We start from the raw sequence: 47,836 nt of genomic DNA on the forward strand, positions 1-47,836 counted from the left end.
CACACCATGGCAAGCCAATGCTTTCTATTTAAGCTTATTTTCAATCCGAGCAACATTAAAAATCATGCTTTTAGTGTTTTGTAGCAATTGCAGCCTCCTGTATCGTTTGTCTTACCACTAAATGGCTTATCTTAGACCAACAAAACCTTGCCGATGAGCCGCAAATATAAATTCCACAATCCGGAAGGACTCTATTTTGTAACATTCGCCACAGAAGGCTGGACAGACGTGTTTACCCGCAACGAGTACAAAAACATATTGGTTGACAATCTGGCGTACTGCCAAAAGAACAAAGGGCTTGAGATATTCGCCTGGTGCATCATGACCAATCATGTCCATTTGATGGTAAGAGCAATAGAAGGGCATTTATTGCAAGACATTTTGCGCGATTTCAAAAAGTTTACCAACAAAGCCATCCTTAAAGCCATCGCCGAAAACCAACGTGAGAGCCGTAAAGAATGGCTCTTAAAACAGTTCTCCACACCCGACGGTAACCGTTTTTGGCGCACTGACAATAAACCGATAGAATTATGGAGTAATGCAGCGATATACCAAAAACTGAACTATATCCATCAAAATCCGGTAGAAGAAGGCTTGGTTTTTCGTGCGGAGGACTATGTTTACAGTAGTGCCAATGATTATGCCGGTGGGCATGGGTTGTTGGATATATGGGTGATTTGATGGTTGATATGTTGGCACGGATTGCAAATCCGCGCCAGCGAGGGAGACTACAGGCACGAGGACGGCGAAGTTGCAAACTTCGCCGAGCAAAGGAAGAAATTGATATAAAGAAGATAATTATTACTAACTGATCCAAATTTTGTTTGTTATGCAACTAAGTAAATTGATATTGATATTACAGTTACTCTTTGTATTTTCTGCTTCTGCACAAAATAATTATGAAGAATTGAGTAATGAGCCCTGTCCTATTTCTATCTCTTCAGTCTATTCATCTGCTATAGATTTATTATCTTTAAAAGTGAATTTTTCAACTCCACTTTTTGATAATGATTCTTTATATAAAGCTTACAATAATGATAGAGTTACATTTTCTGCAAGTTACATCAGTGGATTTGGCAAATCCTTTGAAAATGGTATTTGGTTTAAAGAATCTTCAACTCATATAGTCCTTGATACAGGTCATGTGTGGATATATAAAATTAATACAGTATCTGGTTTAGGTGTTAACATTGCTCTTGATTCCTTGCAATTACCATTAGGCGCCCAACTTTCATATTTCTACTTTGATTATGAAGGTGGTGTAAATTATGATGTATATGATAGTTCTATTGATCTAGAAAGTTTTAATATTGTTAATCAAAGATCTAAAACATTGTATGTTGAATATTTTGAGCCTTGCAATATCGTAGGTCAATATGATTTCAAAATATTATCATGGTGTTATGTATTTGCTAATCACGAGAAAGATCTTAACGTAATTCCATTAAAAACCGACTCAACTCCGCTAGCGCGGATTTGCAATCCGTGCTATTTCAAGTATCAATTTTGTAATGTTTTAATGCGGATGGAGAAAGTCTCCACGCAGTTCACAGTAGTCACAGCTGGCGCGGTTCTACGAACCGTGTCCACAATATGGCAAGTCAATGCTCCGTTAGCGCGGATTTGCAATCCGTGCTATTTCAAGTATCAAGTTTATAATGTTTTAATGCTATAGAAGAGAATCTCCACGCTAGCGCGGATTTGCAATCACGAGTGGTCGAAAGATTTATTTTCTTGCGATTCCCCTATGTTGTGATGAGTTAAAAAGATTTTTCCACGAATTTCCATGACTTGCATACGTAAGTCATGGAAATATCATAATTACTTTTTATTTTGTGTAATTCGTGTAATTCGTGGATTCATTCATTGTCAGGAATTTCATTTCATGTGCTTTATCTCTACTATATAACTCTTTTACCGAGTGGCACTGAGGCTTCTTCTCCTCACTGGTTCTCATCTTATCTCACTGCAACTCAGCGTTAGTTCTTAGTTCGTTGAGCAGAGGACGATGATTAAATGCTGAGTTATCTGCTTTCATATTTAAACGCAATCTTTTAATCATACCAACTCAGCGCCATCGCGTCTCAGCGTTTATTTTGACTCTTAATGAAAAAGATGCACTCTGCCATCTTACGATTGAAGAGGGATAAATATAAAGGGATGATATAAATGCATGCTTCGTAGATGCTTCATAGATGGAGCATACTTACGCCCTATATAATGCCTGTGAAATCCAACTCAAATCCAACTATAACCCAACTCCAACCTAACAAATCTTGGATTTTATTTGCAATTGTTAACTTTGTTGAATAAATTCAACCCCTTTATTATCAGAACCATCTACGGCATTGCTACGAAGCAGGGACGAAACACGGCTTATACAGACCTGGTAGAGTCATTTTGATGTGCCTCAGATGGGTGATCAGAAAACCATCAGCACCATGATTGGACAATTATTGGCATCTGATCCCTTTACGATTGTTTAGAAATGCGAACCGGTTTTATAATCACGCCTGTTCGGCATAAACTCTTTATGATTGATTTGCAAATATATAAATTAACTACCAAACTTATTTTATGGCTCGCTTAGATAATTCCATTTTAAAAGGTCTTCGAGGAAAGGTCGGGGAGATCATCATTTATGAGGCCTACGGACAAACGTTGGTTCGTGCCAGACCCGGTAAGTATAAAAAAACGAAGTCCATTCCCCTTCAAATTCAACGACAAAGACTAACTGTCGTCCAAAAATTCCTCAAGTGTTTCCGACATCTGATCAAACGTTTTTACCAACCCGAAACTGAAGGTAAGACTGCCTATGGCGATGCCGTCTCTTGGAACATGAAAAATGCGCTCATCGGACAATACCCCGATTTGATGGTCGATCCCGCAAAGGTGCGATTTGTCAATGGAGCTTTGCCCGTGCCTGCATTTACTCACATCTCTCTCGTGAATAATATGCTGAATCTGACTTGGGTGACCACGAACGACTTACATGGTGATGCGCATGATGTGTTGCAAGTAGTGGTTCTTCCCGTCAATGGCTCTGTGGCCAACGATCTCGACGCCTTGGCTAGGCGGGCTGATGGTCAGCTTTGCATGAATATTCCTGAATATTTTAACGTCCCAAAGCACCTGTGGGTTTTCTTTTACTCTGTCAGAACAGGCAAGGTGAGTCAGCCAGTTTACCTGGGACTGTTTTGATTTTTCTCCTTTTCTATTTTCGAACCCTTCTTCCCTTAATTCCGACTCTGAATTTGCCATGCTTTTTATAAATTTTTAAATGACGGGCATGGGATAATTATTTAAATTTAGTGGTTTGATGATAATGCCTTTTCTTTGATTATTATATTTTCATATTTATTCAAAATCAATAATATACCAACTGATATTCATTCACAAAAAACAAAACAATGAAGAAGTTTTTCAAGATTTTTTTTATTTCAATCGGCGTCCTATTGTTATTGCTGATTGTGCTACCGTTCTTTTTTGTGGGAACCATCGAGAACAAAATCAAAACTGAAATCAACAATCAGCTCAATGCCAAGGTGGGTTGGGACAAGATTTCTCTCTCTCTCATTCGCGATTTCCCCAATGTGAGCGTCGGATTAGAGAAATTATTTGTCGTGGGTGTCAACCAGTTTGAAAATGACACGCTCGCTGCGATGGACAATTTTTCTGTTTCCATCAACCTTAAAAGCGTCTTTTCCGACAACATACAGGTCAACAGCATTATTGTTGAGCGTCCGCTGGTCAATGCCATTGTAGCCGCCGATTCAACGGTAAACTGGGACATCATGAAGCCATCAACCGAAACGGAAGAACCCGAAGATACCACTGCGTCATCTTCGTTCATGGCCAATCTGCAACAACTTAAAATTACGGATGGACGTGTTTACTATACCGATCACACTTCTCAATTAGTGACCGGTCTCGAAGGATTGATGGTTGATATGTCTGGCGACCTGAGTGCGTCAACCACTGATTTATCCATCCAAACTTCCATCCAGAATGTATTTCTAACGATGGAAAAATCTCAGTACCTCAATAAATTATACGTAGGGGCATCCATGAAGCTGGCTTCTAACCTCGACAGCATGACTTTCCGATTTGTTGACGGAAACATTGACCTGAACAAACTCTCGTTGGGCATCGATGGTTCTTTTGCTATGCTTCAAGAGGGGTATGACATGGATCTTAAGCTTTTTGCCCGTCAAACCGATTTCAAAACCTTGCTCGGACTCGTGCCTGCTGATATGCTTAAAGATTTTGAAGCCATCAAAACAAGCGGGAAAATCGCTCTTGAAGCCACAGCAAAAGGTACTTATGTCGATGAGGAACACTTGCCCGCCTTTAATCTGTTGATGAGTGTTCAAGACGCTTCGTTTCAGTACCCCGATTTGCCCGAATCAATTCAAAACATCCAAATCGTCACCAAGGTGAATAATCCAGGCGGCAGTGCCGACAACACGGTCGTGGATGTTGAAAAGTTCCACTTCGAGATGGCCGGTAACCCCTTTGACGCGTCGCTCAACCTGAAAACGCCCATCAGCAATGCCACTTTCGTCGGTCAGGCCAACGGAACCATCAATTTGACTTCGCTCAAAAATGCCATTCCTCTCGATAGCATGACCGTCAGCGGAATTGTTAAAGCCAACATCCAATTGGGTGGTGACATGAAACTGATTGAAAGCGAAAATTATGAAGAAATTAAAGCTGACGGTAGCGTGGTGCTTTCGCAATTTGTTTATACCGCTAGCGAATTGCCCTTGCCGGTGTACATCGATGATGCCACTATGAATTTCTCACCCCGCTATCTCGAACTGGCAAACTTCACCAGCCGATTGGGCGAAACTGATTTCACCCTCAATGGCCGCCTTGAAAACTATTTGGCTTATGCCCTGAAGGATGGAACCCTCAAAGGCGTGCTTGCTCATAGTTCTAAAAATATCAATGTCGATCAACTCATGTCACTGGCCGGCGAGGATACCACTGTCGCTGTAGCCGATACCACTGCGATGGAAGTGGTTGCCGTGCCAAAAAACATTGATTTTGTGCTCAATTCACGCATCGGTAAACTCAATTACGACAAACTCATCATCAACAATACGGCCGGTAAAATCATTGTTCGCGATGGCCGCGTACTGCTCGAAGGCCTCAATATGAACTTGTTGGGAGGTAGCATGCTGCTGAACGGTCAATACAACACTCAGGACGAGAAAAAACCTTTCGTAGACTTCCTGATTGATGCCAAACAAATTGACATTAATCTGGCAGCCAATTCCTTTAGTGTGATCGATTCGCTGTTCCCAATGGCCAAACTGGCCAAAGGAAATGTCTCCACCAAGTTTACTTATAACAGCTTACTGGGCAATGATATGATGCCCGTTCTCTCGTCGGTTAACGGACTGGGAATGCTTAAATCGGGTGGGGTAGAGGTATCCGGCTCTAAAGTCCAATCGGGATTGGTTTCGATGCTCAAAGATGAAAAATACAACACCCTTTCGCTCTCAAACCTCTTGGTTAACTTTAAACTCGAAAACGGGAACTTGTTCGTGCAACCCTTTACCACAAATATTTGGGGTAAAAACACCAGCATCGAAGGACGCCAGGGCTTGGACAAAACCATGGAATATAAAATGACCATGCCTTTCTCCCGTCAGGAAGTTTCGAAGTATGCCGGCATGGCCGGTTTGAGTCTTTCAAATTCAGGGGCAGATGTGCCTGTCACCATTGCCATCAAAGGCACTGTGACCAAGCCCGTGTTATCGCTCAATGCCAATGAAGCCAAGGAGGAAATCAAGGAAGAGATCAAACAGGAAGTGAAAAAAGAAGTCGAAAAAGCAGTGGATAAGCTTAAAGACGATCCGGCTGTGAAAAAGACGGTGGACGATGCCAAGAATAAGTTGAAAAATTTGTTCAAATAAGCAACTTTTTAATTAATTTAAGGGATGCAGAATTCATGGTTAATTCTGCATCCCTTTTTTTTGCTATTAATGTGAATTAAGAGTTGAATAATGCATTTAACAATCAAGAAGCTCAACGTGTATCACAGAATTTGATGAAGTGTGAAATTACAGAGGATTTTATAATTCTCCTGCCGTAGGCAGGAAAGCTCGGTAGAAACGAAGGAGTATATCGTTTTGTCTTACCCCACACGGGGCATAAGAACCTTCAAACCGGTTGCTTGCTACCGATCTTTTTTCCTACGGGAATATTACATACATCGACTATGCAACTGTGAGTTATACCAGAGCCAAGAAATCTTTTCTTGAGATGATTTGAGTATCCATTCTTAAGGGTTACGAATGAAATTCCCAACCCCTAATTCGCATGATTACTTATGTTATGACTCCATGTCGCTTAGTGAAGTAAAGACGACCTAAAACGACGAATCAGATGATGAGATGGTGAAAGATTTTTTGGCTCTATGTCGAATCCTGTGGGTAAACAAAATATGAATGCACGAAATTAACACAAGGTAACTAAGCCGCCTTCGGAAAATGGCGTTAAAAAAATCATAGGCCTGAGCGTTAAAAAATATGCGCTGTTTGAGCTTGCGAGTTCGCAGATTTTAGCGAGGGCCTATGATTTTTAGCCATTTTACGTCAGCGGCGGCCTTTTTTGCTTACTTTTTGGGGCTGTAGCCAATTCAGCGGAGCTCAGCGACGCTTAATCATGAGGGCAAATGAAAACAAACCCTTTCCGAATAAAAAGTAAGAGCCCGCCCGACTCGAGGGCACGAAATATTGTCCTGAGAGAATTGATACTTATGATTTCCCACACAATTCAGAACAGAGTCGATTTTTTTAATGGATTCTCATGGTCTCATCTCTCTTTCTGTTTGATTGAAGTCTGATAATCATTTTCAATTTTTCAGAATAATGCGAACTAATCAACGTTGACACCTGATTACTAAATCTCATTCTATATGAACATCGCTTACCTGATTCCATATAGTCATCCCTACGATGGCATTGCTGATTATGCGACTGAAATGGCTCGACAGCTCGATCCTTTTGCTCAAATCACTTTGGTGCAGGTTGTGCCCGATCATGACAGCCAGCACAACGGCCTGCCTCTGTTGATTCGCAAAAACCGACTCAACGACTATGTCAATGCGGCTCATTACATCAACCGCCATTGCGATGCATGTTTAATTCACTACCTCCCGCAAGGCTTTGGGATGGATCATGGCATGGCCATTTTGACTTTTACTGCTGCTCTGACCATTCCGGCAGCCGCCATTGTTCACGATCTTTCCGGACACCCCAATGATACCCTAAAAAGTATTCTCCAAACGCTTGGCCACCATTTGTGCAATCTTATTGCCCTGAGCCGTCAGAGTGCCGATGTGATGGAGCACCTTTGCAAAATTCCGGGCGATAAAATCAAAGTCATTGAGTATGGCGTTCCGCTCCTTCAATTGCCTTCGCGTGATATCATCAGAAAACGATGCGGATATGAAGGCAAAAAAGTCATCTTTGCCCATGGAATGTTACACCACCACAAGGGGCTTGATGTTTTGGTCGAAGCCATGTCGATGATCCGCCTCAAACATCCCGATGCCATGCTTCACTTCATTGGCTGCACTCACCCCATGGAATTTCAATCGGGCGGTGAAAAATACCTCACCGCACTATTGCTCCAAATACGACGCGCCGGCCTGCAAAATGAAATTGTCATTGAACATCGACTCCCTTCAGTGGATGAATTAAACCTCTATTTGGCAGGTTGCGACATTTATGTCAATCCTTGCACACAGGAACTTACCCTGCAGAGCAAATCACTGGCCGAAGCGGTGGTGGCCGGCGCTGCCATTGTTTCTACATCCACCCTTTATGCTCGTGACTTGCTGAGTGATAACCGAGGTGAACTGGTGCCAGTGAACAACCCGTTGGCATTGGCTGAAACAGTGAGTCAGCTGCTTAAGAAAAACAACACTCTGGAAATGCTTCGCAAATCGTCACGCGATTTTCGTTCCCTTTTCATCTGGTCACGAATTGCCGGCCGTTACCACAAGTTACTCGACGAAATGTGCCAGACAGAGCCCAAAATAAGCATCGAACAACGATTCATCGACGTTGCGCTCATCCCTCATTGGAACAATGCATACATGATGATGGCCGCCGAAAGTCACACTTGTGGCGATGCATCGGGAGATGTCAAACTTTCACAAGGCCGGTGTCGTCTCGAAACTCATGCCATGGCCGTGATGGGTTTGTTAAAAATGGAACACCACCAACCCGATGCGATGCTGATGTCGCAACTCAATCACCATTTGGTGCAGATTAAAAGCATGCTCGACGACAATGAAGCTTTTGAAAATCTGTCAGTTTGCGATCAGGGTAAAATCGTCACGCATCAGGATGAAGTAATTGGATTGGTATTTTGCGTATTAGCGCAAGTGGTGGTGAGTGCCCCTTGGGTGGAACAACGACAAATGGCGGCTGAATTACTAAAAATCAGCATGCCTGCTGTCATGACCACCACTTCGGTCAATGGCATTGCCGCTTCACTCATCGGGCTGTGCATTTACCTCGAACAGCACCCTGACGACTCATTGACTCAACAAGCGCGCGAACTGGCTGCAAAACTCACCGGACTGTTTAAAACTCATGCATCCGACGGATGGTATTGGTGCGACGATAAAATGGGCAACATGCCCGGAATGGTACCCCTGGCCTTGTTGATGATGCGTGATGTGATTAAAATGAAGGGTAACCGCGAAATGATTGAAAAGAGCATCTCTTTTCTGGAACATGTATTCTTTTCCGAGGATATTTTTTTCCCCGCCGGCACCAAACGCCCCTTACGCAAAGGACGAACCAAAGCCGAGTTTGACCAATCAGCCTGGGATGCGGTGTCGATGACCTGGCTTTACGATTACCTTATCAAAAAAGAATCGGAACCCAATCATTATAAACACCTGTTTGCTTGTTATTTGTGGTTTATTGGCGAGAATTCAATGCGCCGTAATCTCTACAATTATCGCTCTGGTGGATGCGCTCATCTGCTCACGCCGGGGGTGTTGGCTGTCAATACCACCTATTCAGGCACCCTGGCTTACCTGCTAAGTTGGATCATGACAAGTGAAGCCGCCTGTCGACAATACCTCCAATAGGAAGAATTAGTCTGGTTATATTGCAAAAAAAAGGTTCCCGAAGGAACCTTTTTTTTGCTTATCAGACAATCGATTACATGCGTCTTTCTTTGATGCGGGCACTTTTCCCGGTCAAATCGCGCAGATAGAAAATACGTGCACGACGTACTTTACCGCGACGGTTCATTTCAACTTTCTCGATAAAAGGTGAGTTGAATGGAAAAATACGCTCAACGCCTACGTTACCAGACATTTTACGAACGGTAAAACGCTTGTTTACACCTTCGCCTTTAATCTGGATCACAACGCCTTTAAAAATCTGAATACGCTCTTTGGCGCCTTCCACGATTCTGTAGTGTACTGAAATGCTGTCTCCTGCTCCGAACGATGGAATCTCTGTTCCTGTTCTGAAGGCTTCTTGAGCCACTTTTAACAAATCCATTGTCTTGATTTTTAGTGTTTAAAAAGGCGCAATATTACCGGTTTCCATACCCTGATAAGAGATTGCGCTAAATCGCCCGCAAAGATAAAATATTTCAAATCATTGACAAACATTTTTTTCTCTTGAGGCTCCCTCGTCATTCCATAGCTTTAACAAACCCATCAATGATTGGCGATACATCTTCTGTAATGCCATGGCACACACCGATTCTCCTTTGACCTGCATGCCCAATGAATATGATGCACCATCTCATCTGTCAGTCACCACTCCTTCGTATCTCATTTCACTCTTTTATACATGCCTGCTATACATCGCTTTGATATTAGCTGCTTTATTATTTAAACACAAGGCGTTACAAATTAGCTCAGAGTCTTTTATCCTCAGCGTTTGTTCTGACTCTGTATTTCAATCATGGCTGTTTCAACCTGAATTGATCCTTGTGTTGATTCACAATTTGTTCATAATAGGAGGGAGGATACCCCGGGTGTTGTGCCGGCACTGCACGACCATTGGGATCCTTCAAAAAACGTCCGTTCACTTCGGGATGCAAATTACCGTCCAGGTTTTTCATAAAAAGGAATTCATACAACGCCTTCCAACGCTGCACAGTCAACTGAGCTTGCATGTGGCTGTATTCGGTCAGGAAACCACGTGCCAACTCTGGCGACCGTTGATACATGGCATGAGCTGCCTGATCGATGGCACCACCATAGTCGTTGAACTTATCTTCGAGTTCCTTCTGAGCCTTTCGAATATCGTCAATCATCACCCCATAGCGATGATACCCCAGATGCGCCACTTGGTTAAAAACCCAAAATGCCGCTTCGCCATCGAAGGCAATCAATGACCCCGTCCGATAGGCAGCGGGAATAGAGGTAATGCCGCAATACATAGGCACATAAACAGTGGTGTTGGCATCATCCACCCCAAACCAAAGCACGCCACCAATGGGGGCGGCAAGCCATTCGCGCATCTGTGCCACAAAGGTAAATCCCGTCTGTTGCGTGGCAATGGCGCGTTCGTGAAAATATGTGGTGTCGTTTACCTGCCACGTTAAAGGACGAAAACGATAGGGCACCCCAAAGGGACCGGCACCCACATCGTCCGACAGACTCAGTTCCGTCCCTTCGTAATGGTCGCGCATAATGGTCATCACATCACGATGCGAAATTTTATTTTCAGGTTCTATAAACAACGGCAAACGTTTTCCGGTTGCTTGTAGGATATCATCCTTCAAGGTTTCGGCCAATTGGCGATTCAAGTGCCGATACGCACTCCACACACGGGCTTCGCAAAAACGGATACTCTCAAAGTCCTGTGGGGCATAGGCATCAGCAAAACTGAATGCTTTGTCTTTTCCATCAAACCACTTCTTATCTTTGGCATAGTCAATAACGTCATCGGCGTAGAGACATTCTTCGGGTTCATGCAATGGAAAAGTGGTGATGCGCGACTGATTGGCATGCGCCGTCACCATCCCATCGGGCACGCGCAAGGCCACCCATAGTGCTCCCTTATTACCAGCTCCTTTTCCGGTCATCTCCATTAGCCATATCTCTTGTGCATCGGCAATGGTAAATGTTTCACCCGCACTGCAATAGCCATACTCGCCCACCAATTGGGTCATCACCCCAATGGCTTCACGAGCTGTACGACTGCGCTGCAGAGCAATGTACATCAAACTGCCGTAATCAAGAATCCCCGTGCTATCCCTCAACTCGGGACGCCCCCCAAAGGTGGTTTCAGCAATGGTCACCTGATATTCGTTCATGTTGCCAATCACGGCATAGGTTTGAGCTGCCTGCCTGATTTGCCCCAGATGCTTCCCGGTGTCCCATTCCACAATGTCGAGCATGGTGCCATCGGCGTAGCGCATGGCAGGCCAATGATACAACTCGCCATACAAATCGTGGCTATCAGCCGAATACGACACCAAATTGGAGCCGTCAGTGCTGGCATTGCGTGTCACGATCACATTGGTACAGGGACGTACAATTATGGAAATAAAAAAGATAAGAAATGCAATGGAATACTTCATGATGAATAACACTAATGTTAAAGAAATTGGAAATTAGCCATAAAACTAATCATCGTCATCATTAAATGTATCGGCATAAACCATATTTTTCACATCCAGATGTTGTTCCCCTTCCCATCGATAAGCAGCCAGACGTCCTCCAGCCGCCACGCAGGCATCTACACAACACACATTGGGAACAGGAATGGGATGGAAGCCATTCATGCAATAATGACCCACAAAAACAGGCGGCGCATCCATTTGATACACATCATAATGAACAATGGCGGCCGGTGGGATAGATTGATTGGGCAAATGATACTTCGTTTCAAGACTCACCTGTTCAAAAGTTTTCCCTTGTGACGATTGCCACCATTTTACACGAAAGTTGATGCGACGGTACTGATTGTTGTCCCGAACAACCATCTCGGAGGGAAAAGAAAACTCAATGCCCTTGGTGGTTTGCATAAATGCCTTACTCACTTCGGAGCCTCCTTGCATGGCCTCCTTGAGAAATTTACGCTTCAGCTTCTTATCGGTCATCGAACGCTTCAACAACGCAATATGAGCATCACTCCAATAGGCATGCACCACGCGTACCGTCCCAAAGTCAATAAATAAAGGCAAGTGCCTGAGCCATTGAATTAAGTCATCAAAGATGTGGGGTTGTAACAAATACTCTCGTTTGATGCGATCCAGTTGTTTGCGGTTGGCAGGTCCGGGCATCCGGATGGGCTTACCGCTTTTTCGACGGGTGAAATAGCAAATGGCATTGATTTCGTGGTTCCCCAAAATGGCGTAAGCATGCCCCCTGTCGACCATGGTGCGGATAATGTCGATGGTGCGACGGTTCTGCGGTCCGCGATTGATGAAATCACCCACAAAAACGGCCTTATGTGTTGGATGCACCCATCCATCGTGCGTATGGGCATACCCCAGCTTTAGTAACAGGTTTTCAAGCGCATTGGCATAACCGTGTACATCGCCGATGAAATCGAGCTTCAACGCATCTCTATCGCCGGTGGGCTTTTGCATCTTATTTTGTATTTTTGGAGCCATGAACTTAAATATAGAAAAAAATCCGTAGCTCACACGCCCTTTTTTATTCCTGATGAAAATTTTTCATTTATTATTTTAAATTCCTTAAAATGTGGATGGTAACCCTTTAACCTTTCTTGTCACTAAAGTGGATAGGCATTGATATATTGAACACCGTTCGATCAACAACAAACAATCACCTTGAAAAATTCAGACAGATAGTTTCGAATATAACTCATGAAATTTGTGCTGTTACGAATGATTGGTATTATAAAGCTGCAAGAGGGTAATGGGATCCATATTTTATTTTCCTCGTTTGTATAATCATCATCGACTTGGGTCTTGATGCTCAAGTCTTAATATTTTTATAATCATAAGAAACGAGCCATGAGTAAGCCTTACTCACACAGAGGGATGATTATTGGCATGTTCCACCAGATCATTAAGAAGAACAACACCCTCAAGTCCCACTTTGGGGGATTAGGGGGTTAAATTATAATCTTATGAAAACAATCCATTGGGGAATCATCGGTTGCGGTGACGTGACTGAAATGAAAAGCGGCCCTGCTTTCAACAAAGTCGAAGGCAGTCGGTTGGTTGCCGTGATGCGCCGCAATGGCGAAAAGGCCAAGGATTATGCCAGTCGCCACGGTGTGCCGGTGTGGTACGACAATGCTTCGGCATTGATCAACGATTCCCGCGTGGATGCCGTGTATGTGGCCACTCCTCCCGAAAGCCATGCCCGATATGCCATCGAAGCCATGAAGGCAGGCAAACCCGTTTATGTGGAAAAACCCATGGCCACCACGCTTGATGAATGTCACGAAATGAACGCGGTTTCTGCTGCGACGGGCGTCCCGTTGTTTGTGGCATACTATCGTCGTACGCTGCCCGGATTCCTCAAAGTCAAGGAGTTGATTGAAGAACAAGTTATCGGCGCGCCCCTGATGGTCAATATCCGCTTGATGCGTCCGCCTTTGCCTTCCGAAATCGCAACCGATGCCCCCTCGTGGCGTGTGGATGCCCGCATTGCCGGAGGCGGCATTTTTTATGATTTGGCTTCGCATCAACTCGACTTTCTCGACTTTCTTTTTGGCCCCATTGTCACTTGTGGAGGTACGGCTGCCAATCGGGCCGGCTATTATGCCTCCGAAGACACCGTAGTCGCTCATTTCACCTTCGAAAATGGGGTAGTGGGGAGCGGGCAATGGTGTTTTGTCACCGATGAAGCCTCACAATGCGACCACATGGATATCATTGGTTCCAAAGGTCGCATTCTCTTCTCGGGTTTCGACCACAAACCGGTGCAACTGATTACTAAAGAGGGAACCATTGAATTTCCATACCTGAACCCCGAAAACATTCAATACAACATGATTAAACAAGTGGTAGAATCCATTCGCACCCATCAACCCTGCATCAGCAGTGGCATTTCAGCCGCTCGAACCAATGCGGTGATGCAAAAAATTGTGGGCGATTATTATGCCAATCGCTAATAAACCGAATCTTTGCCACGCGAGTTATTTTCAACATCCATGCCTGATATTTATCAAACCATTGCATCTGTCTCCGAGGGTATTTATAAAGAAAAAGGGAGCAAATTTATCGCCTACGCACACCCGCTGAACGACGAAAATGCAGTGAAGGAAATTGTTGCTGTCTATAAAAAGAAATATTTCGATGCCCGCCACCACTGCTATGCCTGGCAAATTGGCGTGGACGGGAGCCAGTTTCGCGAAAATGACGATGGTGAGCCTTCAGGAACAGCCGGGAAACCCATTCATGGCCAAATACGTTCAGCCGGACTGACCAATATATTGGTGGTGGTGGTGCGTTATTTTGGGGGAATAAAACTGGGAACCAGTGGGTTGATTTATGCTTACAAAGAGGCCACAGCCGATGCCATTGCCAATGCCACCATCGTGACACGAACCGTGGACGATTACTACCGTCTCAACTTCGGGTATATTGCCATGAACGATGTCATGCGCGTTTTTAAGGAAGAAGAAGCCCACATCATCAACCAGGACTTCAACATGGCTTGCAGCATCGATTTTCACGTGCGGCAATCACTCACCGACCGCGTTGTGTCTCGATTAGAAAAGATTGATTCAGCTTCGGTGGAGTTTGTAATGACGAAATAAACGTTTTTATCAAAGGACTGTGAATTCATTCAGTCGCAGAATCACACTTGTTGATCAATGTCGCTTTGTTAAAATAAGATAACGAAAGACGATGAGACAGATGATGAGATAAAGACAGATGTATGATTTGTTCTCTTCGTCTCTTCAATTCCATCGATCTGTCTTTAGTCTAATTATCTTCCTGTCTTTTATCTTAATAGCACTTACTAAACGACCTTGACTTATAAATTGTGAAAATTATAAAACGTGGTTTTACCCTTTTCGATGGTCACGGTGATGGGGATGCTGGTTCGCTGAGCTCCGGTAGCTTCCAAGGTGATGTTGTGGGTTCCGGGGGGAAGCGATACGCGAGCGTATGAGATGCCCGATGGCAATGTCTGCCAGTTACGGGTGTCAGCCTTCTCGGTCAGGGCGTTGACAATGCTCAGCACTGCGCCTAAATCCTTATTTTGCGAACGCACATACTCCTCCATGGCCTTTTTGACAGCCAGACGGGCAATGCTGGTTCCAATTTCGCGCAACATCCGATCCTTAAGGCTTTGAAATGCAATGGCATTGATGTCTTGGCTCAGTTGCAAGGGAACACGGGTATTGTTGACCAACAAGCTGCCCTGACTGTAAACGGCAGGCCGCGACTGGTACTTGGGAAAGGCAATACGCAAGGCCGACAGATTTTTCAGGGCACTCTGCTCATTCTGTGAGTAATTGCCCAGGAAGATGGGGAAAGTCACTCCTGCTTCCGCATCAGCCAAAGTGATGAATCCATTGCCGGCACCTGAGTTGATAAAATTCAGACTCCATTCCGACTTCACAGGCCCCATGCCATTCATCCAAAAGAACACCAATGTCCCGTTTCCGGGGGCATCTTGCTCTGTTTTGATGTTGAATTTTTGCTCCAACTGCAAGGCTTCAGCACCGAATCCGGTCTTGTAAGCCGCCCGAATCACGTCATGCTTGAGTTGTTGAGGCACATCCATCCCAAACACAGGTTTGTACACCGATTCGTAACAATTCACGGCATTGCGATAAGCAATAAACGCATTATTGGCATCGCCCGATGCTTCATAAATCATGCCCATGAGATGGTGACCGAAGGCATCCTCGGCATACTTATTTTTATTGTTTTTATACTTGTCGTTGAGGCGGTTGAGCTGAATGTTCAATCGGCGGCATTCAATCAGAGCCGATTCGTAGTTCTTAAGAAAAAGATAGTTGAGTGTTTGATAAAAATGAATCATCACACCCTCAAAATCTTCGGGCTTATAGGGTTTGATACCCGGATTGGTCATCAGGGCCAGGGCATCCATGCCCAGATTTTTGCTGTAATCTTCAACATATAAATCAGCCTTTTGAAACCATCGGTTGCTCTCACTGAAATTTCCCAGCATGTGTTCCACCACTCCCTTGTCGAAATAATACAGCACCCGGTTTTTACCATTGGCTTCCTTGGCCGATTTATCCAACATTTTATTGGCCTCGGTGTAATTTCCGGTGGTGATTTTCTCCTGAAACTGAAGGTTCTTCTGATAATAGGTGGCACATCCGCTCAACAACAGAGTGAGCACAGATGCAATGACAGTCGGTTTTAAATGATAAAGTTTCATGAGGGCAATGATGAAGAAGATGGATGACAATGGCGCCTTACGACCTGATGGCACGATAAAAAGAGACGCAAATCATTTGTGGTTTCAATGTTTGCGTCTCTCAATGAATGTCACATTCAGTTTATGACTGACGGACGATTAGTTGGTGATGTACTTTTTAATTTTCTTGTCACCAATCCAAACAATTTCGTTGGTCTCGAGGTTGCTCAGCTCCAGATTGACCTGATAATAAGTGACACGCTCTTTTTTGTACTCATCCACAATGGAATTGATGTCACCATTGAGCATAAAGTCGGCTCCCAGTTCCAAGCCCCACTTTTTAGCGGTTTGTTGTGATGCAAACTCTTGCTGGCCGGCACGCTCGCGGCGCAACTCTTCACGCTTGTCACCGGCCTGCACCAGACGTACTTTACCGCTGTTAATAAAGGCACGTTCCACATCCTTGATAAATGTTTCGGAGGCAATGTGTTCGTGGCTTTTGTTATAAACCAGGCCCACAACCACCACGGGTTGTTTGCCACCCGATTCGCGCAAATGGTTGCCAATCCATCCGGCACTGAGGATTTGATTCACCATATCTTCGGCGACCATGCGTGAGTCGGTATCATTCCAACGGCCACTCAAATCAATTTGCTCATCCACAGCCACACGTTGCACTTTGTGCGTGGAGCAACCGGCAAGGGTCAACAGACCCGCAAACAGGAATACGGAAAGGTATTTCATCGTTCAATTTTTATTGGTTATCGTATTGGATTTTGAAGTTTTTCAAATTATCAATTTTTATGCCAAATCAATGTACGAAATCGCTTGGGTGAATTTATTGCGAAATAATCTTCAAATAACTCATCATCTGCCGGGCTTGTTCTTCAAGAGAAGTGTTTTCGGGCAGCTCAATGATCAAATCGTAAAACTTTTGCGGCAACAAGCTTTGCCCCACCTTAAAGTGTGCCTGCGATAACGCTGATACATAATGAATGGGAAACCAGTTTTGATGGGTGAGCACCAATAGAATATCGAATTTCTTATAGATAAACTCATCAATCATCGCCTCTTTGGGCTGATTAATCCAGTTAAAATCCTGCTTGCTGATGTAAATGTTTTGATGGTCGCTGATGTATTGGGCATCTTTTTTTCGATGATTGACATACCCCAACACTTTGATTTCCTTACCCATCTGACGCAATTCTTTCACCAGGTTTTTCACAATCACATTGTCGCTCGATGCCGATGCATCAAACACAATCCCCACCGTCACCGACTGTTGAAGCCCCTGGAATTGTTGCTCTCGTTGATGCTGTTTTAGTTTTCGGTTTAAAAGGTAATTCCCTATGAATGTTCTCATGGATAGATGATGTGTGTCGGTAATTGGGTGTATAAGAGCAGCGTTTCGTTTTCAATTAATCTTAATAATATGTCATCAAATGAATCAAATACATCATCCGTTTGAACGGATGAAACATAAAACACTGTTGTCTGCAAAAAAACTCATCACCTTTCTGAGTATGGCCAAACGATTGTGTCGATGAGTGCCTTTGCGTTTACTGCATGCAAATATAACAGCTAGGTATTAATGTTCCACCATTTTTAAGAAATCCTCTTCCGAAATGATTTTAACGCCCAGCTTTTCGGCAGTGGCCAGTTTGGCAGGTCCCATGTTTTGGCCGGCCACCAGGTAATTGGTTTTGGCCGATACGCTGCTGAGGTTTTTGCCGCCATGCTGCTCAATGAGCTGCTTGAGTTCATCGCGACTCTTGATGGCAAAGGTGCCACTGATGACAAACGACAAACCGCTGAGCGCGCCGCCCGATGCCGATGGGGCGGTGTCGGAGTCCGCTTGAAGTGTCAATCCCACATTGCGCAGGCGTTCGATGAGGGCTCGATTGGTGTCATCCGCAAAAAAATCAATCACACTGCGGGCAATGCGAGGGCCTATTTCGGGTGTTTCCATCAAAGCCGTTTCACCGGCCTGCGACAGCGCATCGATGGACGGAAAGGCGCGGCAAAGCACCTTGGCCACCGTTTCACCCACAAAGCGAATGCCCAGCGCAAAAAGCACGCGAGGGTAGGGGACTCGGGTAGAGCCTTGAATTTGCTCGATGATTTTGGCGGCCGATTTCTCCCCCAAACGCTCCAGAGTGGCCAACTGCCAGGCTTCGAGGCGGTAGAGGTCACTCACGTCGCGCACCAGGCCGTTGCGAAAAAGCAAGTCGATGGTTTCGCTGCCCAACCCGTCGATGTTCATGGCCTTGCGACCAATGAAATGCTCAATGCGTCCTTTGATTTGTGGCGGGCAGTGATACTGGTTGGGGCAGTACCAGGCCGCCTCGCCCGTTTCACGCGCCAGGGGGCTGCCACACTCGGGACAGTGGGTCACAAACTCGACGCGCTGCGCTGTGGTGCTGCGCAACGATTCGTCCACGCCAGTGATTTTGGGAATGATTTCGCCGCCTTTCTCGATGTGCACGGCATCGTTGAGGTGCAAATCGAGCGACGCGATGATGTCGGCATTGTGCAACGACGCCCGCTTAACGGTGGTTCCGGCCAGCAGCACCGGAGCGAGATTGGCCACCGGCGTCACGGCTCCCGTGCGTCCGACCTGAAAATCGACCGATAAGAGCCGGGTGGTGGCCACTTCGGCCTGAAACTTATAGGAAATGGCCCAACGGGGCGACTTGGCCGTAAAGCCCAGTTCGTCCTGTTGATCCAGATTGTCGACTTTCAACACAATGCCGTCGATGTCGTACGGCAAATCGCGGCGAGCCTTGTCCCAATGGTCAATGAACTCAAATATCTCATCCAACCGATGACACACGCGCAGGTGAGGTGCGATTTTAAAGCCCCAGTCAGCCGCCTTTTCGAGATTGTGGCGATGCGAACGCGTGGGCAAATCCCCCCCCGGCAAATAATAAAGAAAGCAATCGAGCGGACGGCGAGCCACCAGAGCACTGTTTTGCAGCTTGAGGGATCCGGCAGCAGCATTGCGCGGGTTGGCAAAAAGAGGCTCGCCGGCCGCTTCACGCTCGCGGTTCATGGCATCGAAACCGGCACGCGGCAAAAAAATCTCTCCACGAATCTCGAATCGTTGCGGGTAATCGCCATGCAGTTGCAACGGGATGCTTTTAATGGTTTTCACGTTGTCGGTCACATCATCGCCGCGCGTACCGTCGCCGCGGGTCACGGCACGCAGTAACTTTCCGTTCTCATAGGTCAGCCCAATGGCCGTGCCGTCGAACTTCAACTCGCACACCACCTCAAAAGGTGTTTGAAGCTGGCGGGCCACCCGTTGGTAAAAATCCGTCACCTCGCCCTGGTTGTAGGTGTTGCCCAACGACAACATGGGATACACATGCGCCACCTGCGTAAATTCCTGATTCAGGTCACTGCCCACGCGTTGGGTGGGACTATTGGGATCGCTCCACTCGGGATGTGCCGTCTCTAAATCAATGAGCTGCTGCATGAGGGCATCGAACTCACGATCGGTGATTTCGGGCTGATTAAGGACGTAATAACAGTGGTTGTGATGATGCAATTGCTCGCGCAGATGATTGATTTGTTGACGAATGTCCATGTTGTGAGGTTATGAATATGATAGCCCGATAGAGCCTTCCAAAAATAGGAATTTTTGATGGCTTGCAAGCGCTGTGAATTATAGATGGGGTGATGATGAATGAGACTTGATGCGTCACACATTGATTTGGTTTGTCTTGGTTGTTGCCTATTCGTTTTGTCGAGTCAGCAGAGATAAACCTCACGTGCGAGGAATCGGTGGTGCGGTAGTTGCAGGAACTTAAAAAATCGGGGGTGATTGACCTGGTGGGTAAAAAAATCATCGTCCTCCGTCCCAAAGATCTCGTCGAGGGGTCGAAGTTTTATTGAGGTGCTGATAAATACGAGCCGGGGTGCCCTTTGGTCGTGGAATCATTGATTCAGCATGATAACCATTTCTTAATCCGCGCATATCTCCCCGCGATGGGCATGGGGTGGCTCTCGAGGTAGTTAGTAAGGTCGTTGCGCATGGTTTCGGCATCGGGGTATCGGTTGGCAATCCCTTGTTGCAGGATCGCTTCAATGACATTGGCGGCCAGACGTTTTGGGGGGAGTGGAAACCGCTCTTTGTAGGCTGCTCGGGCAATGATGCTGAACAATGATTCATCAATCCTCGATGGCCGTTTCATGGGGTAGGTGAGTTGCAGGTTGAGGAGTATTTCGGCATTGCAGTCGACCCAGGGGGCGCTGCCGGCAAACATCTCGTAAAGGGTTACCCCCAGCGCGAATATGTCGCTCTGGGGTCCGGTGAGATGCGTGTGATTGAGCAATTGCTCGGGCGGACTGTACACCAAGGCGAAAGGGGAACGTTCGCGTCCTTTCACCGGGAGAGCCAACGATTGCTCAAAATCGGTCAGCAACACCTCTGTGGGATCCCAATGATCGGGTGAGGTGCCCGGCTGATAACGTACAATGATGTTGGCCGGTTTAATGTCGCGGTGTATCAAACCCTGTTGATGCATGTGCGCAAGACCATCGAGAAGGGCGATGGCTGCTTTGATGCGGAAGTGGGGCGATAAGTGCTTGTGGTATTTCGATTTCGACAGGATAGTTTTCAGGTTTTCGCCCGCATAATAACGACGCACCAGATAGTGTTGTTCCTCATGGGAAATGATTTCGATGGTATCAGCCAGGTTTGGGTGCGATAGATTGAGAAGTCGTTCGAGCCGTTCCTGATCGTAAGTGCTTTGGGGTGAAGGAATCAACTTGCCGGTAACCAGCAGATGATCCTCCAGCCGATTTCCTGTCAGGATGCCTCCAAACTTACCAGGTTTCCCGTTTTTGTGTTCCAATTGATAAGTCCCCGTGGCTCCTTTCAGTGTCAGCATCTTGTGTTTTGTTTTGGTTGAATCAAAGATAGATGATCTTGTCGAATAAATCGTATGAGCCATCTCAGTTCAAGACGTGCCATCGCTGAATTCTCTTATCCGCTTATTTTTTCATTTTTAAGTCTCGTTAGTAGTTATCTCTTGTCGCTGCGAGAAGTTTCGTCATATACAAGGCATGTGAATTTCTCTTTGTGACGTCTGTTTCCTTCGACTTCGTCAATCTGTCTTACGTCAGCCCATCTTCTTCTTTTTTATTTGACGATTTTTTTCATAGCAGATACTTCGTAAGCAGATGAATGTCTGAATTCATAAAATCGATGTCTGAAAGTGTAACGATTCCCAAATCTATCCCCCTATCATCCCTATAAATCCACTTCGGTCAACACTTTTTTAACTATTTTTGATCTTCATCTTAATCATATACAGTTATCAAATGATCAAACAACTCTTGTTGGTCGGGATGACCCTGCTGGTTAGCAGTGGCATGTCGGCGCAAATACAAACCTTTCCGTTGGGTGACGTGAAGGTGATGGATACAACCTTGCTCAAGCATCAGTCATTGAGTCAGTCTTATATCATGTCGCATAATCCGGATCGATTATTGGCGCCCTTCCGTCGCGAAGCCGGTCTCGATCCCAAGGCTCCCTTGTATGGGAATTGGGAAAACACCGGCCTCGATGGTCATATTGGCGGGCATTATCTCACAGCACTGTCGCAGTTGTGGGCTGTGACCAATGATACGGCGGTAAAAAAACGTCTTGATTATATGATTGACGAGCTGGCGCTTTGTCAACAGCATTATGGAAATGGGTATGTGGGCGGTGTCCCGGGGAGCAAGGCGCTGTGGGATGACGTGAAAAACGACCATTTGGATGTGGGCAGTTTCTCCCTCAATGGCAAATGGGTTCCTTGGTACAATCTGCACAAGACCTTTGCCGGGTTGCGCGATGCGTGGGTGATTGGCCAAAATCAAAAAGCTCGCGATGTCCTCATTCAGCTGTGCGATTGGTGTGTGGAGCTCTGCAGTGGATTGAGTGACGAACGCATGGAGCTGATGCTGCGTGCCGAATACGGTGGAATGAACGAGACTTTGGCCGATGTGGCAGCCCTCACGGGCAACGATCGTTATCTGCAATTGGCTCGTCGGTTTTCGCACCGTCTGCTTCTTGACCCGTTGTTGCATCATCAGGACAGACTCAATGGCATGCATGCGAACACTCAAATCCCTAAGGTGATAGGTTTTGAACGTGTGGCTGAGATGGCTGCTGATACCGCTTGGCACAATGCCGCTGTGTTTTTTTGGGACAATGTGGTCAATCAACGCAGTGTTTCCATTGGGGGAAATAGTGTGAGTGAACATTTTCATCCGGCCAACGATTTTACATCCATGATGGAGTCGCGCGAAGGCCCTGAGACGTGTAATACTTATAATATGCTCAAACTCTCGCGCATGCTTTGGACCATGAGCGGCGATACCCGATATATCGATTACTATGAGCAGGCCATGTATAACCACATTCTCTCCTCTCAACATCCCGACCTGGGCGGATATGTCTATTTTACCTCCATGCGCCCACGGCATTATCGTGTGTATTCCCAGCCCGAACAGGCTTTTTGGTGCTGTGTGGGGTCGGGAATGGAAAATCACTCCAAGTATGGTGAACTGGTTTATGCTCATCATCAGGATACCTTGTATGTCAATCTGTTTATGGCATCAGTCTTAAATTGGAAACAGCAGGGACTCTCACTGACGCAATCTACCGCTTTCCCCGCCGAGGAGGGAACTTCATTGCAGTTCCATTTGGCCAAAAAGAAAACAATAGCCTTGAAGATTCGAAAGCCTCGTTGGGTGGTGGCATCTGACGCGAAAATCTCTGTCAACGGGAAGCCCTTGGCCGTCAGCGAGGTGAATGGTTATTGGGTCATCCGCCGTACCTGGAAAAATGGCGATTGCATCCGTGTAGAGTTGCCCATGCGTACCGAGACCGAGATGCTGCCCGATGGTTCCGGGTGGGCTTCGTTCCGACATGGTCCCATTGTACTGGCTGCCGTTTGTGGCCACGAACATCTCGACGGACTACGTGCCGATGACAGTCGCATGGGGCATGTGGCTCAGGGGGCTCTCTTGCCCATCTTCGAAGCACCGGTCATCATCGCCAATCCGGCACAACTCACCGATGTCATCAAACCAAAATCGAATGCTCCTCTCCATTATCTTCTGCCACGAACTCATCTCGTCAACGCATCGTCCGACATTGAGTTGGTGCCTTTTCATACCATTCATGATGTCCGTTATCAGACCTATTTTAAGGTGATGACACCCGATGAATATGAACGCAACATGGCTGAAGCTCAGAAGCGTGAAGAAGAGAGACTTCGCCTGGAGGCGCGAACCATCGATCAGGTCAATCCCGGTCAGCAACAACCGGAGTCGGATCATAACATTCGTTTTAAGGACACCGAAAGTGGCATTCACATGGATCGTCACTGGCGCCATGCTGCAGGTTGGTTTAGCTATGACCTCAAAAAGCCGGAGTCCACATCGGCCATTCTTCAAATTACCTATTTCGGGCAGGATCGTGGCCGTAGTTTTAATATCCTGATCAACGATCAGTTGCTCACTCGCGTCGATTTAACAGGCAGCCAAGGCAGTCAGTTCTTTTCGGTCGATTATCCCATTCCCGCTGAGTTGATCAATGCTTCTGTGGGGAACAAAATCACGGTGCGTTTTGAAGCACTTCCCGGTTCCATTGCCGGCGGTATTTATGGTGTCAAACTCTTGAAGCCAATTCTCAACACACCGGGCAAATAATCTATTGTCTTGTAATTTAAAGATCTCTTTATTTCTTTGATGCTGAATTGAATAAACGGGGTTGTTGGTGCTTTGCGTCCAGCAATCCCTTTTTTTACGGCTGATCATCCTCTGCATGCAACGAAATTCTTGCCTTTCTCACTTTGTGTATGTTCTCTATTCGTCAATCACTCTTACGTGATAATATTGTAAGTTGTTATTATTCAGTGGATATGATGCCGGTTGATGAGGGATTACTATATAACTTTTCTAAGTTATCTGCATTTGTATTTTAACTCAATCCATAACTCATGCCATATCAGTATTTTAGCACCTCAGTGTTTACTTCTTTCTCTGTATTTGTTTCTTACTCTTTTCAACTTATAGACTCCTCAACTCCTCAACTTATACACTCCTCCACTTCTCAACTCCTCCACTTCTCAACGTCTTGTTGATAAAAAATATCCATTCGTCCTCATATTGTTAAGAGAAAATTAATAAATTACAAGACCTTTTAATGAATGCCATGAATGTGTCAAAATTGATGAAACTCTCCTGTCTGTTATTAAAATCAGGTTTATGAAGGAGAAAGCACGTCACGATTTTAAAAATATTATTTCGGGGAAGATTCATGTAAATGATGCCGAATGGGAGCTGCTCGATACTTTTTTTGATGTGATCGAAACTCAAAGTGGACAGGTGATTCAGATGCCCGGAAAGCAGGCCGGGTATTACTTTTTTGTGCTCGAGGGTGCTTTACGCATGTATGCCCAAAACGACGAAAAAGAGGTCACTCATAACGTTTATAATCATCGCCGCTTTGTGGCCGATGTCATCAGTATTCGTTACAAACAACCCTCTTCATTTTTCATCGAAGCTCTTGTGCCGGGTCTTATCATTTGCTTTGATGCTAATCGGTTGGACAAATTACTGACCATTTCGCCCACTTTCGAAAAAATTGCGCTCATGATGTATGAGCAATCCCTATTTGAGGAGATGTTGCGCGTGAATGAAATATTAACGCTCTCACCATTCAATCAATATTTGCATTTTGTCAATATCCATAAAAACATCGTGCCACAGCTCTCGCAAACCAAAATCGCCGCGTGTCTCAATGTGACCCCCGAAACGATTTCTCGGTTCCGAAAACGCATGAGCTTATAATATCCACTTCTCCACTTCAACCCCCTTGCTGGTTTGTCCATTTTTTGATGCTTGATCTACATTATTCGCACCTTTTTATCTTAATTGATGCTGATCAATTTCCGTTGATGGCTTGTGGTGTCTAATTGGTTGATAATTTAAGAGGTGTCTTATTTCTCATCGCTTGGTGGTCACTTTCTTTTTTGAGTCTCGTCAATTGTTCAAATGCGATCAGACCTCTATCTTTGAACTGTAAATAGAATCAAATCGTGTAAAAATATTACCCAACCCTTATTTTTTTTAACTCCTTCCTAAAACAAAAAGCATTCGCAATTTCTGCAAATGCTTTTTTAGTTTTGTGTGAAGTCCGGTCTTTGGGAAGAAATATCTCTGCCCAAGTTCCCTTAAATGTTGATTTCTCGATCGCGGAAGCCCAATAAGTACAAAATGGCATCGAGTCCGATTTCGGAAATTGAATGTTTGGCCGAGGCTTTTACCTTCGGTTTGGCGTGAAAAGCAATGCCCAAACCGGCCAATTGTATCATCGGCAAGTCGTTGGAACCGTCCCCTACGGCAATCACCTGATCAAGGTGGATGCCTTCTTTAAAGGCCAGTAACTTCAATAATTCGGCTTTCTTAGCGCCATCCACCACCTCGCCCACGTAGTTGCCGGTGAGTTTGCCGTCAATGATCTCCAGTTCGTTGGCAAACACGTAATCGATGCCTAACTTATTTTTCAAATAGTGGCCAAAATAGTTAAAACCACCTGAAAGAATGGCTGTTCGATACCCGTATTTGTTCAGAGTTTTAAACAATCGCTCGGCGCCTTCGGTCAACGGCAGTTTTTCGGCGATTTCTTTCATCACCTTTTCGTCAAGTCCTTTGAGCAGACTCACGCGTTTGGCAAAACTCTCTTTAAAGTCGAGTTCCCCTCGCATGGCTGCTTCGGTGATTGCACTCACCTCGTCGTACACGCCGGCTTTGCGCGCCAGTTCGTCAATGACTTCGGCCTGTATGAGCGTCGAATCCATATCGAAACACACCAGACGGCGATTGCGACGAAAGATGTTATCTACCTGGAAAGCGATGTCTACACCGGCCACCTTCGATATTTCAAAAAACTCCTTCTTGAGTTTCTCTTCGTCTTTGGGTGTGCCGCGTACCGAAAATTCTACCACATTCTTGGTGTGCCCGTTGTTGGCATCCAGCGGAATGCGTCCCGACAGGCGACTGATGATGTCGATGTTCAAGTCCTGATCTGAGATGATTTTGGTTACTTGCGCCAATTGATCGGCTTTAAGCTTGCGCGACAATAGGGTGATGATGTATCGTTCTTTTCCCTGATGCGACACCCACTCCTGGTAGCGATCTCGCGGAATGGGCGTGAACTTGATGTTCAGTCCGAGTTCGTAGGCCTTAAACAACAAATCTTTTAAGATGGGCGATGATTCGGCTTTTTCCGATACCTCAAACAGGATGCCCAAACCAAGATCTTCGTGAATGACGGCCTGCCCAATATCCAATATGTTGACGTTGTATTGAGCTAAAATGCCTGTCAGTAATGCTGTTAGTCCGGGTTTGTCAACCCCCGATACATTTAGCAGGATAATATCTTTCTCTTTCGTCATCTCCGGTTGTTTAAAAATGTCCCCAAAAATATAAATAATGTCGCAAACTGGTCGGTGTCGCACCAAAATGTGTGGCAATTACTCCGGTAATTCACTCAATTGACGCATTCTGTTTGCAGGTGGTCTCCCTGAACAACAAATTCAACCCCTTTTTTTGTGCAATTTTATTGTCTGGATTCTCTTCATAATACATAATGTCATGAGTCCGCAATGTTCAGTGCTTTTGTGTTTTAGTGTTTTGATTATTAGGTTGTTTGTGTGGTGGTTCTCCAATGCCCAAAAGGCTTTGAATTGCCTCATCCCTTGACTGCTGATGTGCACTAGCTGCAATTACCCCGACGACTTAACGGACTCTCACCCTCAAAAAATCGTCTTTCATAAAAAAATGACCATCAGGGGTTGAAATCACATTAAATTGTATCCTAAAATAACAAGACAATGCCGCTCATAAATTCGTCGATTGTAAAGATGATTGCATCAAAAAGCAAAAACGTGAATCGTTAGTGTTTTAAATGTAGCGCCTTGAATGTTGTTGTTTTTTGATCATAACAAACTACCTTACCAAACCTAAACCATGATGACAATCAATGAAATACCGATATCGGAATGGGAGGAGAGTCTTTCGGATTATTCTTTCAGCCTTTTTATTACCCCTCCTTGGCTCTCGGCCATGGAAAATGACTCGTGCAAAGCTATTTACATCGATCTGGTTAAGCGTAATCAGGTGGTGGCTAAAATCGCAGGGCTCATCACCAAGGGGCATACGCTTAAGGGAAAGCAACTCTACTTTTATGCCGCTCCGGCTCTTAAAGGTGCCAATCAGGCTGTTTATGACGAGTGTTGTGTGGCGTTGAGGCATTATGCACAAAATAAGGGGATTGCACGCCTCATCATTGGTTCTTACGACCAGCAAAACAGCTTGCTCACCACGGCCGAGGGGTTCTTTCAAACACCGCGATACGAATATGTGGTCGATTTTCAATCCGGTCAACCTATTCATTTCAGTACCGGGTTTAAGAAAAATGTCAAAAAAGCTGAAAAAGCAGGTACAACTTTTCATCACGACCGATCCCTGATGACCCTCGATAAAATGCTCAACCTCATGGGCGTGACTCGTGACCTTCGGGAGCTCAAGTATGGCAAAGCATACAACCCATTTTATTTACCGAACCTCAATGCTGATTCTTTACAACGGTTGCTCGACAACGGCATGGGGGTCATGTATTACACATTGACCGATGGCCGCGTGCATAGTGTGCAGTTCAACATCGAATATCGCGGTAAGGTGTACGGCCTTCTCATGGGTTCCGATAATTATGCGTATCAAAATGGACTCCCTTCGTTTGTCGATTATCACCTCATTGAACATTATCGGCAACATGGGTTTATCTATTACAATCCGGGGGGAGGACCCGAAGGTGAAGGAGGAGAGGGAATCGAAAAATATAAAAAAGCGTTGGGAGGTACCCGTATCGATATGGCTGGGGCTACGACCAATTTCCTCACCATTCCTCACAACGTTCTCAATCCCATCATGTGCATGGGACGTAAATTGCCCGACAATAACCGCGTGGTGAGCTTTTTAAAGAGCTTGGTATAGATGTGCAAATGAGTTGCATTGATGTCGCCTTTTTTCATTGAGGTATTCTGTCGTTGGTTGATGTAAATGGTTAACGTTCATTTTTTTGCCATGGACTTTTTCTGATAAAACCATTTAAAACAGAGCATGAGATAGATGACTGTATTTTAAAAAATTACAAATAAACTCATGTCCCCCTGGGGGTAATGATAAACAAATTAAAACACCATGCCTGATATTACGACACACACGCGCATGATTCATACAAATCATCGTCTTGTGTCTCGATATTCTCTTCTTAATACTTTTTACCTGAATGAAAAGAGCCATATCAACTGCATCAACATACTTAAATATGCCTGTTAGCGCGTTTTTAGTGGACTACTATAAAACTCATTTATATTAACTGCATCTATTACCCAAACCCACTCAGCGCCTTAGCGCCTCAGCGTTTAATCATACTCTGTATTTGTAGAAATCATTGTAATACAAATTAATGACACATGAAATCTCAACCCTGTATCACCCGACCCATATCACCGGATCAATATGAATCCGATTTGCTTCATTATCCTTACAGCGTGTTCATTACTCGTCAATGGGTCATGGGCATGGCTGATGATAAGGACGTGCCTCTCTTTTTGGAGTTCGTCAGTGATGGTCAACAAGTGGGGCTCATTGCCGGGTTGATCATCAAAGGTGAAAATGTACGGGGTAATCAATTTTATTGTTATTCCGGACCTGCCATTCGTGATAATTGTAAGGTGTTGTATAGTTGTTGTTTGTCTTCTTTGAAGCGTTTTGCGGCATCTCACCGATATTCGCGCATCTTCATCAGACCATGGGATCAACAGGGGTGTCATCAATGCAGGGCTCGGGGGTTTACGAACACCGAAACTTATGAGTATGTCATCTTTCCTGAGAATCATCCTCAGCAGGAAATCACATGCAGCACGCGCATCCAAAAAAATATCAAGAAAGGGTTTAAACTCAATGCCTCCATTCGCGAAGGGAGAACCCCTCAACTGTTGGCTATGCTCTTGAACATGCTCAATGCCACCCGCCAACGGCGCACCGGGAAGTTTGGCGTGGCTTATGACCCTTTTTACCTTTACAATTTGCAGGAACGTTCGCTACAGAACCTCCTCGACACCGGGTTTGCGACCATTTACTATGTGGAGACCGATGGCATCCCGCATTGCATGGAATATGTGGTGGAGCACAATGGCCGAATCTATAACGTTCTCAAGGGCAGTGATGAGTTTGGGTATCGAAATGGATTGGCTTCTTATCTCGACTATATGACCATCAACCGTTTCATGAAAAACGGCATGGTTTATTACAATTATGGTGGGGATCTCAAGGGCGAGGACGGGCAGGGACTCGCCATGTTTAAGGAAGGGATGGGTGCCACCCGACAGGAACGGCACGGAGCACATACTTTTTTCCTTTCTTATCCGCATCGGTTGCTCAATCCGTTAATGAAAGCCGGCCAATGTCTGCCTGATTATCCGTTGGTCAAAAAAATTAAGGTGGCTGTGAGTCATCAGTTTGCAGGTTCTTCTGTTTAACCATTGGTAATTTGCCTATGACAACCCATGTTGCTGTTCATGCATTGACGCCCGAACGTTATCAATCGCTCTTGGATGCTTCTCCCCACAGCCTCTTTATCACACGGCATTGGGTCGAGGCAATGTGCGATAACCATTCGATGCCTGTGTATTTTGAGATATTAAATACCGATAGGCGTTTGGGGCTTTTGGCCGGACTCGCCATCTCGGGGAACCGCCTTCAGGGACGACAACTCTACTTTTACTCGGCACCGGCTCTGATGCCCAATACCCCTGAGAATTTGTGTCATTGCCTGAAAGCCCTCAAGCACTTTGCGAAAATCAATGGGTATACCCGAATTAATATCAGACCTTGGGATCAACAACAGATGCACTTGGTGAACATCTGTGGTTTTCATAGCACGAAAACTCATGAATTTCCCATCCGTTTTGATGGATATGATGAAAAAAAACACATCAGTTCCCGAATATGGCGAAACATCAAAAAAGCTCAAAAACAAAATGTGACCATTCATCGGTGCTGTTCTGTCAAAGCCTTAGATACGCTGCTGGCATTGTTGTCTGCCACTCAGCAACGACGAAACGCCCGTCTGGGGAATGATTATTCCCCTTTCTACCTTTACAACCTCAATCGTGATTCGATTCAACGATTGCTTGACACGCAAACGGCCGTTCTTTATTGTGCCACCATTGAGGATACGGTCTATAGCGTTGAGTTGAACGTGGAATATAATCTGAAGGCTTATAATGTCCTGAAAGCCTCTATTGATGATGCTTATCAAAACGGCATCTCCTCGCTCATTGACTATCACATGATTCAATACTACCACGATGAGGGGTTTGCTTATTTTAACCTTGGTGGTGAACTGCTCAAAGACGAAGGTCAAGGCTTGTCGCTCTTTAAGGAAGGGCTAGGTGGGCAGAAGCAGGTGCGCCATGGTTATTATACGTATTACCTGACTTTTCCTCATCGTCTTATCAACCCGTTGATGTTGGCCGGTAAGATGCTCCCTGATACACCGGCTGTCAATTGGACTAAAAAACAAGTCAGTAGATTACTGGCGTCTGCTTCCAAGTGATGATTGGTGTGTGACGAATGTGTAAGTTGTTAATTGTGAGATATATGGTGATGAAATGCTTCACTCCAGCGATGATTCAATGTCTTGATGATGATTTAATATATAATCAACCGACTGAACGAAATGATTGGCCGGACAAAATTTCCACAATATGAGAACAGAATATCATGTAGAGAAAGTCAGTGCTGAGGTGTACAACAACGATTTGTTTGATTTTCAGTACAGTCTGTTCTGTACACCCGAGTGGGTGGGTGCCATGGCAGACAAGGAAACTCAACCGGTTTTTTTCCATTTATCACGTCAGGATCTGGTGTATGGGAAAATGGCCGGATTGGCATTTAATGGGAAGGGACTTAAAGGGAAGCAGTTCTATTTTTATGCAGGTCCTGCCATGCGATCCAACTCCGATGCCTCGCTCTATTGCAACTTGGTCAAATCCATGGTTCAATATGCTGCCCGTCATCGGGTGGTTAAGTTGAATATTAAGTCTTATGACCAACAGCACAGTTTTTTTTGCTCCGATAACGGATTGAGACGAACCGAACGGTGTGAGTATGTTTATCATTTTGACGAAGATCATAGTTTGGAAACCGTTCATAAAAGCTTCCTGAAGAACGTCAAGAAAGCCGAAAAGGTCAATGCAACCATTGTTGAAGACAATTCTGAAGCTGCCTTAAAACAGCTGGTTGAACTATTGAAAATTACATATTCTCTTCGTAACGATAAGCATGAGGGGGCTTATGTCCCGTTTCCTTATTTTAGGGTCAATGAACAGTCTCTTAAACGGTTGCTCGATTCCGGCTTAGGTCGGCAATATGTGGTCTCGGCTGAGGGGCAGGTGCATTGTGTGAATTTTTTATTGATTAGAGATGGTAAGATTTTTGGGCTGATCATTGGGTCTGACCAGTTTGCCTACGATCATGGTTTTCACCAGTTTGTGAAACACTCTCTTATAAATAAGTTTGGCGACTCTGCCAGGTACTACAATCTCGCGTCGGCGGACCCCGGAAGTGGACTGGCTAATTTCAGAGTCTCAATGGGGTTTAAGGAGCATCAGGTTTATGGGGCTTACTCCAATTTTCTGGTCTATCCCCATAAAATTCTCAACCCCATCATTCATGCTACGCATCATTTGAATTCGTTCCCTTTGGTGCATTACATGCATTCTTTCACCAGTTCCCTGTTGGCGCATCAGGAAGTGATTGAGCATTGAGGATGGAGCTTTATTACGCCTTTGACGTTTTCATCTATTGATTATAAAAATTTAAACCATCTTTCTTCCCCCTCGGGGGATTGAGGGGACTTATAATTATCATCATGAACTCAAAACCTCTACCAATTACCGTCAACCGTCAATCGGCAACTGACATTCAGCCTTTGCTCAAGCGTTTTAATCACAGCTTGTTTATCACGCCCCAATGGGTGGAGTCTATGGCCATTAACGGTTGCAGTCCCATCTACCTGCAATTTGCCATGGGGCCACAGGTGGTCGGTTTTATCATTGGGTTGGAGGTTCCGGGAGGTCCTTTACAGGGTACGCAACTCTATTTTTATGCCGGACCGGCCATCGACAATAACGACCTGCTGATGCACGAGAAGGCTCTGATGGCTTTGAGAGCGTTTGCCCGTAAGCAGGGATATTCTAAAATTAGCATCCGCCCCTTCGATCAGCAATTATCCACGCCATGCAATCCCAAAGGCTATCGGCGAACTAACAGCGCGGAGTATATCTATTTCTTCCCCAATGAAGATACCCCGCCCAAAATGAGTTACGGATTTAAGAAGAATGTCAAAAAAGGTCGGAAAATTGGCGCTGCTTTACTGGCTTCGCAGCATCATCGTGACTTGCAAGCCCTCTTTCGGCTCATTGAGCAAACCAAGTCTAAGCGGGTCAATAAATATGGCGATGATTATAATCCCCTGGGGTTGCTCAATCTCGGCAAAGAATCCCTCAGTCGACTGCTCGATACGGAGCTGGGGTTGCTCTATCTGGTGGAAGTGGAACAGGATCGCCATTGCATTCAGCTTTGTCTCGAGGATGAACAACGCAATTATGCTCTCCTGATGGGAGCCAACGAATTTGCTTACGAAAATGGACTGGCTTCCTTCCTGGATGCTTCCGTCGAAACCCTGTTGCGCGAAAAAAAATTCAAATACCTCAACCTTGGGAGTGTCCCCGCTGATAATGGCGGTGCAGGACTCATTCAATACAAAGAAGCCATGGGTTGCCGTCGTTACGATTCCTATGGTTATTACACCTATTTTTTAACCTTCCCACTTCTGTTGCTCAACCCTCTTTATAAAGCCGGGCATCTGCTCCCCGATAACGGTTGGGTCAAAAACTTAAAAACTGCCGTCAGCCGTGTCATTAGCCGTCAGTAACCAACTAAGAACTGACTCTGAGTTACAGTGAGGTAAGATGAGACCAGTGAGAAGAAAAAATCTCAGTGCACCTCAGCGTGGCCTCATCCTCCTCAGCGTAACCAACTAAGAACTGACACTGAGTTGCAGTGAGGGAAGATGAGAACCAGTGAGAAGAAAAAATCTCAGTGCACCTCAGCGTGGCCTCATCCTCCTCAGCGTAACCAACTAAGAACTGACACTGAGTTGCAGTGAGGGAAGATGAGACCAGTGAGAAGAAAAAATCTCAGTGCACCTCAGCGTGGCCTCATCCTCCTCAGCGTCATCAACTAAGAACTGACACTGAGTTGCAGTGAGGGAAGATGAGAACCATTGAGAAGAAAATCTCAGCGCACCTCAGCGTGGCCTCATCCTCCTCAGCGTAACCAACTAAGAACTGACACTGAGTTGCAGTGAGGGAAGATGAGAACCAGTGAGAAGAAAAAATCTCAGCGCACCTCAGCGTGGCCTCATCCTCCTCAGTGTCATCAACTAAGAACTGACTCTGAGTTGCAGTGAGGTATGATGAGAACCAGTGAGAAGAAAAAATCTCAGCGCACCTCAGCGTGGCCTCATCCTCCTCAGCGTCATCAACTAAGAACTGACACTGAGTTACAGTGAGGTATGATGAGAACCAGTGAGAAGAAAAAATCTCTTTCTTTAACCCTTTGCGGTTAACTCTCTCCTTAACCAGCCTCCTCCACACCTAAACTCTTCCACTCCTCCACTCCTAAACTTCCCCACTCCTAAATTCCTCCAACCTCACAAGCTCCTCGATACGCTGTCTCTGGGCACAATGGTTCGGTTGGTTTTTATCACAAAAGGCTGCTTCACCACTTTACACGTCAGTGATGATGAGCCTTCACCCAGACGTACCACATACAATCCATTGGGCAGATGCGAGAGATTCAGCACCAGTTTGTTTTTTCCTTTGGTCGTTGGATGCTGTTCGCGATGAACCACCATGCCTGTTTCATTGGCAACAAGCACATCGAGCGTGACTTCTTGCACATAATCATATTCTATCACCACAAAATCGGGGGTAGGGTTGGGGTAGTAATCTGTAATGGCGTTTACATAAGTGGTATCAGTAGGTTCCGGTTCCGGCTCCGGTTTTGGTAGCGGAGTGCCGATGGTTTTGAGCACATAAATACAGACTTCAACCGGTGTGTGTACCGGCTGGTTGGGAACCGTTCCGTTGGGGGCTTGCACGATGGTTTGGTTGGTTGTCAACGTCAGGGGGCCGCCGTTCCAAGTCCCTTTGAGTAGGGGAGAGGCCATTGGGTTTTGTGCATCAACAACCTCGTATTGCGTTCCGGGCGTCAAGACTGAAGCCACATTGACGTTGACTTGTCCCAGTTTTTGCCAGTTGATGACAATGATGTGTGCCCGTCCGGGAATTGAGGCAATGGGGCGAACCCACACGTCGTTGGTGGTGGGATATGTGGTTTGCCAACTGCTTTGGGCATCGAAGCCGGTCAGTGAACGCCATCCATCCCAGGTCATCTGACTAAAAGGGGTGGTTCCTGCGCCATGGTAGTTGTTGTTATTCCACTGATAAACCGTGTAGTCGACGCCTTGCGAATCGATTCCCAACAACATTTTTGGCCCAACAACACGATTGCCCGTGAATGTCACGTTTTTCCATTTGTTCACCATCACCGCAATGCTGCCGTTGAGGATGGTGTTGCCTTTGATCTCGGCAGTCTGGTTCACCACCGAATATCCGAGCTCCAGGTTATTGCTCAAACTGCTGCTCTGGAATAACAAGTTGTTCGACAAAGCGATGCGGTCGGCCGGTTGCAAACCCCCAATCAGTATGTTGGGCTTTAGTGTGCCGTTGCGTTGCAATATGCCGTTATTGAACAGCACATTGCCGTCTATGCGATACCCTTTGATGCTTCCTCCTTCGGTGTAGGCGTGAATGCCGTATTGAAAACCATTAAAGATAATGTTATCACGAATCGTTTTGGTGCCCGTGGCGTTTTGCGTGTAGATGCCATGCCCGTGTCCGCGATCCATTCCCTGATAGCCATTATGGAAGATGAGACACCCTTCAATCACCGATTCTGTGGCCGACGACCAAAAGCCGATGCCGTTGCCCGGATTGTCGTATACCATCAGCCCTGTCAGTCGGTTGTTGGCGCCAAACACGCTGATGCCGCTGCAGATCACCACCGCAGGACTTCCTCCCTGAATGCGTCCCTTGTGGCTGTTGGCCACATGAAAATCGCGATAAACCACATGTTGTCCATTGATGATCAACGCCGCTTCGGCCGACACGCCGTTGTTGCCGTCGATGATGGCCGTTTCTCCCGGTGCTCCCATCACCACTATGGGCTGACTGCTGCTGCCCCATAGCTCACTGGTGAATTGCCCCACATAGCGACCCCCGTGAAGGTAAATGGTATCGCCTGCCCGTACCGAGGGCGGATGCGCCATTGCCGTACTTAAACTCCAGGGCGACGTGGCGCTGCCCTTTCCGGTGGAACTTCCTTGTGGACTGACATGATGCTGTGCCCCGCGAGCCGTCATCAGTCCCATGAGCAGGGTTATGAATAATGTGATGGTTTTCATTTGTTTATATTTTAACTTCCGAAGGCCCCCTAAATCCCCCGAAGGGGGACTTGAGGTTTGTTCCGGCATATTTTAATGAGGAAATGCCCTTATGTACTTTTACCCTTTCTTTTTTTCTCACTCTTGCACTCTTGCACTTTTGTACTCATTCACTTGCATGCTTTCTTTGCTATTGCAAAGCGACTTCGTCGATTAGCCACTCTGCCACTTTTCTTGCTTCCTTTCCCAAGTTATCCTTCTTTTTATAATAATGTCAAGCTTTTAATAGGCTACGATATAACTCATTTGCGTTATCTGCATTTATATTTCAATGCAATCTTTGGCTCTATGTCGAATTCTGTGGGTAAACAAAATATGGAAGCACGAAATCAAACAAGGTAACTAAGCCGCCTTCGGAAAATGGCGTTAAAAAAATCATAGGCCTGAGCGTTAAAAAATATGCGCTGTTTGAGCTTGCGAGTTCGCAGATTTTAGCGAAGGCCTATGATTTTTAGCCATTTTACGTCAGCGGCGGCCTTTTTTAGCAAAGCTGATTTTTGCAACGTTCGGCATTGGCAAAACAGTTTGCACAATGCTCTCACTTAATGCAAAAATTGCTTACTTTTTGGGGCTGTAGCCAATTCAGCGGAGCTCAGCGACGCTTAATCATGAGGGCAAATGAAAACAAACCCTTTCCGAATAAAAAGTAAGAGCCCGCCTGGCTCGAGGGCACGAAAAAATGGTTAGTATGAATTGATACTTATGATTACCCACACAAATCAGAATAGAGCCACTCATTTGCGTTATCTGCATTTATATTTCAATGCAATCTTTTACCCAAACCAACTCACCGCCTTTAGCCTCGGCGTTTAGATTTACTCGTGTCATCCAGTATTATTTCACAGAGTTTCACTGAGGATTCTCTTAGATTTTCTTCTCCTCACTGGTTCTCATCTTCCCTCACTGCAACTCAGCGTCAGTTCTTAGTTCGTTAAGTTGAGGACGATGATTAAATGCTGAGTTATCTGCTTTCATATTTAAACGCAATCTATGAATCAAACCAACTCAGCGCCTTAGCCTCAGCGTTTATTTTGACTCTGTGCTACCCTCGGTTCAAAAACTTGGTAAAGATGTTTTATCCACTCGGATAAAGATGTTTTTCATGCCCGAGGGAATATTTTTCCCATGCCCGAGGGAATATTTTTTCCATGCCCGAGGGATGATATGTCCTCCCCCCCGAATGCTTGTGTAATCCCTGCCATCTGCCTCCCCCTTTAACCTCTCCACTCCTCCACTTCTAAACTCCTCCACTCTTCCACTCCTTTTATTGACCAATCCCCTCTTTATGGTGACAGAATGATTTGTCGTTCGGGTCAGTCCTGCTGTAATTTTAATATGATGATTGCATTGCGACTGACGTGTCGCTGCCTGTTTTGGGATGATCTATCTTTTGGTCATCTGAATTGCCAATCAACCTTTCTCATTTATCGATACATGGGTGGTTAATATCTAACTCCATCTTAACAGAGTGGATATGTACCACTTTAGTTCTCCAACCATAACGGGCTGAAGATGCGTCTATACAGCCTTGTTATTTCAAAATGATGACTCACATGCACCAACCACAACGACCCCATCATGAAAACTCTCTTATGCTCATCTCTCATTAAAAGATTGCTGACGACCTGCCTGCTGGTTGCCATGTTGCCAGTACATTCGGCTCATGCCGAAGGCTATGGCGCTGCCGTATCCACCGATGGTCGCATGGATGTCACCTTTTATTATCTCGATCTGAACATCAACATCGAGTCACCATACATCAGTGGGACGGTTTATGTGGAGTTTACTCCCACGCAAAACAATGTGAACCAAGTCTTCCTTAACCTACAATCGGCTCTTCACAATAGCCTCTCCGTCAGTGGCGATGCCCAGTCTGTTTCAAAGTCCGACAACACCATTGTCATTAAGCTCATCCGGGCTTTTAATATGGGGGAGAAGGTGCAGTTCTCGGTGGCTTATCAGGGCGTGCCTCAGGAAGCCAACAACACCAAAGGATTGGTATATCGGTCTATCACGTCAACCCAAAAGGTCATTGCGTCTCTCAGTACCCCATGGCTGGCTCATTATTGGTGGCCTTGCAAGGATGGTACCGACGACAAACCCGATTCGGTGTATGTGGATGTGACCATCAACAACAAAACGGTTGATGGCTTTCCCTATGTCGCCATATCTAATGGTGTGCTCGAAGAGAAATTGGTTTACGACGATTACACCACTTTCAAGTGGCGTCACCGATATCCCATTGTCACTTATTATGTCATGGTGGCCATCTCGAACTACCGTACCATCGTTGATAATTACTCGAGAAACGGGCATGACTTTCCGCTTTATTACTACGTCTTTCCCGATCATTACAGGACAGCTCAATATGGGGTCACCGATTTTAAAAATGCTTTCGATCTCTTCATCGAACTCTATGGTGACTACCCTTTCAAAGACGAAAAATATAGCATGACCCAACTGGGGTTTTATTCTGCCATCGAAAACCAAACCAACACCATTATCAACTCTTTTGATGGTGACTGGTATTATACCATGGTGCACGAGTTGGCTCACCAATGGTTTGGTTGCATGATCACCTGCAGCAATTGGCATCATGGATGGATGAACGAGGGATTTGCTGAATACTCAGAAGCTTTGTATGCAGAACGATACGAAGGGGTGTGGGCATATAAAAACAAGATGTCTTCATATGAGTATTGGGGGGGCGGTTCTGTTTTCCTGGATGACATTTCTGATCCTTTCAACATCTTTGTAAACATCATCTATAGCAAAGGTGCATGGGTGTTGCACATGCTGCGTGGTCATTTGGGAGACGATGATTTTTTCAGATGCATCAAGGCTTATGCCAATGATCCCCGCTGGAAGTACCGAAATGCTTCTACCAAAGATTTACGTGACCTGTGTGAAAGCATGACCGGGAAGAATTTGTTCAATTTTTTCGAACAATGGGTTTATGATGAATATTATCCTCGGTATCGATACAATTATTATTCTGATCCTGCCAACAACCAGGCCGGTATTACCATTGAGCAACGTCAGCACGATATGAATGGTTGGAGAGAGGTGTTTGAGATGCCCATTCAGTTAACCTTCAATTTTACGGACGGTTCTTCGGTCGATGAAACGGTTTATAACAATGCGCAATCACAGACGTTCTATTTCAACTTTAACAAAACCATCAAAAGTGTCTCTTTTGACCCCGATGAATGGATTTTGTGTGAGAACCAACGCGATACCTACATGACCGTTCCTCGCCCATCGGGCAGTGATGCCAAGGAAATCGTCGCTTTTTCAATTGACGGACAGTTGGGAGCCAGTGTCATCAACAGCGCCAACGCCTCGGTGTCGCTTGCCATGCCGCAGGGTACCAACCTGAATGGTTTGGTGCCGTCCATCCGGGTGTCTGACGATGCTTCCATCACACCGGCTTCGGGAGTGGCTCAAAACTTCAACGACCCGGTGTCGTTAATTGTGAAAGCGCAAAACCTCACCACCAAAACATGGACGGTGAACGTATCCATTGGGCAGAATACTGAAAATGACATTACGTCGTTTGTCATCCCCAATCAGGTGGGGGCTTCGGTCATTGATCGTGACATGCACACGGTTAGCCTGACCATGCCCTACGGCTCTTCTCTGATGGCTTTGACGCCTTCAATGACGGTTTCCTCCGGCGCTGTCATCTCGCCGGCTTCGGGTGTCTCGCGCGATTTTTCCATCCCTTGTTCATACTTGGTCACGGCTCAAAATGGCGATTCCCAATCGTGGAGCGTGTCGGTTGTGGTGGCTCCAAACAGTGCCAACGACATTGTGTCGTTCTTCATCGAGGGGCAGGTGGGAAATGCCGTGATTGATGCTTCCGACCACCGTGTGGCTGTGATCATGCCTTATGGTTCTGATCGCTCGTTGTTGACGCCGTTCATCTCGGTGTCGGACCACGCCATCATCACCCCCGAGAGCGGCACTCCGCGCAATTTCTCATCCCCGGTCTCTTATTTGGTGACATCGCAAAGTGGCGATTCGCAGTCTTGGCTCGTGACCGTGGCAAATGCGCTGAATGACGCGAATGACATTCTCTCGTTTATCATCCCAGGCCAGGAAGGGGTGTCTGTCATCGACCCTTCGTTGCATACCGTGAAGGTGGTCATGCCTTATGGGGTAGGGTTAGATCCTCTTTCTCCGGTCATTTCGGTTTCGGAGGATGCCTCCATCTCTCCGGAATCCGGAGTCGCCCGTAATTTTTCACGGGTTCGCGATTATACGGTGACCGCTCAAAATGGCAATCAGCAACTGTGGAAGGTGACGGTGACCAACGCCCCCAACCCGGCCAACGACATCCTTTCGTTTGCCATTGCAGGGCAGGAGGGAGAGAGCCTCATCAATGCGTCCAACCACTCTGTCTCTGTGGTGATGCCTTATGGAACCAGCCGCACCAATTTGGTGCCCGTCATCACCGTCTCGCCTGGCGCCACCATCAACCCGGCCTCGGGCTTGGCTCGTGATTTCACCAATACGGTGGGCTATGTCGTTTCTTCTCAAAGCGGTGTGCCCCAGTCTTGGTCAATATCTGTCTCCAATGCCCCCAATCCGGCAAATGACATCCTTTCGTTTGCCATCCCCGGGCAGGTAGGTACGAGCGTCATTAATGCCTCCACGCACTCAGTTTCAGTGGTGATGCCTTACGGAACCAGCCGAAATAGTCTGACACCCGTTATTGGCATCTCGCCCGGCGCCACCATCAACCCGATCTCGGGCATGGCTCGTGATTTCTCGGATGAGGTGGACTATCTCGTCACTTCTCAAAGCGGTGTGCCCCAGTCTTGGTCAATATCTGTCTCCAACGGCCCAAACCCGGCCAACGACATCCTTTCGTTTGCCATTGCAGGGCAGGAGGGCGTGAGCCTCATCAACACCTCCAATCACTCTGTCTCTGTGGTGATGCCTTATGGGGTGAATCGCAATAATTTGGTGCCCGTCATCACCGTTTCGCCCGGCGCCACCATCAACCCGGCCTCTGGCATGGCTCTTGATTTCTCGGATGAAGTGGACTATCTTGTCACATCCCAAAGCGGTGTGCCGCAGTCTTGGTCTGTATCTGTCTCCAACGCCCCCAATGCGGCCAACGACATCCTTTCTTTCGCCATTGCTGGACAGGTGGGAGAGAGCGTTATCAATGCTACCAGCCATTCGGTTTCTCTGGTGATGCCTTATGGGGTCAGTCGCACCAATTTGGTGCCTGTCATCACCGTGTCTGATGGGGCAACCATTAATCCGGCCTCAGGCATAGCTCGTGATTTCTCGGATGAGGTGGGTTATGTGGTGACCTCCCAAAGCGGGGTGCCTCAGTCCTGGTCAATATCTGTCTCCAATGCCCCCAACCCGGCCAACGACATTCTTTCGTTTGCCATTGCCGGACAGGTGGGAGAGAGCGTCATCAATGCCTCCGACCACTCTGTCTCTGTGGTGATGTCTTATGGGGTGAATCGCAATAATTTGGTGCCCGTCATCACCGTTTCGCCCGGCGCCACCATCAACCCGGCCTCTGGCATGGCTCGTGATTTCTCGGATGAAGTGGACTATCTTGTCACATCCCAAAGCGGTGTGCCTCAGTCTTGGTCTGTATCTGTCTCCAACGCCCCCAATGCGGCCAACGACATCCTTTCTTTCGCCATTGCCGGACAGGTGGGAGTGAGCGTCATTAATGCCTCCAACCACTCGGTTTCTGTGGTGATGCCTTATGGAACCAGCCGCACTAATCTTACACCTGTCATCACCGTTTCTGATGGGGCAACCATCAATCCGGCCTCCGGTATGGCTCGTGATTTCACCAATACGGTGGAGTATGTGGTGACCTCTCAAAGCAGTGTACCGCAGTCATGGTCAATATCTGTCTCCAACGCCCCCAACCCGGCCAACGACATTCTTTCGTTTGCCATTGCAGGGCAGGAGGGTGTCAGTCTCATCAATGCTTCCAACCACTCGGTTTCAGTGGTGATGCCTTACGGAACCAGCCGCACCAATTTGGTGCCCGTCATCACCGTTTCGGATGGCGCCACCATCAACCCGGCCTCAGGTGTGACTCGTGATTTTACCAATACAGTGGAGTATGTGGTGACCTCACAAAGCGGGGTGCCTCAGTCCTGGTCAATATCTGTCTCCAACGCCCCCAACCCGGCCAACGACATTCTTTCGTTTGCCATTGCAGGGCAGGAGGGTGTCAGTCTCATCAATGCTTCCAACCACTCGGTTTCAGTGGTGATGCCTTACGGAACCAGCCGCACCAATTTGGTGCCCGTCATCACCGTTTCGGATGGCGCCACCATCAACCCGGCCTCAGGTGTGACTCGTGATTTTACCAATACAGTGGAGTATGTGGTGACCTCACAAAGCGGGGTGCCTCAGTCCTGGTCAATATCTGTCTCCAACGCCCCCAACCCGGCCAACGACATTCTTTCGTTTGCCATTGCAGGGCAGGAGGGTGTCAGTCTCATCAATGCTTCCAAGCACTCGGTTTCAGTGGTGATGCCTTACGGAATCAGCAGAAACAGTCTGGCACCCGTTATTGGCATCTCGCCCGGCGCTACCATCAACCCGGCCTCGGGTGTGGCTCGTGATTTCTCGGATGAGGTGGACTATCTCGTCACTTCTCAAAGCGGTGTGTCCCAGTCCTGGTCAATATCCGTCACCAACGCCCCCAACCCGGCCAACGACATCCTTTCTTTCGCCATTGCAGGGCAGGTGGGAGAGAGTGTCATCAACGCCTCCACGCACTCAGTTTCTGTGGTGATGCCTTACGGAACCAGCCGAAATAGTCTGACACCCGTTATTGGCATCTCGCCCGGCGCCACCATCAACCCGATCTCGGGCATGGCTCGTGATTTCACCAATACGGTGGACTATGTCGTTTCTTCTCAAAGCGGTGTGCCCCAGTCCTGGTCAATATCTGTCTCCAACGCCCCCAACCCGGCCAACGACATCCTTTCGTTTGCCATCCCCGGGCAGGTGGGCGTGAGCCTCATCAACACCTCCAATCACTCTGTCTCTGTGGTGATGCCTTATGGGGTGAGTCGCAATAATTTAGTGCCTGTCATCACCGTTTCTGATGGGGCAACCATCAATCCGGCCTCCGGTATGGCTCGTGATTTCACCAATACGGTGGGCTATGTGGTGATCTCTCAAAGCAGTGTACCGCAGTCATGGTCTATATCTGTCTCCAACGCCCCCAACCCGGCCAACGACATACTTTCGTTTGCCATCCCCGGGCAGGTGGGCGTGAGGCTCATCAACACCTCCAATCACTCTGTCTCTGTGGTGATGCCTTATGGAACCAGCAGAAACAATTTGGTGCCTGTCATCACCGTTTCGGATGGGGCAACCATTAATCCGGCCTCAGGCATGGCTCGTGATTTCACCAGCAGGGTGAACTACTCCGTCATGTCACAAACTGGCGTGTCGCAGTCCTGGGCGGTGACGGTGGTGAATGCCCCCAATACGGCCAACGACATCATTGCCTTTCACATCGAAGGACAGGTGGGCGAGTCGATGATTCATTCTTCCGAACACTCGGTGAGCCTGTTGATGCCATACGGAACGAACCTCTCGGCGCTCGCTCCCCTCATCAGGGTGTCCGAGGGTGCCGTGGTTAGCCCTCAGAGCGGGATGATGCAGAACTTCTCCGGCACGGTCTATTACCTGGTGACGGCTGCAAGTGGTACCAAACTTTCTTGGAAGGTCAATGTCGGTTTGGCGCCCAACACCATGAATGACATCACAGCGGTTGAAATCCCCTACATCAGAACGGTGGTCGATATTCAACCGGTGCTGCAACGAGTGGTGATCACCATCCCTCATGGGGTGTCTCGGTTGGCGCTTGCCCCTGTGTTCACTGTCTCGGAGATGGCATCCATCGTGCCGGCCTCGGGTGTGCTGCAGGATTTTACCAATGACGTCATTTATACGGTTACATCTCAAAGCGGACTCCGCAAATTATGGACTGTCACCGTGCGTAATGCCGATAGCGACGACAACGACATCTCGGCTTTCTCCATCCCCGGACAAGTAGGGATGACATCCATCGATCGTGATGCCCACACCGTCAGCGTGGTCATGCCCTACGCGACGTCTTTGGCTTCACTCTCGCCTGCTGTCGTTGTCTCTGATGATGCTTCTCTTGACCCGGCATCGGGCGTGTCGATGGATTTCTCCAGTTCGGTGACTTATACGGTCACCTCGCAAAGTGGTCTGTCTCAGACATGGCGCGTGAATGTGTCGCATGCTCTCAATACGGCCAATCAAATGGTCGGGTTCGTCATTGACGGACAGGTGGGTGAAACGGTCATCAATGCTGCATCACACACCGTGACGGTGACCATGCCTTATGGATCCGACTGTAGTGCCCTGGTGCCGCGGATCTCTGTCTCGGAGGCTGCTTCGGTGTTGCCCGAAAGTGGGGTACAGCAAGACTTCAATCGCCCTGTCATCTACTCGATCACTTCGCAGAGTGGGGAAAGCCTGCTTTGGCGTGTCAATGTCATCATCAGCCCCAATACTCACAACGACATCCTCTCGTTTGCCATCCCCGGACTGTCGGAGGAATGTCGTATCGATCCGCTTCTGCGAACGGTGTGGCTCTCTGTCCCCTATGGAACCGATCGGGGGAGCCTCACGCCTGACATCGTCGTATCGCCCGAAGCCTCTGTGGTGCCGGAAAGTGGCATCACTGTCAGCCTCTCTAAACCCCGCACTTATGTGGTCACCTCGCAGAGCGGTAGTTCTGCGGAATGGACGGTTACCGTCACCGAAGAGCCCAACTCGGACAATGACATCCTCAATTTCTACATCGCCTCTCAGGTCGGCGAAAGCACCATCGACACGGATGCTCATACCATCAACATCATCATGCCGCATTGGTGCGATGTCTCTCGGCTCACCCCCGTGGTCATCGTCTCCGATAATGCGGATATTGATCCCAAATCTGGCTTAACCACCGACTTTTCTCTGCCGGTCGTATATGCCGTCACTGCCGAAGATGGTTCTACCCTGAAATGGATCGTCACCGTCAATCGTCTCATCGATACCGCCTCTGAGTCCATGCCCGTGGGGCAAATCTTGGTGTATCCCAACCCGACAAATGGCCCCGTCGAGATTCAATCCACGTCAGTCGACTTGTTCGCAATCCGTATCTATACCATCGATGGCTCTCTGGTGCATGCTCAATCCTTCACCCCTAAGCGTTCTCATACATTCAGCTTCAGCTATGATCAGCGCGGCATTTTCTTCTTGCATATCGACACATCCGCCGGATCGACCATTCACCAAATAGTGGTGGCACATTGATTTCCATGTTACTCTTAAAAACAAAAACCCTCAAGGTTTCAAAAACCTTGAGGGTTTAGCGCTGCCACTGGTTACTGGTCAGTCCTTATCTGGATTGATCGATGCGCACGACATAATATTTGATTTTCAGTTAATTGAGAAGATCCCACGGGGTTCATTTTGAGGCACGTACAAGGTCGGTTCTTCACAAAATACCAGTTCATCCTTATGGACATAGAGCACGTAAAATTTCCATTCATCGTCTATTGTGTGAGTTAGTTCTGTATTTTATCCACATAGGCCGTCCCCGCCGACCCAATCAAACTTGACATCCAAAGAGCGCATTTCGTTGATGAGCGAAAAAGCATAATGGCACTTCTCACTCCACATCATGACATTTTTTTTCCTGCCGTGCCGATTTTTTTTTCACGGCAGCAAATCACCCACCATCCGGGGCATCGTTGGTAACCGATTGACGATGCATGGATATCGGCATTATGCCACATTTTATTTTTGGGGCGAAAAAGAGAGGGGGGCAGCTCCCATTCATCAGCACAGAGGTGCGATTCATCAAAATGATCAGCCATAAGCACACAGATTATATATGAAATATTGAGGATCGAGTTATTTTTGCATCTCAATTCATATTCATCTGATTGCAAACAAGCATGAACCCATCACCCAAACCTTTTGATTGCGAATACAACCCGCAATTCGCCCAATTGTTAAACGACTTAGGCATTTCGCTGGCCATCAGTACCTATCAGGCCGGCAAGGTCGTGATGATGAGCCCGGTGGCAGGCGATCAACTGATGCAGCTGCCCCGAACCTTTGCCGGTGCCATGGGCATGGCATCGACCCAAAACCGACTGGCGGTGGCCTGCCGGCACGAGGTCATCGAATTGAACAACATTGCCCCCCTGGCAACTTCTTATCCCACCAAGCCCAACGTGTACGATGCCATGTATGTGCCGCGTGCCACCATTCACACGGGTTACCTGGCCATGCACGACATGGAATACCTCAACAACCATCGGTTGGTGGGGGTGAACACCCTGTTTTCGTGCCTGGCCGAAATTGATGGGCGCAACAATTTTACCCCCATCTGGAAACCGCCATTCATCAGCGAGTTGCTGCCCGAAGATCGTTGCCACATGAACGGCATGGCCGTTGACAACCATCAAATACGATACCTCACAGCCCTGGGCAGTGGTAACACCGCGCATGGCTGGCGCGACAATAAGCTCAATGGCGGCATTTTGATGGAGTATCCCTCGGGCGAAATCATCCTCAGCGGCCTGTCGATGCCCCACTCGCCAAGGGTGTACGATGGCAAGCTCTACCTGCTCAATTCGGCGCAAGGCGAACTCATTGAGGTGGATGTGGCCAACAAACGCTACGAAGTAGTGGTGAAGCTGGGCGGCTTTGCACGCGGCATGGCACGTTGCGGCGATTACCTGTTCATTGGCTTATCGAAACTGCGGCACAACAGCAAAGTGTTTGCCGACCTGCCCATTGCCCAAACGTCGTTTGCCGGCGTGGTGGCCGTGTATTTGCCCTACAAAACCATTGTGGGACAAATTCGTTATGCCATGAGCGTGGATGAGATTTACGACGTGAAGGTAATCCCGGCCATGCGACCCAACATTTTATCGCCCGACATGGAGGTGCACCAACAGGCATACGCCTATGCCAATGTGTGCTTCTGGGCCGACCTGGACGAGAAAAAGAGCAAACCCGCTGCCGCCGACGCAGCGCCCACGCCCCCGCAACCTTCAGCTCAGGTCACTGCGCGCCTGCTCAAAGATGTAAGCCCCGCTCAGTTGCTAAGCGCCTACCCGGCACTGATCCCCCACGATGTGGCCAATAACCTGACATCGGCACCGCCGGCAGGCCATTTGGTGGCCATTGTGGCACAACACCACGAGCAGCCGTTGGGTCTGACGCTCATTGAAGTGTTTGACGACCGCCGTGCCCGCCAACTGTGCGTAAGCATTGATCCCAATTACCGGGATCACGGCATTGAAGCATTCCTGAGCCGACAAATACAAATTGTCACCGATAAAAATCAACTCACTTGGTCCGAAGAGACCTCAGGGCAGTGAGTAAATCATTGAATCAGTAACTTTAAACAAGCCCGAAGGGCAATTTTTTAATCACTACTGACCGACAAAACTAGAAATCTCCAATCTTCAAAGATTGTAAGTGTTGATAAACAGCAACATAAGCATATCTTCAATTGTTTTTCAATTACCTACCCCCCCTTTTTTTTCAGAAAAATGCGAGTTGTATGTCAGGACTTTTGTTTTTTGCTTTTACATTTTTGACATAAGTCCGTCTACAGTTTTCAATCACCCAATAAACGTCTAAATGGCTTATCAGGTAAATCCTAACCAAAGCGGCAATTGTAGAGAAAGCCTTTTTTGTGTCCGACTTTGCCCTTAGGACCATTAAAAGCAAATGGGCGATCAATGTGCACCACACTTGTGTTT

Annotated in this window: 27 protein-coding genes; 16 read left to right on the forward strand and 11 right to left on the reverse strand. The window is 46.9% G+C overall.

What is annotated here, in order from left to right; all coding sequences use genetic code 11:
* Positions 1 to 153: 153 nt before the first annotated feature.
* From LX69_RS12930 to LX69_RS12950, 5 genes are all read left to right on the forward strand, one after another.
* A complete protein-coding gene (locus LX69_RS12930) occupies positions 154 to 681 on the forward strand; it encodes an REP-associated tyrosine transposase (protein ID WP_111446475.1) in 528 nt (175 codons plus the stop codon).
* A gap of 148 nt (positions 682 to 829) precedes the next feature.
* On the forward strand, positions 830 to 1,675 hold the full coding sequence (locus LX69_RS12935) for a hypothetical protein (protein WP_111446476.1): 846 nt from the start codon (positions 830 to 832) through the stop codon (positions 1,673 to 1,675).
* A gap of 902 nt (positions 1,676 to 2,577) precedes the next feature.
* Positions 2,578 to 3,201 (forward strand): DUF6266 family protein, encoded by a 624-nt coding sequence (locus tag LX69_RS12940; RefSeq protein ID WP_111446477.1) that lies wholly within the window; start codon positions 2,578 to 2,580, stop codon positions 3,199 to 3,201.
* A 209-nt stretch (positions 3,202 to 3,410) separates the two neighbouring features.
* The gene (locus LX69_RS12945; RefSeq protein WP_111446478.1) at positions 3,411 to 5,924 is read left to right on the forward strand and encodes an AsmA family protein; all 2,514 of its coding nucleotides are present in this window, start codon (positions 3,411 to 3,413) and stop codon (positions 5,922 to 5,924) included.
* 1,004 nt (positions 5,925 to 6,928) lie between these two features.
* Positions 6,929 to 9,121, forward strand: coding sequence for a glycosyltransferase (locus LX69_RS12950; RefSeq protein WP_111446479.1), 2,193 nt, complete (start codon positions 6,929 to 6,931; stop codon positions 9,119 to 9,121).
* Positions 9,122 to 9,194: 73 nt separating this feature from the next.
* On the opposite strand, the gene rplS is transcribed toward LX69_RS12950, so the two are convergent.
* The 3 genes from rplS to LX69_RS12965 form a co-directional block, all read right to left on the reverse strand.
* Positions 9,195 to 9,542 carry a 50S ribosomal protein L19 gene (rplS, locus tag LX69_RS12955; protein ID WP_111446480.1) on the reverse strand — a complete coding sequence of 116 codons (348 nt, stop codon included), beginning with the start codon at positions 9,540 to 9,542 and terminating at the stop codon, positions 9,195 to 9,197.
* Positions 9,543 to 9,951: 409 nt separating this feature from the next.
* The gene (locus LX69_RS12960; protein WP_111446481.1) at positions 9,952 to 11,580 is read right to left on the reverse strand and encodes a dipeptidase; all 1,629 of its coding nucleotides are present in this window, start codon (positions 11,578 to 11,580) and stop codon (positions 9,952 to 9,954) included.
* Positions 11,581 to 11,625: 45 nt separating this feature from the next.
* Positions 11,626 to 12,594, reverse strand: coding sequence for a metallophosphoesterase (locus tag LX69_RS12965; RefSeq protein ID WP_170124388.1), 969 nt, complete (start codon positions 12,592 to 12,594; stop codon positions 11,626 to 11,628).
* Between the two features lie 506 nt (positions 12,595 to 13,100).
* Here LX69_RS12965 and LX69_RS12970 point away from each other — a divergent pair.
* Both LX69_RS12970 and LX69_RS12975 read left to right on the forward strand, forming a co-directional pair.
* Positions 13,101 to 14,093, forward strand: a complete 993-nt coding sequence (locus LX69_RS12970; protein ID WP_111446483.1) for a Gfo/Idh/MocA family protein — start codon at positions 13,101 to 13,103, stop codon at positions 14,091 to 14,093.
* Between the two features lie 39 nt (positions 14,094 to 14,132).
* Entirely contained in the window at positions 14,133 to 14,741 is a 609-nt protein-coding gene (locus LX69_RS12975) for an IMPACT family protein (protein WP_111446484.1), read from the forward strand.
* 221 nt (positions 14,742 to 14,962) lie between these two features.
* Here the strand turns inward: LX69_RS12975 and LX69_RS12980 are convergent, their stop codons facing one another.
* The 5 genes from LX69_RS12980 to LX69_RS13000 form a co-directional block, all read right to left on the reverse strand.
* Positions 14,963 to 16,345, reverse strand: a complete 1,383-nt coding sequence (locus LX69_RS12980) for a COG3014 family protein (protein ID WP_111446485.1) — start codon at positions 16,343 to 16,345, stop codon at positions 14,963 to 14,965.
* A gap of 138 nt (positions 16,346 to 16,483) precedes the next feature.
* On the reverse strand, positions 16,484 to 17,068 hold the full coding sequence (locus tag LX69_RS12985; RefSeq protein WP_111446486.1) for a penicillin-binding protein activator LpoB: 585 nt from the start codon (positions 17,066 to 17,068) through the stop codon (positions 16,484 to 16,486).
* A gap of 94 nt (positions 17,069 to 17,162) precedes the next feature.
* Positions 17,163 to 17,687: a DUF6913 domain-containing protein gene (locus tag LX69_RS12990; protein ID WP_146260735.1), complete on the reverse strand. Its 525-nt coding sequence runs from the start codon at positions 17,685 to 17,687 to the stop codon at positions 17,163 to 17,165.
* 225 nt (positions 17,688 to 17,912) lie between these two features.
* Positions 17,913 to 19,913, reverse strand: a complete 2,001-nt coding sequence (gene ligA / locus LX69_RS12995) for an NAD-dependent DNA ligase LigA (protein WP_111446488.1) — start codon at positions 19,911 to 19,913, stop codon at positions 17,913 to 17,915.
* Between the two features lie 358 nt (positions 19,914 to 20,271).
* The gene (locus LX69_RS13000) at positions 20,272 to 21,219 is read right to left on the reverse strand and encodes a serine/threonine protein kinase (RefSeq protein ID WP_170124389.1); all 948 of its coding nucleotides are present in this window, start codon (positions 21,217 to 21,219) and stop codon (positions 20,272 to 20,274) included.
* 433 nt (positions 21,220 to 21,652) lie between these two features.
* Between LX69_RS13000 and LX69_RS13005 the strand changes: the two genes are divergently transcribed.
* Together LX69_RS13005 and LX69_RS13010 are read left to right on the forward strand one after the other, a co-directional pair.
* Positions 21,653 to 24,031 carry a glycoside hydrolase family 127 protein gene (locus LX69_RS13005; RefSeq protein WP_111446501.1) on the forward strand — a complete coding sequence of 793 codons (2,379 nt, stop codon included), beginning with the start codon at positions 21,653 to 21,655 and terminating at the stop codon, positions 24,029 to 24,031.
* 558 nt (positions 24,032 to 24,589) lie between these two features.
* Positions 24,590 to 25,174 carry a Crp/Fnr family transcriptional regulator gene (locus LX69_RS13010; RefSeq protein ID WP_111446490.1) on the forward strand — a complete coding sequence of 195 codons (585 nt, stop codon included), beginning with the start codon at positions 24,590 to 24,592 and terminating at the stop codon, positions 25,172 to 25,174.
* Between the two features lie 383 nt (positions 25,175 to 25,557).
* On the opposite strand, the gene serB is transcribed toward LX69_RS13010, so the two are convergent.
* The gene (gene serB, locus LX69_RS13015) at positions 25,558 to 26,781 is read right to left on the reverse strand and encodes a phosphoserine phosphatase SerB (RefSeq protein WP_111446491.1); all 1,224 of its coding nucleotides are present in this window, start codon (positions 26,779 to 26,781) and stop codon (positions 25,558 to 25,560) included.
* A 574-nt stretch (positions 26,782 to 27,355) separates the two neighbouring features.
* Here serB and LX69_RS13020 point away from each other — a divergent pair.
* From LX69_RS13020 to LX69_RS13040, 5 genes are all read left to right on the forward strand, one after another.
* Positions 27,356 to 28,381: a GNAT family N-acetyltransferase gene (locus tag LX69_RS13020; RefSeq protein WP_111446492.1), complete on the forward strand. Its 1,026-nt coding sequence runs from the start codon at positions 27,356 to 27,358 to the stop codon at positions 28,379 to 28,381.
* A 482-nt stretch (positions 28,382 to 28,863) separates the two neighbouring features.
* Complete coding sequence (locus LX69_RS13025; protein ID WP_111446493.1) at positions 28,864 to 29,931, forward strand: GNAT family N-acetyltransferase; 1,068 nt, start codon at positions 28,864 to 28,866, stop codon at positions 29,929 to 29,931.
* A gap of 17 nt (positions 29,932 to 29,948) precedes the next feature.
* Positions 29,949 to 31,010, forward strand: a complete 1,062-nt coding sequence (locus LX69_RS13030) for a GNAT family N-acetyltransferase (protein WP_111446494.1) — start codon at positions 29,949 to 29,951, stop codon at positions 31,008 to 31,010.
* A 151-nt stretch (positions 31,011 to 31,161) separates the two neighbouring features.
* Positions 31,162 to 32,223: a GNAT family N-acetyltransferase gene (locus LX69_RS13035; protein ID WP_111446495.1), complete on the forward strand. Its 1,062-nt coding sequence runs from the start codon at positions 31,162 to 31,164 to the stop codon at positions 32,221 to 32,223.
* Between the two features lie 104 nt (positions 32,224 to 32,327).
* Positions 32,328 to 33,392 (forward strand): hypothetical protein, encoded by a 1,065-nt coding sequence (locus LX69_RS13040; protein WP_111446496.1) that lies wholly within the window; start codon positions 32,328 to 32,330, stop codon positions 33,390 to 33,392.
* A gap of 780 nt (positions 33,393 to 34,172) precedes the next feature.
* Here the strand turns inward: LX69_RS13040 and LX69_RS13045 are convergent.
* The gene (locus tag LX69_RS13045) at positions 34,173 to 35,987 is read right to left on the reverse strand and encodes a right-handed parallel beta-helix repeat-containing protein (RefSeq protein ID WP_170124390.1); all 1,815 of its coding nucleotides are present in this window, start codon (positions 35,985 to 35,987) and stop codon (positions 34,173 to 34,175) included.
* A 1,617-nt stretch (positions 35,988 to 37,604) separates the two neighbouring features.
* On the opposite strand from LX69_RS13045, the gene LX69_RS13050 reads away from it, so the two are divergent.
* Positions 37,605 to 45,365, forward strand: coding sequence for a DUF5018 domain-containing protein (locus tag LX69_RS13050; protein ID WP_111446498.1), 7,761 nt, complete (start codon positions 37,605 to 37,607; stop codon positions 45,363 to 45,365).
* Between the two features lie 368 nt (positions 45,366 to 45,733).
* On the opposite strand, the gene LX69_RS18000 is transcribed toward LX69_RS13050, so the two are convergent.
* A complete protein-coding gene (locus LX69_RS18000; RefSeq protein ID WP_111446499.1) occupies positions 45,734 to 45,931 on the reverse strand; it encodes a hypothetical protein in 198 nt (65 codons plus the stop codon).
* Positions 45,932 to 46,012: 81 nt separating this feature from the next.
* On the opposite strand from LX69_RS18000, the gene LX69_RS13060 reads away from it, so the two are divergent.
* Positions 46,013 to 47,449 (forward strand): TIGR03032 family protein, encoded by a 1,437-nt coding sequence (locus LX69_RS13060; protein WP_111446500.1) that lies wholly within the window; start codon positions 46,013 to 46,015, stop codon positions 47,447 to 47,449.
* Positions 47,450 to 47,836 lie beyond the last annotated feature (387 nt).

This window comes from Breznakibacter xylanolyticus, assembly GCF_003254275.1.
In the GTDB taxonomy this organism is placed as follows: Bacteria; Bacteroidota; Bacteroidia; order Bacteroidales; family Marinilabiliaceae; genus Breznakibacter; species Breznakibacter xylanolyticus.

What these genes read in the sequence shown, in the direction of transcription:
- LX69_RS13040 (WP_111446496.1), top strand. Translation starts at nt 32,328, where the DNA reads ATGAACTCAAAACCTCTACCAATTACCGTCAACCGTCAATCGGCAACT.
- LX69_RS12970 (WP_111446483.1), top strand. Translation starts at nt 13,101, where the DNA reads ATGAAAACAATCCATTGGGGAATCATCGGTTGCGGTGACGTGACTGAA.
- LX69_RS12940 (WP_111446477.1), top strand. Translation starts at nt 2,578, where the DNA reads ATGGCTCGCTTAGATAATTCCATTTTAAAAGGTCTTCGAGGAAAGGTC.
- LX69_RS13020 (WP_111446492.1), top strand. Translation starts at nt 27,356, where the DNA reads ATGATGACAATCAATGAAATACCGATATCGGAATGGGAGGAGAGTCTT.
- LX69_RS12985 (WP_111446486.1), bottom strand. Translation starts at nt 17,068, where the DNA reads ATGAAATACCTTTCCGTATTCCTGTTTGCGGGTCTGTTGACCCTTGCC.
- LX69_RS13030 (WP_111446494.1), top strand. Translation starts at nt 29,949, where the DNA reads ATGACAACCCATGTTGCTGTTCATGCATTGACGCCCGAACGTTATCAA.
- LX69_RS13045 (WP_170124390.1), bottom strand. Translation starts at nt 35,987, where the DNA reads ATGAAAACCATCACATTATTCATAACCCTGCTCATGGGACTGATGACG.
- LX69_RS12935 (WP_111446476.1), top strand. Translation starts at nt 830, where the DNA reads ATGCAACTAAGTAAATTGATATTGATATTACAGTTACTCTTTGTATTT.
- LX69_RS13005 (WP_111446501.1), top strand. Translation starts at nt 21,653, where the DNA reads ATGATCAAACAACTCTTGTTGGTCGGGATGACCCTGCTGGTTAGCAGT.
- LX69_RS13060 (WP_111446500.1), top strand. Translation starts at nt 46,013, where the DNA reads ATGAACCCATCACCCAAACCTTTTGATTGCGAATACAACCCGCAATTC.
- LX69_RS13050 (WP_111446498.1), top strand. Translation starts at nt 37,605, where the DNA reads ATGAAAACTCTCTTATGCTCATCTCTCATTAAAAGATTGCTGACGACC.
- ligA (WP_111446488.1), bottom strand. Translation starts at nt 19,913, where the DNA reads ATGGACATTCGTCAACAAATCAATCATCTGCGCGAGCAATTGCATCAT.
- LX69_RS12960 (WP_111446481.1), bottom strand. Translation starts at nt 11,580, where the DNA reads ATGAAGTATTCCATTGCATTTCTTATCTTTTTTATTTCCATAATTGTA.
- LX69_RS13000 (WP_170124389.1), bottom strand. Translation starts at nt 21,219, where the DNA reads ATGCTGACACTGAAAGGAGCCACGGGGACTTATCAATTGGAACACAAA.
- LX69_RS12965 (WP_170124388.1), bottom strand. Translation starts at nt 12,594, where the DNA reads ATGCAAAAGCCCACCGGCGATAGAGATGCGTTGAAGCTCGATTTCATC.
- LX69_RS13025 (WP_111446493.1), top strand. Translation starts at nt 28,864, where the DNA reads ATGAAATCTCAACCCTGTATCACCCGACCCATATCACCGGATCAATAT.
- serB (WP_111446491.1), bottom strand. Translation starts at nt 26,781, where the DNA reads ATGACGAAAGAGAAAGATATTATCCTGCTAAATGTATCGGGGGTTGAC.
- LX69_RS12945 (WP_111446478.1), top strand. Translation starts at nt 3,411, where the DNA reads ATGAAGAAGTTTTTCAAGATTTTTTTTATTTCAATCGGCGTCCTATTG.
- LX69_RS12990 (WP_146260735.1), bottom strand. Translation starts at nt 17,687, where the DNA reads ATGAGAACATTCATAGGGAATTACCTTTTAAACCGAAAACTAAAACAG.
- LX69_RS12980 (WP_111446485.1), bottom strand. Translation starts at nt 16,345, where the DNA reads ATGAAACTTTATCATTTAAAACCGACTGTCATTGCATCTGTGCTCACT.
- rplS (WP_111446480.1), bottom strand. Translation starts at nt 9,542, where the DNA reads ATGGATTTGTTAAAAGTGGCTCAAGAAGCCTTCAGAACAGGAACAGAG.
- LX69_RS18000 (WP_111446499.1), bottom strand. Translation starts at nt 45,931, where the DNA reads ATGGCTGATCATTTTGATGAATCGCACCTCTGTGCTGATGAATGGGAG.
- LX69_RS12950 (WP_111446479.1), top strand. Translation starts at nt 6,929, where the DNA reads ATGAACATCGCTTACCTGATTCCATATAGTCATCCCTACGATGGCATT.
- LX69_RS13035 (WP_111446495.1), top strand. Translation starts at nt 31,162, where the DNA reads ATGAGAACAGAATATCATGTAGAGAAAGTCAGTGCTGAGGTGTACAAC.
- LX69_RS12930 (WP_111446475.1), top strand. Translation starts at nt 154, where the DNA reads ATGAGCCGCAAATATAAATTCCACAATCCGGAAGGACTCTATTTTGTA.
- LX69_RS13010 (WP_111446490.1), top strand. Translation starts at nt 24,590, where the DNA reads ATGAAGGAGAAAGCACGTCACGATTTTAAAAATATTATTTCGGGGAAG.
- LX69_RS12975 (WP_111446484.1), top strand. Translation starts at nt 14,133, where the DNA reads ATGCCTGATATTTATCAAACCATTGCATCTGTCTCCGAGGGTATTTAT.